The following is a 56,822-nucleotide window of genomic DNA, read 5'->3' as shown; positions in this document are numbered from 1 at the left end:
GGCGCCGGTTCGCTCGCCGACCTCCTGCCCACCCTCGCGGCGGGCATGGGAGTCCCCGGCACGGCCTCCTCGATACCGGAACTGACGGCGACCGACCGGGTCTGTGTCTTCCTGGTGGACGGCCTGGGCTGGGAGCAGCTGAAGGCGCACCCCGACGAGGCGCCCTACCTGACGGCCCTGCTGGCGTCCTCGCGCGGCGGCACCGGCCGCCCCATCACCGCGGGATACCCGGCCACCACCGCGACGTCCCTCGCCTCCGTGGGCACCGGCCTCCCCCCGGGCGCGCACGGCCTGCCCGGCTACACGGTCCGCGACCCGCAGACCGAGGAGCTGATGAATCAGCTCCGCTGGCAGCCGTGGACCTCGCCGAAGACGTGGCAGCCGTATCCCACGATCTTCCAGCTCGCCGACCGGGCGGGTGTGCACACCGCCCAGGTCACCTCCCCGGCCTTCCAGAACACGCCCCTCACGCAGATCGCGCTGAGCGGCGGCACCTTCCACGGCCGCCTCTCCGGCGAGGACCGCATGGACCTGGCCGCCGAGCAACTGGCCGCCGGGGACCGCGCCTTGATCTACACGTACTACTCCGAGCTGGACGGCGCGGGGCACCGCTTCGGTGTCGACTCCGACGCCTGGCGCGGCCAGCTCATGCACGTCGACCGACTGGTCCAGCGTCTGGCCGAGCAACTCCCGCCGCGCACCGCCCTGTACGTCACCGCCGACCACGGCATGATCGACATCCCGTTCGACGAGCAGCACCGCATCGACTTCGACGAGGACTGGGAGCTGCGCGCCGGGGTCGCCCTGCTGGGGGGCGAGGGCCGGGCCCGCCATGTCTACGCGGTGCCGGGCGCACAGTCGGACGTCCTGACCTGTTGGCGTGAGGTGCTCGGCGAGCAGTTCTGGATCGCCTCGCGCGACGAGGCCATCGCGGCGGGCTGGTTCGGCCCGCACATCGACGAACGCGTGTATGCCCGCATCGGGGACGTGGTCGCGGCGGCCCACGACGACGTCCTGATCGTCGCCTCCGAGCGGGAGCCCAAGGAGTCGGCGATGGTCGGCAACCACGGTTCGATGACCCCCGTCGAACAGCTGGTCCCGCTCCTCGAAGTACGCTCCTGAGGCCCTGCCACCACCCATCACACCCGCCCGCCGGACCTGCCTGACCCGCCGCCCCCTCGCCCTCCTCGCCGAAAGGTGCTCAACTCACCATGCCCGAGCTGGTGTTCTTCTCCGGAACCATGGACTGCGGGAAGTCGACGCTGGCCCTCCAGATAGAGCACAACCGCTCGGCGCGCGGCCTCCAGGGCATGATCTTCACGCGTGACGACCGCGCGGGCGAGGGCAAGCTGTCGTCACGGCTGGGCCTGGTCACGGACGCCGTGGAGGTCGAGGACGGCCAAGACCTCTACGCCTATCTCGTCGACCACCTCTCCCAGGGCCGCCGCGCGGACTACGTGATCGCCGACGAGGCCCAGTTCCTCGCCCCCGGGCAGATCGACCAACTCGCCCGCGTCGTGGACGACCTGGGCCTGGACGTGTACGCCTTCGGCATCACCACCGACTTCCGTTCCAAGCTCTTCCCCGGCTCCCAGCGTCTGGTCGAGCTGGCGGACCGCGTCGAGGTCCTCCAGGTCGAGGCCCTGTGCTGGTGCGGTGCCCGCGCCACCCACAACGCCCGCACCATAGGCGGTCAGATGGTCGTCGAGGGCGCCCAGGTCGTCGTCGGCGACGTCAACCAGCCCGACGACATCGGCTACGAGGTCCTCTGCCGCCGTCACCACCGCCGCCGGATGACGGCCGCCACGGCCCGCGCGGGCGCCCTCTCCCCGGACGTCCTCCCGGTCGAGACGGTCTGACCGACGGCGGTCCGGCGCGGGCCGCCCCAGGTTCACTCGACCGTGCGACCGTCCCCGTCGGCGGCCCGGTGTTCCGTGCGCACCACAGCGAACTTCGCGCCCTCCGGGTCGGCCAGGGTGGCGACCGGGCCGTGCGGGGTGTCATGGGCCGGTTCGAGGACATGGCCGCCGAGTTCGACGACGCGGTCGGCGGCCTCGTCGGGGTCGGCCACCTCGAAGTAGGTCAGCCAGTGGGGCCCCCGGTCCCGGGGGAGCGCGCTGCCGACACCGTGGATGCCGGCCACCGGGCGGCCCCCCACGCGCAGGGTGACGTAGTCGAGGTCGGCGGAGACCACCGGCTCCTCCACGTAGCCGAAGACCGTCTCGTAGAACTTGGCCACCAGCGAGCTGTGGGCGGTGAGGAGTTCGTCCCACGCGGGCGTGCCGGGGACGCCGGTGATGTCCGCGCCGAGGTGTCCCGCCGCCTGCCAGATGCCGAAGACGGCGCCCGCCGGGTCGGAGGCGATCACCAGCCGGCCCGCGTCACCGGCGTCCAGCGGGCCCACGCCGACGGTGCCGCCGCAGTGCCGCACGGTCTCCGCCGTCCGGTCCGCGTCGGCCGAGGCGAAGTAGGGCGTCCAGGCGATGGGGAGATGACGGTCCGGCGGCAGCTGGCCGATCCCCGCCACCTGCCGCCCGTCGAGCAGGGCTCGCACGTACGGGCCGAGCTGCTGGGGGCCGGGCTGGAACTCCCAGCCGAACAGCGCCCCGTAGAACTCCTGGGTCGTGGCCGTGCCGTGCACCATCAGACTCACCCAGCAGGGTGTGCCCGGTGGATACACGGTGCCGTTCAGGCCGGTCGACCCCCGTGCCTCGGTCATCGTCACTCTCTCCTCGGCCCCTGGCGGAGGCCGTGTCCGTCGCCCTCGGTACGCGTGTACCGCGTCCACGCGCGATCACGCCCCGTGCCGATACTCGCACCACCCGTAGCGCCACAGGTCCGCGCCGCACCGCCGCTCGACGCGCGGGTACGCGTCGCGCGGGTACGCGAGGATGACCGGCTCGCCGGTCCCGGCTCTCGTCCGCGCCGCCGCCGTGTGGTGTCCGTCAGCTGTACAGCTCGTGCCTGATCCCGTACGCCCGGTGATCGGCACCGCTCGGCGGGCAGAGTAGCGGGCGCCGGGCGAGGCGGCCACCCCGTGCGCGAGGATGGGGCCATGAACGCCATCATCTCGGCCCCCGAACTCGCCAACGAGCTTGCGGGAGCCCGTCCGCCGGTGATCCTGGACGTCCGCTGGCAGTTGGGCGGCCCCAACCTGCGCCCCGAGTACGAGAAGGCGCACATCCCGACAGCCGTCTTCGTCGACCTGGACGCCGAACTCGCCGGTCCGGCCGGTTCCGGCGGCCGCCATCCGCTGCCCGACCTGGACGGTTTCGGTACGGCGATGCGAGCGGCCGGCGTCTCGGCCGACCGTGCCGTGGTCGTGTACGACGGCGGGCTCAACTGGGCCGCCGCGCGCGCGTGGTGGCTGCTCCGCTGGGCCGGCCACCCCTCGGTGCGGGTTCTGGACGGCGGCCTGGCGGCTTGGACGGGCGCGCTGACGGCGGAGATCCCGGACCCCGCCCCGGGGACCTTCGAGCCCGTCCCCGGCGCGCTGCCGCTGCTCGACGCGGACGGCGCCGCGGCGCTGGCCCGCACCGGGCTGCTCCTGGACGCGCGGGCCGCCGAACGCTACCGGGGCGACGTGGAGCCCATCGACCCGGTCGGCGGGCACATCCCGGGCGCGGTGTCGGCCCCGACCACGGAGAACGTGGCCGAATCCGGCCTCTTCCGGACCGCCGCCGAACTCTCCGACCGCTTCAAGGGACTCGGCGCGACCGCCGACTCCGAGGTCGGCGTGTACTGCGGCTCCGGTGTCTCCGGCGCCCACCAGGTGCTGGCGCTGGCCGTGGCGGGCATTCCGGCGGCCCTCTACGTGGGCTCGTGGTCGGAGTGGTCCCGGGACGGCGACCGCCCGGTGGCGACCGGACCCGACCCCCAGTGACCCGGCGCTGACGGCACGCGTGGGGCCCACGTCTGAACGACGTGGGCCCCACACACGTATGAATGACCGATCCCGCACCCGAAATGGCATCGGAGACCGCACCCGAGAGAAACGGATCTGCTGGAAGGAGTGACCGCTCCGACCCCCGACCGCCGTAGTCCTGCTACTCCTGTTTCTTGCGTCTCGTACCGAAGACGATCTCGTCCCAGCTCGGCACCGCGGCGCGCCGACCCGGTCGGACGCCGTCCGCCTCGGCCTGGCGGTCGGTGGCACCGATCAGGCGGTCGCGGTGGCCGTTGACCGAGCGCGGCATGAGGACGTCCGCGTAGGCGGAACCTGCCGAGGCCGCGGGAGCCGCGGACTCCTCCTCCGCCACTTCCTCGACGGAGACGGAGTCCTCCTGTGGTTCGGCGGAGGGCAGTTCGGGCACCACCAGGTCGCCCCGGTAGCTGGGGACGGCCTCCAGGATGCTGGTGAGCGAGTCGCGCTCGCTCACGATCTCCTCGTCGGCCTCGGGCGGCGCGGGCAGGACGGGACGTTCCGCCTGGCGGTCCAGGGGTCTGTCACGGGGCAGCCGCGCGATCCTCGGCACGAACGGGAAACTCGGCTCGGGCGTCCCGAGGTCGTCGGACTCGCCGATCAGCGACCGCGCTTCGTCGTCGACGGCCTGGACGAGCCGCCGGGGCGGGTCGTAGGTCCAGCTCGCCGAGTGCGGTTCGCCCGCGACGCAGTACACCAGCAGCACTTCCCAGGTGCCGTCGTCGCGGCGCCACGAGTCCCACTGAACGGTGTCCTTCTCTGCGCCGCGCAGCAGCAGTCGCTCCTGGACGGCCTCGCCGAGCTGGGGTCCCGCGGCGTTCTCGCCGGGGCGGCGGACCGGGGTCTTGCGCGCCCGCTCGGCCATGAAGGCACGCTCGGCCAGGACGGGACCCTCGAAGCGACGGACCCGATCGACGGGGATGCCGGCGAGCTGCGCGACCTCTTCGGCCGTGGCCCCCGCGCGTATCCGCGCCTGGATGTCACGGGGGCGGAGATGGCTCTCCACCTCGATCTCGATCTGGCCGAGGCGGGGTCGGTCGCCGCGCACGGCGGCACGCAGCCGTTCGTCGATCGGAAGCGTGTACTCCGTGGAATCGGCAGCCTTCAGCACCAGCCGTGTGCCGTCATTGGAGACGGCCACGACACGCAGTTCGGGCATGGGGACCTCCCGGGTGGTGCCTGCCGACGTCACGTGCGTCGCTGCTTCCGCTAGTCGAGTGTGGCCTGCCCGGGTGCAGCCTGCCACAACCTTGCCGAGTTGCCCGGCGTGTCGGGCGTGAGCCCGAGGTCGCCGTTATGGCACGGTTATCAATTCGCAACGCTAAGTGACGAACCTCATCACCCTGTGCAACGATCCCCCTCCCGGCGGTCCTCGAAGGCCCCGGACACCCTGGCGGGAGTCCGGACCCAGGGCTCGCAACAGTACTCCATTCGGGCCACTTGCGTGGATCGGCACGCCGCTCAACTTCTCATGGGAGACGTCAATGCGCCGCCGGAACAGACCTTTTCGTGACCCCGGGAGGGACGTGCTTCACATGATCGCCAGAACCGTCCGTCCGGCTACGCCCCGAGCACGCGGCGCAAGTAGTCGTTCTGGAAACGCCGTTCGGGGTCGAGCCGGTCACGCAGCGCGGTGAACTCGCCGAAGCGGGGATAGACCTTGGCGAAGTAGTCCGTGTCCCGCGTGTGCACCTTGCCCCAGTGCGGCCGTCCCTCGTGCGCGGTGAAGATCCGCTCGGCGGCGGTGAAGTAGGCCTGATAGGGCGTGCCCCTGAACATGTGCACGGCGACATAGGCGCTCTCGCGGCCCGAGGCGGTGGAGAGCGTGATGTCGTCGGCCGGAGCGGTGCGCACCTCGACCGGGAAGCTGATGCGCAGGTTCGAACGGTCGACCATCGCCTTGAGTTCACGCAGCGTGTCCACGACGGCCTCGCGCGGAACGGCGAACTCCATCTCCACGAACCGCACTCGGCGCGGAGAAGTGAAGACCTTGTAGGGGATGTCGGTGTAGGTCCGCGCGGACAGGGCGCGGCTGGAGATCTGCGCGATCGTCGGGATGGTCGCGGGAACCGCCTGTCCGACCCAGTTGGCCACCTGGAAGACGCCGTTGGAGAGGAACTCGTCCTCGAACCAGCTGTTCAGCTGTGGTACCGGCTTCTCGGGGCCCGCGCTGCGGTTGTTGCGCTTGGTGTTGGTGTTGCCGGTGTGCGGGAACCAGTAGAACTCGAAGTGCTCGTTCTCGGCGTGCAGTTCGTCGAACTCGGCCAGCACCCGCTCGAACGGCATCGGTTCCTCGCGCGCCGTGAGCAGGAAGATCGGCTCCACGGCGAAGGTGATCTCGGTGACGATGCCGAGGGCGCCGATGCCGACGCGGGCCGCGGCGAACACGTCGGGGTTCTCCGTCGCGGAGCAGGTCAGCACCGACCCGTCGGCGGTGACCAGTTCGAGCCCCCGGATCTGGGCGGCGATCGAGGCCGAGTCGCGGCCGGTGCCGTGGGTGCCGGTGCTGGTCGCGCCGGACACCGTCTGCTCCATGATGTCGCCCATGTTCGTGAGCGAGAGCCCCTCGCGCGCGAGAGCCAGGTTGAGCCTCTTGAGCGGAGTGCCGGCGGCGACCGTGACGGTCATGGCGTCACGGTCGATCTTGCGTATGCCCGTCAGCAGTTGGGGACGGATCGCCACGCCGTCGGTCGCGGCCACGGCGGTGAACGAGTGGCCCGTACCCACGGCCTTCACCCGGAGGTCGTCCTCGGCCGCCTGCCTTACGGCCGCGGCGAGTTCCTCGACGGTGGCCGGGGTGACCTCCCGTACCGGGCGGGCGGTGACGTTCCCCGCCCAGTTACGCCACGTGCCGCTCTTGCCGATCACTGTGGTGCTCATGGGGCCCTCCCCGCCTTGGAGCCGGCCTGCGCAGCCGGCCGTACCCGAGAAAACCGACCGCGACCGCGACGGCCCCGGAGGCCGCCGGAACCACGTACCCCGCCTTCGCCCCGGCTGCGTCGATCACCCAGCCGGAGACCGAGGATCCGAGCGCCACCCCGACCGCGAGCCCGGTGCCCACCCAGGTCATGCCCTCGGTCAGTTGCGTGCGTGGTACGTGCTCTTCGATGAGGGACATCGTCGTGATCATCGTGGGTGCGATGGACAGACCCGCAACGAAGAGCGCCACGGCCAGAAACGGCAAGTTTCCGACCAGTAGGAGGGGGATCATACTCACGGCCATGCCGCACACGCCCAGCAGCCAACGACGTTCCGCCGCACCGGAGAAGCGCAGCAACCCGAAGACGATGCCCGCGGCGCAGGAACCGGCCGCGTAGAGGGCCAGAACCACGCTCGCGGCGGCCTTGTGGCCCCGCTCCTCGGCGAAGGCCACGGTGACCACGTCGACGGCTCCGAAGATCGCTCCGGTGGCCACGAACGTGGCCACCAGGACCTGCAGTCCGGGCGAACGCAGCGCCGAACGCCCCCTGTCGTGCCGCTCGCGCGGGTGCGGCGCCGGCTCCGTGGCGCGCTGGGCCGTCAGCCAGAAGACCCCGGCCGCGAGGAAGCAGGCGGCGAGCAGCGGTCCGGCCTCCGGGAACCACGCCGTGGACAGCCCGATGGAGATGATCGGCCCGAAGATGAAGCACACCTCGTCGACGACCGACTCGAAGGAGTACGCGGTGTGCAGTTGCGGGGTGTCCCGGTACAGGGCCGCCCAGCGCGCCCGGGTCATCGCCCCGAGGCTCGGCACACAGCCGATGCCGGCCGAGCAGAGGTACAGCACCCAGTCCGGCCAGCCGTAGTGCGCGGCGACCAGGAGGCCCGCGGCGGCGGCCAGTGCCACGAGGGTCGCCGGACGCAGTACCCGCCGCTGCCCGTACTGGTCCACCAGACGGGAGATCTGCGGGCCGAGCACGGCGGCGGACAGCGCGATGGTCGCCGAGAGCGCGCCGGCCAGGCCGTACCGGCCGGTGAGCTGGGAGATCATGGTGACCACGCCGATGCCCATCATGGACAGCGGCATCCGGCCGAGGAGTCCCGCGGCGGTGAAGCCCTTGGTGCCGGGTGCGGCGAACAGGGCGGTGTAGGGGCTGGGCACGGGGGCTCCGGTCGTTCCGGGAAGCGGAGGGGCGAGTTCCTCGTAAGGCGCGAACTCCGTCGATACAGCTTACGAGTGAGGTCACCCTAAGTCATCCTGGGGCTGGGCTCGGGATGGGCCGGGATCCCGCCCGTCGGTGCCGGGTGGCAGGATCGGAGACATGCCACACGCGCACGACGCCACCCCCTACGACGCCCTGCTCCTGCTCTCCTTCGGCGGCCCGGAAGGCCCGGACGACGTGGTCCCGTTCCTGGAGAACGTGACACGGGGTCGAGGCATCCCCAAGGAGCGCCTGAAGGAAGTCGGGCAGCACTACTTCCTGTTCGGCGGGGTCAGCCCCATCAACGACCAGAACCGCGCCCTGCTGGACGCCCTGCGCAAGGACTTCGCCGAGCACGGCCTGGACCTGCCGGTCTACTGGGGCAACCGCAACTGGGCGCCCTATCTGACCGACACCCTGCGCGAGATGGTCGCCGACGGCCGCCGCCGCATCCTGGTCCTCGCCACCAGCGCGTACGCCTCGTACTCGGGCTGCCGTCAGTACCGCGAGAACCTGGCCGACTCGCTCGCCACCCTGGAGGCCGAGGGCCTGGAGCTGCCGAGGATCGACAAGATCCGGCACTACTTCAACCACCCCGGCTTCCTGGAACCCATGATCGACGGCGTCCTGGAGTCGCTCGCCAGCCTCCCCGACGACGTCCGCGACGTCGCGCACCTCGCCTTCTGCACGCACTCCATCCCCAACGCCTCGGCGGACACCTCCGGCCCGGTCGAGGACCACGGGGACGGCGGCGCGTACGTCGCGGAGCACCTGGACGTCTCGCAGTTCATCGCCGACGCGGTGCGCGAGCGGACCGGTGTCGAACACCCCTGGCAGCTCGTCTACCAGTCCCGTTCCGGCGCCCCGCACATCCCGTGGCTGGAGCCGGACATCTGCGACCACCTGGAGGAGCGCCACGCGGCCGGCGTCCCGGCCGTCGTGATGGCACCCATCGGGTTCGTCTCGGACCACATGGAGGTCCTGTACGACCTCGACACCGAGGCCATGGCCAAGGGCGAGGAACTGGGCCTGCCCGTCCGCCGCTCGGCCACCGTGGGCGCCGACCCCCGGTTCGCCGCCGCCGTCCGCGACCTGGTCCTGGAGCGAGCGGCGAGCGAGCGCGGCGAGGACGCGGTCACCCCGTGCGCCCTCGGCACGCTCGGCGCGAGCCACAACCTGTGCCCGGTCGGCTGCTGCCCGGCCAGGACCCCGCAGCCCGCCGCCGCGGGCGTCGACAGCCCGTACGCGTGAGGAGCACCGTGACCGACCAGCCCGAGCGTCCGGACGGCCTGAAGGCCGAACTGCTGGAGATCGCCCTGGACGCCGCCCGCCGAGCGGGGGACTTCCTGCGCGACGGCCGGCCCGCCGATCTCGGCGTCGCCGCCACCAAGTCCAGCGCGGTCGACATCGTGACCGAGATGGACATCGCCTGCGAGAAGCTGATCACCGGTCTGCTGGCCGAGCGCAGGCCCGATGACGGCGTGCTCGGCGAGGAGGGCGCCAGCGTCGCGGGCACCAGCGGTGTCCAGTGGGTGATCGACCCCCTCGACGGGACCGTCAACTACCTCTACGGACTGCCCAGTTGGGCCGTCTCCATCGCTGTCCGGGTGGACGGCGAGACGGTCGTGGGCGTGGTCCACGCCCCGGTGCGCGGCGAGACCTTCCGGGCCGTCCTCGGCGAGGGCGCGTTCCTGAACGACCGTCCCGCGCGCGTGCGACCCGCCCCGGAGCCGGAGCTGGCCCTCGTCGGCACCGGCTTCGGCTACCTGGCCGAGCGCCGGGCCAAGCAGGCCGACGTACTGCGCGAGCTGATCCCGCACGTCCGGGACATCCGGCGCGGCGGCTCGGCCGCGATCGACCTCTGCGACGTGGCCGTGGGCCGCCTCGACGCGTACTACGAGCGCGGTCTGAACCCCTGGGACTACGCGGCGGGCGACGTCATCGCCCGGGAGGCGGGCGCCCTGACCGGTGGCCGCCCCGGAGAGCCCCTCTCGACCGACCTGGCCATCGCGGCCCCACCGGTCCTCTTCGAGGCCCTCCAGACCCGCCTGGACGCCTTGGGCGCCTGGCACGACTGAGGCCCACACCGGAGCCACACCAGAAAAGGGCGCCCTACGGCGAGTGAGCCGAAGGGGCGCGCCTGTGTCGAGACGGCGATCGCGCGCAGCGCCCGACGAAGGAGGGCCGAGCACGATCGCCGACTCGACACAGGCTGAGGCGCCCCGGAGGCGAACCGAGCCCCAAAAAAACCAGCAATCCCCCCGGTCTGGATCTTCCGGGGGGATTGCTGTCGTGCGCGTGGGCCGTGGATCAGACGCTCTGCGCGCCGACCTCCACACCGTGGTCGGCGGCGAGGCGGCGCAGGTCGTCGAGCTCGCCCTGCTCCACCTCGACGAGGAAGTCGTCGCCCTCGTCGCGAGCCCTGGTCAGGTCGGACTCGGTCGCCCTTATGCGCTGCAGAAGTCCTGCGGTGAATGCGTCCATGCTGCGCCCCCTCGTCCTGGGTCGTGGGTCGTTGGCACGGGGGTGTGCCGTTCGGAAGGGGCGATCACGTCTCCTGTGGATGCCCAGCGCCGCCCTGGCCGGGCGGCGACGGTGCCGGACACCCACGCCCACTCTGCGGAAAAGCGGATGCGTGCCGCATGGTGGTGCGGCACAAGCAGAGCGTGATCGCGGGGTGTAAAGCCGTCCTCCCCTCGGTCTCTCGGACGGAAACCTGAACCGGACGAAAAAATCCCGCATTCCCGGTCGAGCGCCCCCGCCCTTCCCGGCCGAGGTCGTCTTACAGCCGACTTACGGCCGAAAAAGGCAGGATGGAGGTCACACACCCACGAACACCCTGCCCGTGCGCGCCTGTGACGCGCTACGCGGGTGGACAGAGGAAGGACAAGCGACGTGCGCGTACTCGTCGTCGAGGACGAGCAGCTGCTCGCCGATGCGGTGGCCACCGGACTGCGCCGGGAGGCCATGGCCGTCGACGTCGTGTACGACGGTGCGGCCGCCCTGGAACGCATCGGCGTCAACGACTACGACGTGGTCGTCCTCGACCGCGACCTCCCCCTCGTCCACGGCGACGACGTCTGCCGCAAGCTCGTCGAGCTCGGGCTGCCCACGCGCGTGCTGATGCTCACCGCGTCCGGCGACGTGAGCGACCGTGTCGAGGGCCTGGAGATCGGCGCCGACGACTATCTGCCCAAGCCCTTCGCGTTCAGCGAGCTCATCGCACGCGTGCGTGCCCTCGGTCGGCGGACGAGCGTGCCGCTGCCGCCCGTCCTGGAACGCGCCGGCATCAAGCTGGACCCGAACCGCCGCGAGGTCTTCCGCGACGGCAAGGAGGTCCAGCTCGCGCCGAAGGAGTTCGCGGTCCTGGAGGTGCTGATGCGCAGCGAGGGCGCCGTCGTCTCGGCGGAACAGCTCCTGGAGAAGGCCTGGGACGAGAACACCGACCCGTTCACCAACGTCGTCCGCGTGACGGTCATGACGCTGCGCCGCAAGCTCGGCGAACCGCCGGTCATCGTCACCGTGCCCGGTTCCGGTTACCGGATCTGATCCGCCATGGCCACGACCCCCGCGCCCCCGCTGGCGCCCCCGAAACCCACCTGGGACCCCAGGCGGCCCCAGAACCCGCTCCCGTGGCTGCGCCCGACCATCCGGATACGGCTCACGCTGCTGTACGGCGGCATGTTCCTGATCGCCGGGATCCTGCTGCTGTCGATCATCTATCTGCTGGCCGCCCAGGCGGTGAACACGGGAAACGCGCCGCTGTTCAAGATCGTGGGCGGCACGGACATCAGCGTCACCAGCGAGAAGTGTCCCGCGGTGGACGCCGGCTCGACCAATGTGCGGCTCGCGGACTTCAACGCCGCGATCTCCGCCTGTATCGACGCCCAGCGCCAGGTGGCCCTGGACACCCTGCTGAGCCGGTCCCTGCTGGCGCTGCTCGGGCTCGCCGTGATCGCCTTCGCCTTCGGGTACGCGATGGCGGGCCGGGTCCTCGCGCCGCTCGGCCGGATCACCCGCACCGCGCGCGCGGTGGCCGGCTCCGACCTGTCCCGCCGTATCGAGCTGGACGGCCCGGACGACGAGCTGAAGGAGCTGGCGGACACCTTCGACGAGATGCTGGAGCGGCTCCAGCGGGCCTTCACGGCCCAGCAGCGGTTCGTCGGGAACGCCTCGCACGAGCTGCGGACACCCCTCGCGATCAACCGCACCCTCCTCGAAGTGCACCTCTCCGACCCGAACGCGCCGACCGAACTGCAACAGCTGGGCAAGACGCTGCTGGCCACCAACGAGCGCAGCGAGCAGCTCGTCGAGGGTCTGCTGCTGCTCGCCCGCAGCGACAACCAGATCGTCGAGCGCAAGCCGGTGGACCTCGCCGAGGTCGCCTCCCGGGCCATCGACCAGGTGCGCTCCGAGGCGGAGGCCAAGAAGGTGGAGATCCGCGGTGAACGGGCCCCCGCGGTCGTGCAGGGCAACGGCGTCCTGCTGGAGCGGATCGCCCTGAACCTCGTCCAGAACGCCGTCCGGTACAACGTGCAGGGCGCGGACGGCTGGGTGGAGGTCACCACCGAGCTCCAGCACGGACAGGCCCTGCTGGTGGTCACGAACACCGGGCCCGTGGTCCCGGCGTACGAGATCGACAACCTTTTCGAGCCGTTCCGGCGGCTGCGTACGGAGCGCACGGGGAGCGACAAGGGGGTGGGCCTCGGCCTGTCGATCGTCCGCTCCGTGGCCCGCGCGCACGGCGGCCACATCGCCGCCCGGCCACGTGAAGGAGGCGGGCTCGTGATGCGAGTGACCCTTCCGGTCTGAGAAAATGACCCCCGGTTCCGGGACGTGTTCGCTTTGCGCGGAATTTCCCGGGCGCCTGATCGAAACGGTCGTGCACGACCGATGTGTGATCGATCACAGGGGCGATTTTCCAGCCATCTACCGAGCGTGATCATGAGGCCGTCGTAAAGCCGGGAAAATCCGGGTTTTCGGGGGTTGAGATCACGGGAAGTACATGCTGAGGCGCCTTTGAAATGCAGCCTCAGGACCGTGTACGGTCCCGTTCGCCATCCAAGCCGATCACTCTTGAGGAGTCCGGTTGGGTGTCGATTGAGTAACAGACCTTGATGTGAGGCAAAATCTCCGCCTCAGGTCGGGCACAAGTCCGGCCTCTCACGCGTTACGTGCGCTGGAGACACCGCAGACACCCAGAGGGGGAGAGCGCGACATGGCAACGGATTACGACACCCCACGCAAGACCGACGACGACGTCGACTCGGACAGCCTGGAAGAGCTCAAGGCTCGCCGGAACGACAAGTCGACGTCCGCCGTGGACGTAGATGAGTTCGAGGCCGCCGAAGGCCTGGAACTGCCCGGGGCCGACCTCTCGAACGAGGAGCTGGCCGTCCGGGTGCTGCCCAAGCAGCAGGACGAGTTCACCTGCATGAGCTGCTTCCTGGTGCACCACCGCAGCCAGCTGGCCCGCGAGAAGAACGGTCAGCCGATCTGCCGCGACTGCGACTGAGGCAGGGTCGGCCGTGACTGGCTCGACCCCTCCTTGGAAGCGCCGCTCCCGCAAGGGGGCGGACCAGGGGCCGTACGACGGCTCCGACGGCGTGCGTGACGACGAGCGGGGCTCCTCCGAACAGGGAGCGGCCTCGCTCGAACGTGCGTCCGGTTCGGCGTCGGGGAAGGCCACGGACGAGCAGGGACGCCTGCCCGTTCCGGTGGACGATCCGGCGCCGGTCGCCAGGCGGCGCGCGGCCGTCGCCGCCGTCCGGGACGGAGTGAAACAGGGCCTCAAGGTCGGGGCCCGCAAGAGCGGTGACCGGGCCCGAGCGGGGCTCGCGTACATCACCGACCGAGTCATCGAGATCGCCCCACGGATCCCCGTGCGCGATCTCGCGACCCTGCGCGCCCAGTTCCCGGGGCTGGGACCCGAGCAGATCGCCGACAAGCTCGTCGCGGGGGCGGCCAACGCGTCCTCCACGGTGGGGGCGGGTGTCGGGGCCGCGGCGATGCTGCCGACGCCGCCCGCCATGCCTGCGGAGCTGGCCGCCGAGATCACCGGCGTCGCCGCGATCGAGCTGAAGCTCATCGCCGAGCTGCACGAGGTGTACGGGGTGCGGCCGCCGGGGAATCTGCGGCAGCGCAGCACCGCCTATCTGGACTCGTGGTCCGGTGAGCGCGGGATCGACGTGACCAGGCCGTCGACGATCAACTCGGCGCTCGGTGGACAGATGAAGCGGCAGCTGCGGCAGCAGATCATGAAACGGATGGTGCGCAATCTGCCGAACCTGATGCCGTTCCTGGTCGGTGCCGCGGTGGGGGCGGTCATGAACCGCCGGGACACCAAGCACCTGGCCGAGCGGATCCGCAAGGACCTGCGGCGCATGCAGGTGCCGTGGGAGGCGTTGCCGGAACTGCCTCCGCTGGAGAAGCCGGTGGATCCTCTGACGGTGGGGGAGCTGCCGAAGGAACTCGGCGGCGGCTGACGCGTGACGCCGCCGGTCGGCTGCGGGTGGCGCCGATCGAGGGGGCGCCCCGGTCCGGCACCGCCGGGGGCCGCCGTCGTGGCTCATGGGCGTTGCGGCGGGAGGAACGTGGCTGTGCCCGGACCGGATCGTAGGGCCTGGACCGGCCGACGGGCGGCTCGGTGGGAGGGGCCGGTGCGGCGGCTGGGGGGCTTCTCGGCAGTAAGGGTTGAGTAGGGAAAACCGGGCACTCTCGCACGCCTGTGCGGGTGGGTGGTGGGTCTACTCCGCCGCCGTGAGGCTGTTTCGCGCCGGGTGACCCGGCCGCGCGCCGCGCCGCCACATGTCGTCCGCCGCCAAGCGCCCCGCCGCGTTCCGCCGCCGAGCAGCCCGCCGCGTCGCCGTGCGTTGGCTCGCCGGCCGACGAGCCGGTTGTCTGCTGCCATGGGTCGCCGCCCGCGAGGCGTGTGCTGTGTCGCCGCGAATGGCTGGGTGACCGACCGTGGGCCGCGTCGGGCTGTGGGTGGCCGACAGCTCGCGCGCTGCGTCGCCACGCGGCGTCCGTCCGGGAGCCGTGCGGCGCCGTGTGTCGTCGGCCAGCAGGTCGCGTGCGGGGCTGCCGTGCCGGTCGAACCGCTGGACGCTCGCTACGCCGTCGTTTTCCTCGCCGCTGCCAGGGCCGCGACGACGGCTTCGGGGTTTCGGGTGGACAGGTAGACGTAGGGGGTCGGGTCGTTCGGGTCAGTGATCGGGATGCGAAGGGCCGTCGGGATGTAGGCGCGCAGGAGCATGAAGGCGTGGGGGTTGGCCTTGTGCGTGCGCCAGGCCTGCGCCTCCTCCCGGTCCAGGATCTCCGGTTCGCCGAGGGCGCTCACCGGGATTCTCGCCTCGCCCGCGATCAGGGAGTCGCCGACGACACGGATGCGGATCGAGCCGTAGGAACTGGTGACGACCGCGGCGATCGCGGTCCCGCCCACGAGGCCGCCCAGCAGGGGGAGCGTGCCGAACGGCAGCATGATCAGGGCCATCGAGACGCCGACCAGGAGGCAGACGAGCCACCAGGCGCGGGGAGCCGTGAGCCGTTCTTCGTACGGCGGGACGGAGAGCTGCATGGCGTCAAGCTTGGCACGCGGACCCTCCGGCCCCGGACGTAGGGGCGTCCGAGGGGAAACCCTGCCCGTAGGGGCGATGGCCGGACGCTGACGGGCGGGTAAGGTCTGCGGCTGTGAGAGGTACTTCCGCGGCCCTGCGGCCCCCGGCGGACGCCACGGCGCCCGTACGCCATCCCGAGGCACCCGCCCCCGGTGAGCTGCTCGGCGCGCACTACGGGCAGTGTTTCGGCTGTGGTGGCGAGCAGCCCCACGGGCTGCACCTGGAGGCCAGGGCCGGCGAAGGTGTCACTCTCACCGCCGAGTTCACCGTGCGGCCCGCGCACCAAGGCGCTCCGGGACTGGCCCACGGCGGGGTCCTGGCCAGCGCCCTGGACGAGACCCTCGGCTCCCTCACCTGGCTGCTGCGCACCATCGCGGTGACCGGACGCCTGGAGACCGACTTCCTGCAGCCCGTCCCCGTGGGGGCCGTGCTGCATCTGAGGGCCGAGGTCACGGCCGTGGCCGGACGGAAGATCTTCGCGCGGGCCGAGGGACGCGTCGGTGGCCCCGACGGACCGCTGGCCGTCCGTGCCGACGCGCTCTTCGTCGAGGTCAAGGTCGACCACTTCATCGACCACGGCCGCGAGGAGGAGATCCAGGCAGCCATGAAGGACCCGGACCAGGTACGGCGGGCCCGAGCCTTCGAGGTGAACCCGTGAGCGGCGGCCGTCCCCCTCTCGAGGTCCTCGTCCGGCGCGTCGACCCCGACGTGCCGCTGCCGGACTACGCGCGGCCCGGTGACGCGGGCGCCGATCTGCGCACCACGGAGAGCCGGGAGTTGAAGCCCGGCGAACGTGCCGTGCTGCCCACAGGGGTGTCCATCGCGCTCCCCGAGGGGTACGCGGCCTTCGTGCACCCACGCTCCGGTCTCGCCGCCCGCTGCGGCGTCGCCCTGGTGAATGCCCCGGGGACGGTTGATGCCGGGTACCGTGGGGAGATCAAGGTGATCGTGGTGAATCTCGACCCGTATGAAGCCGTACGGTTCGAGCGCTTCGACCGGATTGCCCAACTGGTCGTCCAGCAGGTCGAGAAGGTGCGCTTCCAGGAGGTGGCGGAGCTTCCCGACTCGGCGCGGGCCGAGGGGGGCTTCGGGTCCACCGGCGGTCATGCCGCCGTGGACGGAGCAAGCGGCACAAGCAGCACAAGCGGCACAACGGGTGGGAATCGATACGCTTCGGTCGTATCCGACCGGGAAGGACAGTGACGTGTTCGGACGTCGCAAGAAGAAGGGTTCCGCTGAGGACGCGGCGGACGCGGCGAGCGAGGCCGAGCAGGTCGACGGCGTTGCCGGGGAAGCCGACGCTGAGGCGGACGTCGAGCGGGAGCGCGTGCGGCTGGAGCCCGAGCCCCGGCCGGACGGGCCGTGGGACAGCTCCGAGGTGCGCGAGCCCGGCGAGGGCCGGGTCGACCTCGGTGGCATCTTCGTGCCCGGAGTCGACGGCATGGAGCTGCGGGTGGAGGTCGCCGGTGACGCGATCGTCGCCGCGACCGTCGTGCTGCGCGACAGCGCGGTCCAGCTGCAGGCCTTCGCCGCGCCCAAGCGCGAGGGCATCTGGGGCGAGGTCCGCGAGGAGATCGCCTCCGGCATCACCCAGCAGGGCGGGGTCATCGACGAGGTCGAGGGTCCGCTGGGCTGGGAGCTCCGCGCTCAGGTGCCGGTGCAGCTGCCGGACGGCACGGGTGGCTTCCAGGTGGTCCGCTTCGTCGGTGTGGACGGGCCCCGTTGGTTCCTGCGCGGAGTGATCTCCGGGCGGGGTGCGGTGGAGCCGCAGACCGCCGGGCTGCTGGAGCAGATCTTCCGGGACACGGTCGTCGTCCGCGGTGAGGGCCCCATGGCTCCGCGTGACCCGATCGTCCTGAAGCTGCCGAACGACGCGCAGATGGTCCCCGAGGGGGTCCAGCAGGAGGAGCAGGCCGGCTCCCGCTTCTCCGGCGGCATGGGACAGCTGCAGCGCGGGCCGGAGATCACCGAGGTGCGCTAGCCGTCCGACCGAGGCCGTCAGGGAACTGCGGGTCCGCGCGACCGGTCGTGCAGTTCCCCGCGCCCCTCGGGGCGCCGGCGTCAGAGTTGTGTCAAAGAGGCGGCCCCCGGCCGCCTCTGTCCTTTTTGCCGTGATTATTGGCCGTAAGGTCGACGCTGCGTGGGCAGTGGTCACGGGAAGACAATGGGGACATGGGGCGCGGAAAGCTTCGGATCTACCTCGGTGCGGCACCGGGCGTCGGCAAGACGTACGCCATGCTGTCCGAAGCGCACCGCCGGATCGAGCGCGGCACCGACTGCGTGGTGGCCGTCGTGGAGCACCACGGTCGGCCACGCACCGAGGTGATGCTGCACGGGTTGGAGCAGGTTCCCCGCCGGACGCTGGAGTACCGCGACTCGGTCTTCACCGAGATGGACGTGGCCGCCGTGCTCGCCCGGCGGCCCCGGGTCGCCCTCGTGGACGAGCTGGCCCACACCAATGTGCCCGGTTCCCGCAACGGCAAGCGCTGGCAGGACGTCGAGGATCTGCTCGCCGCCGGTGTCGACGTGGTCTCGACCGTCAACATCCAGCACCTGGAGTCGCTCGGTGACGTCGTCGAGTCCATAACCGGCGTACGGCAGCGCGAGACCGTCCCCGACGAGGTGGTGCGGCGGGCGGACCAGATCGAGCTGGTCGACATGTCGCCGCAGGCGCTCCGGCGACGGATGGCGCACGGCAACGTCTACCAGCCGGACAAGGTGGACGCCGCGCTGTCGAACTACTTCCGCCCCGGGAACCTGACCGCCCTGCGGGAGCTGGCGCTGCTGTGGGTGGCGGACCGGGTCGACGAGTACCTCAACGCCTACCGCAGCGAGCACCAGGTGTCGCGGATATGGGGCTCCCGCGAGCGGATCGTGGTCGGGCTGACCGGCGGCCCCGAAGGGCGGACCCTGCTGCGGAGAGCCGCCCGGCTCGCCGAGAAGGGTGCGGGCGGCGAGGTCATGGCCGTCTACATCGCCCGCAGCGACGGGCTGACCTCCGCCTCGCCCAAGGAACTCGCCGTCCAGCGCACCCTCGTCGAGGACCTCGGCGGCACCTTCCACCACGTCGTCGGCGACGACATCCCCGCCGCGCTGCTGGCCTTCGCGCGCGGGGTGAACGCCACCCAGATCGTGCTGGGCGTCTCGCGCCGCAAGAGCTGGCAGTACGTCTTCGGTCCGGGCGTCGGCGCCACCGTCGCCCGGGACTCCGGGCCCGACCTGGACGTCCACCTGATCACGCACGACGAGGCGGGCAAGGGGCGCGGCCTGCCCGTCGCCCGGGGCGCACGGCTCGGCCGGGCCCGGACGATCTGGGGCTGGCTGGTGGGGACGGCCGGGCCGGTGCTGCTCGCGCCGCTGCTGGCCAACTTCGAGACCGACCTCGGTCTCGCAAACGACATGCTGCTCTTCCTGACGCTCACGGTGGCCGCGGCCCTGCTCGGCGGTCTGCTGCCCGCCCTGGCCGCGGCCGTGCTGGGCTCGCTGCTGCTCAACTGGTTCTTCACCCAGCCCGTGCACACGCTGACGATCGACGACCCGACGAACATCGTCGCCATCGTGGTCTTCATAGGGGTCGCGGTGGCGGTGGCCTCCGTGGTGGACCTCGCGGCCCGGCGCACGCACCAGGCGGCCAGGCTGCGCGCCGAGTCGGAGATCCTGTCCTTCCTCGCGGGCAGTGTGCTGCGCGGGGAGACCAGCCTGGAGGCACTCCTCGAACGGGTGTGCGAAACCTTCGGCATGGAGTCGGTGGCCCTGCTGGAGCGCGAGAGCGAGGTCGACCCGTGGACCTGCGCGGGCAGCGTGGGTCCCCGGCAGATGGACCGGCCCGAGGCCGCGGACGTGGACATGCCGGTCGGCGACCACACGGCGCTCGCCCTCTCCGGCCGCGTCCTGCCCGCCGAGGACCGCCGGGTGCTGGCCGCGTTCGCCGCCCAGGCCGTGGTCGTCCTGGACCGCCGACGTCTCCAGCAGGAGGCCGACCAGGCCAAGGCGCTGGCCGAGGGCAACCGCATCCGCACCGCGCTGCTCGCCGCCGTCAGCCACGACCTGCGCACCCCGCTGGCCGGCATCAAGGCCGCCGTGTCCTCCCTGCGCTCCGACGACGTGGCCTGGTCGGAGGAGGACGAGGCCGAACTGCTCGCAGGGATCGAGGACGGCGCCGACCGGCTCGACCACCTCGTGGGCAACCTCCTCGACATGTCCCGCCTGCAGACCGGCACGGTCACCACCCTGATCCGCGAGATCGACCTCGACGAGGTGGTGCCCATGGCGCTCGGCGGCGTCCCCGAGGGCAGCGTCGGGCTGGAGATACCCGAGAGTCTGCCCATGGTCGCCGTCGACCCCGGCCTGCTGGAGCGCTCCGTGGCCAACATCGTCGAGAACGCCGTCAAGTACAGCCCGCCCGCAACGCCCGTCCAGGTCTCCGCGAGCGCTCTCGCCGGCCGCGTCGAGGTCCGGGTCGCCGACCGCGGCCCCGGCGTCCCCGACGAGGCCAAGGACCGCATCTTCGCCCCCTTCCAGCGCCATGGCGACGCCCCGCGCGGGGCCGGCGTCGGCCTGGGTCTCGCGGTCGCCCGGGGCTTCGCCGAGGCCATGGGCGGCACGCTCGACGCGGAGGACACCCCCGGCGGCGGCCTCACCATGGTGCTGACCGTGAGGGCCGCACAGAACGGCTCCGGGCCCGTCACGGACTCCTCGTCGGGCACCGACCCGGCCGCGGACACGTCTACATCGGCGGACGCCGTCCCGTCGGCGGACCGGACCGCCGACGCACCGGTCGGCACGGCCACATCGGCAGAGAGGCGAACCACATGAGGCGGCAGCTGAGGGGGCAAGTGAGGCGGCCCATGATGCGGCACCTGAGGCGGGCCGTATGACCAGAGTGCTCGTGGTCGACGACGAGCCGCAGATCGTGCGTGCGCTCGTGATCAACCTGAAGGCCCGCAAGTACGAGGCCGACACCGCCCACGACGGGGCGAGCGCGCTCGCCCTCGCCGCGGCCCGGCACCCCGACGTCGTCGTGCTCGACCTCGGACTGCCCGACATGGACGGCGTCGAGGTGATCAAGGGACTCCGCGGCTGGACCCGGGTGCCGATCATCGTGCTCTCCGCCCGGCACACCTCCGACGAGAAGGTCGAGGCCCTCGACGCTGGCGCCGACGACTACGTCACCAAGCCCTTCGGCATGGACGAGCTGCTCGCCCGGCTGCGGGCCGCCGTCCGCCGCGCGGAGCCCGTGGGCGGCGAGGACGGCGACGTGATCGTGGAGACGGACGACTTCACCGTCGACCTGGCCGCGAAGAAGGTGAACCGGGACGGCAGGGACGTCCGGCTCACCCCCACCGAGTGGCACCTGCTGGAGGTGCTGGTCCGCAACACCGGGCGCCTGGTCAGCCAGAAGCAGCTGCTCCAGGAGGTGTGGGGGCCCTCGTACGGCACCGAGACCAACTATCTGCGGGTCTACATGGCGCAACTGCGGCGCAAGCTGGAGGGCGACCCCTCCCGGCCCAGGCACTTCATCACCGAGGCGGGGATGGGCTACCGCTTCGAGAAGTGAGACCGGGAGAGCCGGCGAAGGTCCGCCCCGCACGGGGTGCTGGACTGTCGGCGGGCCCCGGTAGGCTTTTTGTCATGAGTGCTGTTCCTCGTTCCGAGAAGCCGGCGGGCCGGTTCCGGCGCATGCTCGACCGGCTCTCCTCGTCCCAGACGGACCTGGAGTCGGAGGAGCTGCGCGAGGACGCGGACACCGCCGGCTGCACGCGCATATGTGACTGTCACGACCGACAGATAGTGACCGTTACTGGTACCTTGCGCACGGTCACGCTGCGCCCCCGGGCCGGTGTCCCGGCACTGGAGGCCGAGCTCTTCGACGGTTCGGCCGCCCTGGACGTCGTGTGGCTCGGCAGACGCTCCATCGTCGGGATAGAGCCGGGGCGCAAGCTGATCGCATCCGGCCGGATCTCGATGAGCCGGGGCCGTAGAGTGCTGTTCAATCCGAAGTACGAACTCAGACCGCTCGGACGGGAGTAGCCGGTGACGTCGCTCGACAAGCCGACGGAAGACGCCCAGCGCGGCGTCCAGGACGCCGAGGGCGGACAGGACGGCTCGCACGACTCCAGGGCGGTGACGGAGGCCGCGCTGTTCGAGGCGTTCGGTGGCGTGCGCGGCATGGTCGAGACCGTGCTCCCGGGCCTGCTCTTCGTCTCCATCTACACGATCAACAAGGACCTGCACTCGGCGGCCCTCGCGGCCCTCGGCGTCTCCGTCCTGCTGGTCGTGGTGCGGCTGGTCATGAAGGACACCGTCAAGCACGCCTTCAGCGGTGTCTTCGGGGTCGCCTTCGGTGTGGTCTTCGCGATGATGACCGGCAACGCCAAGGACTTCTATCTCCCGGGCATGCTCTACACGCTGGGCCTCGGCTGCGCGTACATCATCACGACGCTGGCCGGTGTGCCGCTGATCGGCCTGATGCTCGGCCCGGTCTTCAAGGAGAACCTGTCCTGGCGGACCCGCAACCCCGGGCGCAAGAAGGCGTACGCGAAGGCGAGTTACGCCTGGGGCGCGATCCTGCTCGGCAAGTGCGCCATCCTCTTCCCGCTGTACTGGTGGGCCGACACCACACAGCTGGGCTGGGTCCTCATCGCTCTGAAGATCCCGCCGTTCCTGCTCGCGGTCTGGCTGACCTGGATCTTCCTGGCCAAGGCGCCGGCCCCGATCGACGTGTTCGCCGAGATGGAGGCGGAAGAGCGGGCGGCGGAGGAGCGGAAGGCTGCCGCTCGGGCGGGGGACTAGGCCCTGTCGTCAACTTCCCGTCGTCGCCCGAAGGGCGGGCTGGCGGCGTCGTGGGGGTACCTCCCGGTCGAGCGCAGCAGAGACCGGGGGAGTGTGTTCTCGGCGTGCCGGGCACTGACTCGCGTACTGGAGTACTCGGGTCGGTGCCCGGTGCGTCGAGAGCGCGAGCATGGCGTCGCGGGGCAGGCGGGAACTTGACGACAGGGCCTAGGCACCCGGTGCTGGTGCGGGCCTCGCAAGGGCTGCGCCCCCGGGCCCGGCTTGTCGGCCTGAACGGCCTCGGCCTCGAACGCCGGACGGGCTGAAGGTGCCTGGATCAGGTTGAAAGGGCGCAGGGGTTGAAGGCGACGAAGACTTGGGGAGCCCGGTCGCCCGGTATGTGAAGGGGCGCCCGGAAACCTCCGGACGCCCCGTCGTCGTCGCATACCCCGCGTCAGCTCGTCGCGTCCTCGCGCCGTACCGACAGCAGGTCCTCCAGCTGCTCCTCACGCGCTTGCGCGGCCACGAAGAGGAGCTCGTCGCCTGCCTCCAGGGAGTCGTCCGAGGTCGGGGTGAGGACCCGGGTGCCGCGGATGATGGTGACCAGGGAGGTGTCCTCCGGCCACTCGACCTCACCGACCTGGGTGCCGGCCAGGGCCGACTCGGGCGGCAGCGTCAGCTCGACCAGGTTGGCGTCGCCGTGGCTGAAGCGGAGCAGCCGGACCAGGTCGCCGACGCTCACGGCCTCCTCGACCAGCGCCGACATCAGCCGGGGGGTCGACACGGCCACGTCCACGCCCCAGGACTCGTTGAACAGCCACTCGTTCTTGGGGTTGTTGACGCGGGCGACGACCCGCGGAACGCCGTACTCCGTCTTCGCCAGCAGGGAGACGACCAGGTTGACCTTGTCGTCTCCGGTCGCGGCGATGACGACGTTGCAGCGCTGGAGCGCCGCCTCGTCCAGGGACGTGATCTCGCAGGCGTCGGCCAGCAGCCACTCCGCCAGGGGCACGCGCTCGACCGAGATGGCGGTCGGCGCCTTGTCGACGAGAAGGACCTCGTGGCCGTTCTCCAGCAGTTCGCCCGCGATCGAGCGGCCGACCGCTCCGGCTCCGGCAATGGCGACCCTCATCAGTGACCGCCCTCCTCGTCGGGGCCCTCGGCGAAGGACGCCTCGACCTTCTCCACGTCGTCCGTCCGCATCATCACATGCACGAGGTCGCCCTCCTGCAGCACCGTCTGCGAGGTCGGCAGGATCGCCTCGCCCAGGCGGGTCAGGAAGGCGACGCGGACCCCGGTCTCCTCCTGCATCTTGCTGATCTTGTGGCCCACCCACGCCGACGAGGCGTGCACCTCGGCGAGCTGGACTCCGCCGGTGGGATCGCGCCACAGCGGTTCGGCCCCGGACGGCAGCAGCCGACGGAGCATCTGGTCTGCGGTCCAGCGGACCGTGGCGACCGTCGGAATGCCCAGGCGCTGGTAGACCTCGGCCCGGCGCGGGTCGTAGATCCGTGCCGCCACGTTCTCGATGCCGAACATCTCGCGGGCGACACGGGCGGCGATGATGTTGGAGTTGTCGCCGCTGGAGACGGCGGCGAACGCGCCCGCCTCCTCGATGCCCGCCTCGCGCAGGGTGTCGCGGTCGAAGCCGACCCCGGTGACGCGCCGGCCGCCGAAACCCGAGCCCAGACGACGGAAGGCCGTGGGGTCCTGGTCGATCACGGCGACCGTGTGCCCCTGTTGCTCCAGGGTCTGGGCGAGGGTGGAACCCACTCGCCCGCAGCCCATGATGACGATGTGCACGACCGTCCTTCCGGTGTCAATAGCTACTGTTCAGCCGAAACGTCGAAAACAGGGTCTCAGACCGTCGCCCAAGCTACACACGCGCGGCCCGCCGGGGGCACCCCCGTGCACCCACGGGTCACATCGTGGGACGTCGCCGGCTGATCCGCCGGACGCTGGCCCTCGTCAGCAAGCCGAGTCCGACGAGGGAGGCGAGAGCGCCGATCAGCTCAGCGGTCGCGGCCTGCATGGGGCCTCCAGGGAGTAGAGGGGGCGAGAACGTCACGGGTTCCATCGGATGCCCGGTACACACACGGCACACGGCACACGGCACACGGGTACGTACCCGGGATCCACGGGATTGCTCAGGGCGACGGGGTCCCTCATCTCGACGGGATTCGTCATATGGACGTAAGGACGCAGCCCATCACACCGAAGGACGCAGCCCATCACACCGGAGGATGCGTGACGTGCCGCACTTCGCAGTCGTCGGCGGTCCGATTTCACCCCGGGGCCCGCCGGGATTTCACCCGGATGTGCCCAGAACCAGCCGGGGCGCTTACGATCCTCTGCGTGTCCAAACTGACCGACGTGCCCAAACGGATTCTGATCGGGCGCGCTCTGCGCAGCGACCGGCTGGGCGAGACGCTCCTGCCGAAGCGCATCGCACTCCCCGTCTTCGCATCCGACCCGCTCTCGTCCGTGGCGTACGCACCCGGCGAGGTGCTGCTGGTCCTCTCCATCGCGGGCGTGTCGGCCTACCACTTCAGCCCCTGGATCGCCGTCGCGGTCGTCGTGCTGATGTTCACCGTGGTGGCGTCCTACCGGCAGAACGTGCACGCCTACCCGAGCGGTGGCGGCGACTACGAGGTGGCGAACACCAACCTCGGCCCCAAGGCCGGTCTCACCGTCGCCAGCGCGCTCCTCGTCGACTACGTCCTCACCGTCGCCGTGTCCATCTCCTCCGGCGTCGAGAACCTCGGCTCGGCCGTCCCCTTCTTCGTCGAGCACAAGGTCCTCTGCGCGATCGGCATCATCGTGCTGCTCACGCTGATGAACCTGCGCGGGGTGAAGGAGTCCGGGAAGCTCTTCGCGATCCCGACGTACGTCTTCGTCGTCGGCGTCTTCACGATGATCGCCTGGGGTGCGTTCCGCGGACTGGTCCTCGACGACACGATGCGGGCGCCCACCGCCGACCTGGAGATCAAGGCCGAGCACCAGGGGCTCGCCGGCTTCGCGCTGGTCTTCCTGCTGCTGCGTGCCTTCTCCTCCGGCTGTGCCGCGCTCACCGGTGTCGAGGCGATCTCCAACGGCGTCCCCGCCTTCCGCAAGCCCAAGTCGAGGAACGCGGCCACCACTCTGGCCCTGATGGGCTTCTTCGCCGTCACCATGTTCTGCGGCATCATCGGCCTCGCCATGGCCACCAATGTGCGGATGGCCGAGAACCCGGCGGCCGACCTGCTGCGCGACGGCACCCCGGTCGGCGACTCCTACGTCCAGAACCCGGTGATCTCCCAGGTCGCGGCGGCCGTCTTCGGCGACGGCACCTTCTTCTTCGTCGTCCTGGCCGCCGCCACCGCGCTGGTCCTCTTCCTGGCCGCGAACACCGCGTACAACGGCTTCCCGCTGCTGGGCTCGATCCTCGCCCAGGACCGCTACCTCCCGCGCCAGTTGCACACCCGCGGCGACCGCCTCGCCTTCTCCAACGGCATCGTGCTCCTCGCGGGCGCCGCCGTCCTCCTGGTGTGGATCTACGGCGCCGACTCCACGCGTCTGATCCAGCTCTACATCGTGGGCGTCTTCGTCTCCTTCACGCTCAGCCAGACGGGCATGGTCCGGCACTGGAACCGCCATCTGCGCACCGAGAAGGACCCGGCCAAGCGGCGCCACATGGTCCGCTCCCGCGCGATCAACACCTTCGGCGCCTTCTTCACCGGGCTGGTCCTGATCGTCGTGCTCGGCACCAAGTTCACGCACGGCGCCTGGGTGGCCCTGCTCGGCATGGTGATCTTCTACGCGACGATGACGGCCATCCGTAAGCACTACGACCGGGTCGCCGCGGAGATCGCGGCGCCGGACGGCCCGAGCGACGACGTCGTCCGGCCGTCGCGGGTGCACTCCGTGGTGCTGATCTCCCGGATCCACCGCCCCACCCTGCGCGCCCTCGCCTACGCCAAGCTGATGCGCTCGCACACGCTGGAGGCGCTCAGCGTCAACGTCGACCCGGCGGAGACCAAGGCGCTCCAGGAGGAGTGGACGCGGCGTGGCATCGACGTGCCGCTGAAGGTCCTCGACTCGCCGTACCGCGAGGTCACTCGGCCTGTGATCGAGTACGTCAAGGGGCTGCGCAAGGAGTCCCCGCGCGACGCGGTGTCGGTGATCATCCCCGAGTACGTGGTCGGCCACTGGTACGAGCACCTCCTGCACAACCAGAGCGCGCTCCGGCTCAAGGGCCGGTTGCTCTTCACGCCGGGTGTCATGGTGACCTCCGTGCCCTATCAGCTGGAGTCCTCCGAGGTCGCCAAGCGCCGGGCGCGCAAGCGGCAGGACTGGAGTGCGCCGGGGTCGGTACGGCGCGGTCCGGCGAACGAGCGCCCCAAGGAGTCACCGGCCAAGACTTCGGCCAAGGCTTCGGACAAGGCCCCGGACTAGCCCCGGACAAGTCCTCGGCCGACAAGAGCTGACCCGGCGGGACCGGGGCGCGCCCGCGAGTCCCCGCTCGTGGTAAACGGTCGGACAGCACCCACGTAGACTGGTGGGCTGTTGTCCGGCCGTTTTCGCTTTCCTCTCTTCTGGAGTCACCCCACCATGCAGGCAGAACCGAAGAAATCGCTGGTGGGAGAGGAGTACGAGGTCGAGGTGGGCCCCGTCGCCCACGGCGGCCACTGCATCGCCCGTACCGCCGAGGGGCAGGTCCTCTTCGTCCGGCACGCGCTGCCCGGTGAGCGGGTCGTGGCGCGGGTGACCGACGGGGAGGAGGGCGCGCGCTTCCTGCGGGCGGACGCGGTCTCGATCCTGTCGGCCTCCAAGGACCGCGTCGAGGCGCCCTGTCCCTACGCCGGCCCCGGCCGCTGCGGCGGCTGCGACTGGCAGCACGCCAAGCCGGGCGCCCAGCGCCGCTTCAAGGGCGAGGTCATCGCCGAGCAGCTGCGGCGCCTCGCGGGTCTCACCCCCGAGGAGGCGGGCTGGGACGGCACGGTGATGCCGGCCGAGGGCGACAAGGTCCCGGCGGGCGAGGTCCCCGCGTGGCGTACGCGGGTGCAGTACGCGGTGGACGAGTCGGGGCACGCCGGTCTGCGCCGTCACCGCTCGCACGAGGTCGAGCCGATCGACCACTGCATGATCGCGGCACCGGGCGTGTCCGAGCTGGGCATCGAGAAGCGCGACTGGACGGGCATGGCGTCGATCGACGCGATCGCGGCGACGGGTTCGCAGGACCGTCAGGTCATCCTCGAACCGCGGCCGGGGGCGCGTCTGCCGATCGTGGAGCTGGACAGGCCGGTGTCCGTGATGCGGGTCGAGGAGAAGGACGGGGGCGTGCACCGCGTCCACGGGCGCCCCTTCGTCCGTGAGCGCGCCGACGACCGTACGTACCGGGTGGGCAGCGGCGGCTTCTGGCAGGTCCATCCCAAGGCCGCGGACACCCTCGTCAAGGCCGTCATGCAGGGCCTGCTGCCCCGCAAGGGCGACATGGCGCTGGACCTCTACTGCGGTGTCGGGCTGTTCGCGGGCGCCCTCGCCGACCGCGTCGGTGACAAGGGTGCGGTCCTCGGCATCGAGTCCGGCAAACGGGCGGTCGAGGACGCGCGGCACAACCTCGCCGAGTTCGAGCGGGTGCGGATCGAACAGGGCAAGGTCGAGGCGGTGTTGCCGCGTACGGGGATCACGGAGGTGGACCTCATCGTCCTGGATCCGCCGCGTGCGGGGGCGGGCCGCAAGACCGTCCAGCACCTCGCGTCCCTGGCGGCCCGCCGCATCGCGTACGTGGCCTGCGATCCGGCCGCGCTGGCACGCGACCTGGGGTACTTCCGGGAGAGCGGGTACCGGGTGCGGACGCTCAGGGCGTTCGATCTGTTTCCGATGACCTCGCACGTGGAGTGCGTGGCGATTCTTGAGCCTGCCCAAAAGGGGTTCTGACCTGCGGTTTTATCGGGTTCTTCAGGTGTGCTCGGCGGTGCTCGACCTGTTTCCCGAAGTTCACCGCGTGGAGCCTGTTGTAGGTAGTCGCCGCGTGGCTCACCTGCGGTTTCACAACGGGAGCGTGAGTCCAGAACGCTCTGCTCAACTCCGTCAGGGACGGGTTCAAGAAATGTCTTGACGCTCGTTCGACGCTGTTCCTGACGGAGTGTGAGGTGGTCGTGCTAGGACCGGATGGCGCGGGCCAATCGACTTTTCGGGCTCAGCCCGTCGAGTAGCGCGTTAGGTCTGCTCTATGGACTTGAGCTATACGGCGACAGGTCTCGGATAGACGTGTGCTGATTGCGCTGGCCTCGTTACCCTGTGTCGCAGGGAGTGCCGAGGTTCGTGGGGCGGAGATGAGCGGGATGCGGTGCGTCGAACGGAGGGCCCGACTTCATCGGGTGCGCCAGCCGGTCAGCCCGAAAGCCCACAAGCGCGCCTGCCGAGCCAATGGGCCCTGCTGGGGCACTTGGCCGTGGCAACCTGTTCCGTTCCGGAGAGGAGGGATGTGCTGTGCGTCATGACGCTCGTTTGACACTCTGGGCTCCTGCAGACGGGATAGCGAGCCGAGAAATGGCCTCTGACGCGTAAATAGGTCCAGGTCAGGGTGGGTGTGGGCAGGGCTGGGTGCCCGGTGGTCGTCGCGGCCGCCGGGTGCTTGGTCGTGGGTAGTCAGGCTGCGCCTTCGATCGGGTTGAGGGTGACGGTGTAGCCGAGTTGGTTGAGCTGGTTGATCGCTCGGCGGGTGGCGCGTTCTGGGTCGCGTTGGGTGAAGTAGGTGCCGCCGAGTTCCTGGTAGGGGACGTCGTCGGTGAGCATGTGCCAGATCACGGTGATGATCGAGTGCTCGATGGCGACCAGTGCCCTGAGCGGGCCGCGGCGGGCGGTCAGCCGCTTGTAGCGGGCCTGCAGGTAGGTGTCCTTGGTTCTCACCGCGCCGAACGCCGCGAGGCCGAGGGCGCCTTTGGGATACGGGTTGCCGGGCCTGACCCTTGGTGCGGCCGGCGGACTCGTGGTGGCCGGGGCAGACCCCGGCCCAGGAGGCGAGGTGACGGGCCGAGGCGAACCGGCTCATGTCCCCGCCGGTCTCAGCGATGATCACTTCGGCGACCGCCCGGTTGATCCCGGGGATGGTGTCGAGCAGGTCCAGGGCGCCTCGAAAGGGGGCCATCGCCTCTTCGATCCGCTCGTCCAGTTGCCCGATCATGGCGGTGAGCTGGTCGTACTGATCCAGATGCAGGCGGGCCAGGAACGCGTGATGTTCGCGGAAGCGCCCGGTCAGGGCCTCGGTCAGTTCGGGGATCTTGTTGCGGAGCCTGCGCTTGGCCACCTCCGCAAGCAGTTGCGGATCATGTTCCCCGGCGATGAGGGCTTCGAGCATGGCCCGGCCGGAGACCCCCATGATGTCGGAGGCGACCGCGGAGAGTTTGATGCCGGTGTCCTCCAGCAGCTTCTCCAGCCGCTGGAGCACCCGGCCGCGTTCACGGGTGGCGGTGGTCCGGGCCCGGGTCAGGTTCCGTAGTTCACGGACCGGCTCGGGCGGCACGAAGGAGGGCCTCACCAGGCCGTGGGCGCCGAGCTGGGCCAGCCAGGCTGCGTCCGAGACGTCCGTCTTGCGGCCGGGGAGGTTCTTGACCTGCCGCGCGTTGACCAGGATCACGTTCAAGTCCTCGGCCAGCAGGTGGTAGAAGGGCTTCCAGTAGTCCGAGGTCGCCTCGATGACCACCAGCGTCACCCGCGCGGCAAGCAGGTGATCCCGCAGGGCCAGGACCGCATTCGTCGTCGACCCCCATGTCGTGGTCTCGGTCGTGAAGGATCCCCGCCGCTTGGTACTCGGCGTGCGGACACAGGCCTTGGCGTCCTTCTTGCTGATGTCGAGGCCGGCGCAGCGTTCGTGCAGCACATCCACGGCCTTGCTCCCTCCCTCGCCGGACAGCCGGGTGCGCCGTTCCGGGAGGACCAGGGCGAATCAGGAATTCTGACGCACGTGCTTCGCAGCAGCACTCCACGGTTCCCGTGGGCGGTCCCCAGCACCATGCTGACCTGCGAGCTCGCCGGCATCACAGAGGCTTCGGTTTCGGCCGGAACGAACCAGCTCAGCGTCCCGTACCCCCATCAGCCCACGTCAGGGCAGACAGAAGCACCCCCGGCGCGCGCCACGGCATTTACCACGCCCCCGGCGCGCACCGAAGGTGCGCTGGATCGCTGACCTGCATGTTCTCTGGAGTGGCCCAGGCCGCACGTCATTCCGATGACGTCGCACGTGGAGTGCGTGGCGATTCTTGAGCCAGCTCAGAAGGGGATCTGAGCTGCGGTTCTCTTGGGTTCCTCAGGTGCGGCCAGTCGTGCGCGACCTGTTACCCTAAGTGCACGGTGCGGAGACTCACCGCAACCTCCTCGGCCGCCGCCGACCTGGTGTTCCACCCGTCATGCGAGGCGGCTGATCCGGCTCGGACGGCCCGGCCTCACGTCTGTGGCATCTGGTCTTGACGCTCGATGGACGCTCGTCCTGACGGCAGGTCGGTGAGGCTGCCGCCGGACGCGCCGGACGCACTGTGGGAGTCCGCGGGGCGGGGTGCACGTACGCCGATCACCCGACCAGGACCGGACTGCGCCCACGGCCGGAGCCATCTGGGGAAACCCGTCTCCGACACACGAGACGAGCACGCCGACCACGCGGGCGTCGTTCCGGTCTGGCCCGCACGGCCCACAGGTCGAGGCTGATGAAGCGGCCGTGGGCGTCGGCCCGCGGCGCCGCCGAGCCTGTCGGGCCCCGGCGCCCCCGTCGGCCTGCAAGTCAGGTCGTCGGATCTGGCCGCAGCCGGTAGGCGTCCCCGTGCGCGACGACACGGCCGGCTGTGGGCGGGGCGAAGTGGGTGCCGAGGAGGAGGGTGTCCGTGCCGGCGAGGGAAGCGAGCAGTTCACCGCGGGTGGTCTCGGACTGCTGTGGGTCGATGTCCACGCAGGCGCCGATGGCGGGGTGGGCGAGTTGTACCGGGTGGTGGATGCAGTCACCGGTGATCAGCGCCGTTTCGCCCTGACTGTTCAGTTCGACCGCGACATGGCCGGGGGTGTGGCCGGGGGTGGGGACCAGGCTGAGGCTCGGGGTGATGTGCACGCCCTCGGCCGGGACGTCGACCAGGTCGAGCAGACCGGCCTGCTCGACCGGGATCACCGAGTCGCGGAACATCTGGCGGCGTGCCTCCTCCATGTCGTACGCGGCCCAGAACTCCCTTTCGGCGCGTGCGGTGAGGTAGCGCGCCTCGGGGAACGTGGGAACCCACTCGTCGTCCACCTTCCGGGTGTTCCAGCCGACGTGGTCGGCGTGCAGGTGGGTGAGGACGACCAGGTCGATGGAGTCGGGCGGGAAGCCTGCGGCGGTCAGACGCTCGGGGAAGTCGGTGCGCAGGTCGTGCCAGGCCGGGTTGGCCCGTTCCTTGCCGTTGCCGATGCCGGTGTCGACGAGTACGCGCAGCCCGTCCACGGCGAACGCGAAACTGTGGCTGTCGATGCGGAGGATGCCGTCATCGCCGGCGAAATGGGGGCGCAGCCAGTCCTGACCGGCCACCACCTCAGGAGTGGCGCCGGGCAGCAGCCAGGGTCCCGTGGCGGGCGGCAGCGGTGTCTCGTCGATGCGGTGGACGGTGATGTCGCCCACGGCCCAGGAGGGGATGGGGGTGTCCGAAAGAGTCTGCATGATGTGTCTTTTCCAATGCTCTCAGCGGAGAGGACGGTTGCGCGGGCTGCTGCAGGGACCTGTTCGGGTTCGTGACACGGCGAGCGCTGTGAGGGCCGCTGCGGCGAGGAGTGCGGCGACGACGGCGTAGGCGTGCGAGGTGGTCCTGAGCCCGTAGCACTGGGTGGCGGCCCCCGCGGCGATGGCGGGCAGGCTCATGGAGAGGTAGCTCAGAACGTAGTAGGCGGCCAGCGTCGCGGCGCGGTACTGCTCGTCGAGCGAGGCGAGAAGCATGCGAAGTACCCCTTGGGAGACGGCCCCGAAGGCCGCTCCGGCCAGGGCCGCGCCGCCGTGGACGGCCGGCAGCCCAACGCCGTGCAGACCACTCAGGGTCATGATCGTGGCGGGCAGGACGACGATGCATCCGCCGATCGCGCTGGTGAGGGGATCGGTGCGGCGCAGAACCCACATGGTGAGTGCGGCTGCGGCGCTGAAGGTGAAGAAGACCATGCCGAGGGCTGCCTGCGGGGCGGCGGGGGTCACCAGGCGCACGAGGGTCGGCCCGAGGGAGGAGTAGAAGCCGCCGAGTGCCCAGATCGCGACGATCGCGGTGCCGGTGGTCAGCAGGGTGCGGCGCACCGCGGGCGGTACACCGAGCCGCGGGCGCAGCGATCGGAGCGCGCCTGCCCGGCGGTCGACTGTCTCCGTGGTGAAGGCGACGGCGATCGCCTGGGCGGTGAACAGCGCTGCCATCAGTGCGTAGACGGTGGCCGTGGGGGCGGGGGCGAAGCGGACGAGGAGGGTGGAGGTGAGGACGCCCGCGGCCATGCCGGCGACCGGGGCGATGGTGTTGGTCAGGGCGGACCGACCGGGACGCCGCGGGTTCTCCAGGTCGAGGAGGGCCGCGCCCGCGGTGCTGGTGGCCACGCCGGTGGCCACTCCTTGCAGGAGGCGGGCCGCTGTCAGGGTGTCCGCGCCGTCCGCCGAGGCGAGGAGAACCATGGCGACGGCCTGCGTTCCCAGGGCACCTGCCAGGACGGGGCGTCGTCCCAGATGGTCGGAGAGCGTGCCGGTGGTGAGAAGGGCCGACAGCAGCGCCAGGGAGTAGGCGCTGAAGACCACCGTGACGGCGAGCGCCGAAAGGCCCCACTGGTCCTGATAGAGGGGGTACAGCGGTGTCGGGGCACTGGATGCCGCCAGAAGGGCCACGAGTACGGACGCGTCCAGACCGAAGGAGACGGCACGGTTCTTCCCGTGCGCGCGGCTGTCCCCCACAGGGCAGTGCGCGACTGGGCCGGACATGACGTCAGGCATGGAACCCCTCCCTTAAGGCAATGCGTTTGCTTTAAGGGAGGGTAGGTTCTACAGTCGACCTAACGCAAATCATTAGCTTTTGGTGTGGTGCGCCTCGTCGCTCCAGGCCCGACCAGGGGAGATCCATGTCCTCCGCCGGACTCACACCGCCCGAGGCAGCCCGCTGGGCCGCCCGTGCCGGGCTTCCGTTGCCCGACGACCGCCACTCGGTTGTCGCGGTCACCGCCGACCACATCCACTCCGTCGTCGCGGTCCTGCGCGAGCTGGACTTCGGTGACACCCCGCCCGCCGGTGCCTTCCATGCGGAGGGGGAGAAGCACGATGCAGCCCTATGAGTTGTCCCTCGCCGCCGCCGCGCAGGAGATCCGGGAGCGACGGCTGTCCCCGGTCGAGCTGGTCGACTCGGTCCTCCATCGCATCGAGCAGGTGGAGCCGCACGTTGCGGCCTACGTCGCGGTTTCCGCTGATCAGGCCCGCCGAACCGCTCGTGAGGCCGAGCGCGAAGCCGCACAGGGCGCCTACCGGGGCCCTCTGCACGGGATCCCGGTAGGAATCAAGGACTTGATCGATGTCGTCGGCGTGTCCACCACGGCAAGCTCCAGGACCCGGGCCGGTCATCGCGCGGCATCCGACAGCGCGGTCGCCGCGAGTCTGCGGGCGGCCGGCGCGATCCTGATCGGCAAGACGCACACCCACGAGTTCGCCTACGGGCTGACCACCCCGCAGACCAACAACGCCTGGGACCGAGGGAGGGTCGCCGGTGGCTCCAGCGGCGGCTCCGCCGTCGCCGTGGCCTCCGGTGCGGCGACATTCGCCCTCGGCACCGACACCGGCGGATCGATCCGGGTGCCCGCCACCCTGAACGGGGTGGTCGGCCTCAAGCCGACGTACGGACTCGTGCCCCGTCACGGCGTCACGTCGCTGTCCTGGTCGCTCGACCACGTCGGCCCGATCACCCGTACCGTCGACGACACGGCCGTGGTCCTGACCGCCATCGCCGGGCACGACGCTCGCGACCCCGCCTCGGTGGCCGTCCCCGGCGCCGACTATCGGCCGAGCCCCGACCCGGACCTGACGGGAGTGCGCGTCGGTGTGCCTCGCACCTACTACTTCGAACACGTCGACGTGGAAGTCGTGGCCGCCGTCCGCCGCGCCATCGCGCAGCTGGAGGCGCTCGGCGCCCGGCTCATCGAGATCGACATCCCGATGACCCGCTACATCCAGGCCACCCAGTGGGGCCTGATGGTGCCGGAGGCCACCGCGTACCACGAAAGCACCCTGCGTACCGTCCCCGAGTTGTACCAAGCGGATGTCCGGATCCTCCTGGAGGCCGGCGAGCTGATGGGCGCGGGCGACTACCTCCGCGCGCAGCGCGCCCGGACGCTGATGCGCGACGCATGGGCCCGCGTCCTGAAGGAGGTCGACGTGATCGCCGCCCCCGCGGTCCCCATGGCCGCGGTTCCGTCGGGCCAGGAGAGCGTCACCTGGCCCGACGGCACGGTCGAGAGCGTCTCCGACGCCTATGTGCGCCTCTCCTCCCCGGCCAACATCACAGGAGTACCCGCACTCTCCGTCCCGGTCGGCAGAGACACGGCAGGCATGCCCATCGGCATGCAGTTGCTCGGGCGGCCCTTCGCCGAGCGGACGCTGCTGCTGGTGGGCCACGCATACGAGCGGACGCAGCCCGCCCGATCGCTCGCACCCGTCACGTGAGGGCGGCGTGCCGGCCCGGGCCGGAAAGTTCCGGCACGGCCCGCACACCGCTCGACTCCGGCGGGATCAGGGCCGGATGCCCGCCACCATGAGATCGGCGAGGACCCCGGCACAGCCGTCGGGCAGGCTTCGCCCTTTGCCGCGGAGGCGGTGCCGACGTCACCCACGGGTGCCGGAGCGCGTGAGGCTCGGCAGCGGCAGGGCCACGGTGCCACCGAAGGGCATGCGCTGCCCGGGGAATCGGGAACCGCTAAACGCAAGGACTGTGCTTTAGGCTGGTGGGATGAGCACCAGGCAAAGGGCTCGCCCCGGCGGGCGCAGCGCACGCGTCCAGGTGTCGGTGCACACCGCCGTACGGGAACTCCTGGAGGAAAGGGGCCGCGACGCACTGACCGTCCCCCTGGTCGCACAGCGCGCCGGAGTCACCCCGTCGACCATCTACCGGCGCTGGGGCAACCTGCAGGAACTGCTCTCGGACGTCGCGGTGGAGCGGCTGCGACCCGACACCGCCCCGGAGGACCACGGCGACCTGCGGTCCGATCTGACGGCGTGGGCCGAACAGTTCCTCGACGAAATGACGTCCCCCTCGGGCCGCGCCTACATTCGCGACGCCCTGCTCGGCGACCCGGACGGCAACAACGCCGGCCAGTGCTCGGCCTACGCGGCCGAACAGATCAACGTCATACTCGCCCGAGCCGCCGACCGCGAGGAGCACGGTTTCGACATCGAGACGGCCATGGACCGCATCGTCGCCCCCATGATGTATCGCATCCTCTTCCGTCCGGCCGGGCTCGACGCCGCGTACGCCCACCGGCTGGTGACCGAGCTCTTCGGTGGACGCGGGAAGGGCGAGCAGTGACCGGGCGGCCGTCTCCGTCGCCTGCGACAGCACCCGCGCGGCCCACGTCTTGACGGACGCTCCGGCGATTTCGATCGGCGCCCCGTGAGACGGACACGAGGGCGCGGGGTCTGGCAGGAGGCGAACGCACCGGCGGCGCCCACGGACCATAGGACCGTGGGCGCCGGCGCGGTCAGCTGGAGGCGGCCGGCTCGCTACGCGCTGGATGTGTCGGCGGGCCGCCGGGGCGCGGGCAGCGGTTGCTCCGGGGCGTGCGACCACGTGGGCGCCGCCCGTGGCGCCGCACCGCCCGTTCCCGGGCAGGGTGCGGTGCCTGCCATGCAGTCGTCTTGTTCGAGGGCTGCGGGTTGCCCTTCATTGTCCTCAGGCGCGGTCGAGTGACTCCCCGGTATCGGCACAGGCGCGTGCGTCGTGCCCATCGAGCGCAGCGTGCACGGTGAGGAAGACGGGGAGGAGCGTGTCGAGGCCGAGGAGGCGCCACACCTGCCGGTAGTGGTCGCTGAGGGAGGCGAGGCGCAGGGCGCCCGCATGGCTGTCGAGCGCGCTGGACAGCGCGACGATCACGCTGACACCCGAGGAGTCGAGGTACTGCACGTCGGAGGCGTCGAGTACGAGGGTGGTGCAGCCCTTTTCGATCAGCTCTTGGCACCGGGCGCTGATGTCGGAGGCGTTCTCGTGGTCGACCTCGCTCGGCAGCCGGACAACCGTCGTGTCCGCGTGCTGCACCCGCACCCTCAGCATGGAGAACCGACTCCCATCCCTATCGTTCCGGCCCGTGCCCCGGCGCCTGTCCGTTCGCCGCACTCGCGTCTACCCCGGGGCGACCTCGGCACGCGTGCCTTCGAGCGCCGCGTCGTCGAGCAGACCCATGGGCGCCGCCGGCGGGCTTACCCGGGGAGCTCGGTGTGCAGGCGGATCGTGTTCCCGTCGTGCGGCGTGGACCGGATCTCGACGAGATCGCAGAGCTGGTGGACGAGCCACAGCCCGCGACCACCCACCTGCCTCGCGGTCGGCATCGTACGTCCGGCCAGTGGGTCCTCCAGGTAGCCGGCGTCGCGGAACTCGCAGACGAGCCGTCGTTCCTCGCTCCACGTGCGCAGCACGCCGTGTCCGCCGCCGTGACGGATGCTGTTGGTGGCCACCTCCGTCGCGGCCAGATGCAGCTCGCGCAGGCGCCGACCGGTCAGGCCGTGCTGCTCGGCGCAGGCGGGGATCTTCTCCCGGAGGGCGGGCAGGTCGCCGCTGGTGTAGAGGAACTCGTCGTACGGGTCACAGGGGCCGGTGAGGGCCGCGAACTCGTACGGTGCCCGCGGGTCGTAGTCCTCGGACAGCACCGTCCGGCCGTCCCTGCGGATCTGCGGGTGGCAGCGTGCCATCCGGGTCAGGGCGGCGTCGTCACGTGCGACGTCGTAGGGGCACAGCAGCCACCAGGCCGGGCCCTGGGCGAAGGCCTTGTTGAGCAGCCACTCGTGGTAGTGCAGTTCCATGGCCTCGGCGGCACTGCCGACCTGGTTCCAGGGGGGATTCGCCGATCCCGCGGACGGGCCGCCCCTCCGAGACGCGCTCCTTGATCCATTCTTGCCAGGCGGCGATGAGCCGTCCCGGATGATGCGCCACCCGACTGGTGTCGACATAGCGCACGGTGTCCCCCTCACGGACCTGGGCACGCAGCAAAGACGCCTTTTCCTGAGGCACGGCCACGACGACGGCCCCGTCGCCTTCGAGCGCTTCCTGGATGAAATCCACGGCGCCCGCGACGAACTCGTCGCTGCCGGAGTACGGATACAGCTCGTGCCGGTATCCCGTACAAGCGGCCGCCACTGCAGCAGACCGCGCAGCCGGCGCAGGTGCCCGACCGCGTCGGTGGCCGGATCGTCCACCAGGGTCGCGATCTCGCGCAGTCCGAAGCCCAGGCGCCGGTAGCCGAGCACCTCCCGCAGCCCTTCCGGACACGGCCCCATCGCCGAGATCGCCTGGGTGGTGGGCACCCCGTGGCAGGGAAGAGGCATCGCCACCGAAGCAGCCCGAGAACTCGTCGACTGGCTCAGCCAGCAGCAGATGCAGACAGTTATCGCCCATATCCACCCCGAACGTCAGGCATCCGCTGCCGTCGCCACCGCCGCCGCCGGACTCACGCCCACCGGCAAATGGCACGAAGGCGAGATTCGATGGCGCCGGAGCATCAGGCGATAGCTTCACCGATCCACAGGTCTTGACTATTACTCCCAACCCCCTCCCGTAAACGCACCGGTGTTGCACGAAGCGGGACGCCATCCCGGACAGACCGCAGTGTCCCGCGGTGACGTTCCGCACCGAACCACGGACACCTGGTGGCTTGTGGCGTGGGCGTTTCGTGTGAGACGTGGATCACGGTGATGAGGAAAACCCGTTGCTCTGGGCGGGCGTCTGGAGGGTGTGGGTTCCGTGGGAGCAGTGCTGCACCAGGTGCGGTGAACCTCCTGTTGTGAAAGCCGAGAGAAGGCAGAGGAAGTTGAACATGGTTGACATGCGGAGGCGGGACGTGAGGCGGGCAGACAGCGCACAGGCCGTCAGCCGGGCTTCGGCTGGGGGGCTGCTCTCGCGTCGTTTGAGGGCTGGGGTGCTGGCGCTGGGTCTGTCCGCCGGTTTGGCTTTCATGAGTGCCGCTCCCGCATCTGCTGCGCGCTCCATCGGCACGGACTTCCTGCGCAACTGGGCAACCGGGCTGTGTCTGGACAGCAGTGACGGCGGGGAGAGCGGCCGGGGCTTCGTCTACACGAACCCCTGTACGCAGGGGAATGACTACCAGACCTGGAGCGTGGAGTTCCAGGGCCACGACACCTACGACCAGGTCAAGATCCGGAACAAGGCGACCGGGCTGTGCCTGTCCAGGACCTTCGGTCTGTCCACGCTGTCCTGCGGCGACCCGAACACCGAATGGGATGGTGTCGGATCGGACTGGAGCAGGGTCGAGCTCAGGGCGCCCGGAGCCGGCCAGTGCCTGGACAGCGACAGCAACGGGAGCGCGTATGTTCTGGGCTGCAATGGCGGCGGTAACCAGAAGTGGAAGCTGGGCTACTGACCCAGAGGGCTGCTGACGTTGTGGTAGGGCTGTCCGGCCGGGGCGGGCAGCCCTTCTCGCCGGCGCCGTCGCCGGCGCCGACAGCCCTCGCCCGGAGCCGGGGCCGCCGCCAGCTGACAAGCCCCAGGAGCCCGTGCCCGGCGGCGAAGTGCGCCCGGACCTGCGTGGCGACGGGCGGGGCACGCCGAGCGATGTCCGGTATCGCGCCCCACCTTGTCGCGCTGGTCCGGGCCAGTGCGCGCGTCAGTCAACTCGTTGAGCGTCCCGAGCGGTCGCTCTCGGCCTGCCACTGAATGGGGATGTCCTGGGTGGTCGTGACCCGCGAGGTGCGCAGCGTTCTCCTTCGGCCCCGAGGAGTTCGTCCAGCATCTGGCGGACCTCGTTGCGGCTGACCTTGTCGTAGTCGGCGGCCGGCACCCGTCGCAGCAGGCACTGGTGGACCGTCCATGCCCTTCTCCTGGCACGGGCAGTGCTCGATGACGTCGCGTGCCCTGAGCAGCACCTCCCGAAAGCCGTCCGCGGAGGCCAGCCGGTGCAGGTAGCCGGTGCCGCCGGGCAGCCGGTCGTAGACGACCAGGAAGCGCCGGGGCCAGTCGGTCTCCGGGTCGCCCGCGTCGTCGGGCATGGTGGCCTCGGCGATGTCGATGTGGTCGGGATCGCCGCCGTAGCGGGCGGCGATCCCCGCGAACAGGGCGGCGGTGAACGACGCGAGGCGTTCCTTGAAGCGGGCCACGGAGGCGGGCAGCAGGATGCGGACGGCCTCGGTGGTCAGTTCGTGGGCCAGCAGCAGGGGCACGTCCCGGCCCGCGCCCCGCGCTCCGGCCGTGCTCGCCGAGGCGCCGCGGATCCGGCGGCGCGGGCACCACAGCAGATGGTGTGCCGAGGTCGGGGCGCTCGTCGCGCCGGACTCGGTGAGCGCGTGCTGGGGCACGTCCACGACCGGGCTGCCGTCGCGCCGCCGCACGAGGTGCAGACGTAGAAGGGGTTGAGGCGGACGTCCTCCCCGGCGAGCGGCACCGTGCTGCTGCCGTCCTCGCGGTCGAGACCGAGGTTCAGGGTCCGGATCGTGGCGTGGCGGGTGAAGTCCACGCCGAAAACCGCCTTCTCGTGCCGCCAGGATCCGGGAACGAGGCGGTCGGGGTCGATGTCGACGGTGGTGAGGGTCGCGTAGCGCCTGCGGTCGCGTTCGTCGCGGTCGTCGCGCACCCTGGCGTCCTCGCGTCTGTCGCGGGACAGCACCCCGCCGGGGACGCAGCACGTACTGGACGCAGCCCGCGTCGGCGATCTCCCGGCCGCGGCAGCGCGGGCACGGCGTCGTGTCGCGCTCGGCGTTCTCGGTCCGCACGTAGCCGCAGGCGGGACAGAGCCGCCACACCGACCAGGAGCGCCGGTCGGGACCGCCGATGTCGAGGGCGCGGACCACGTGCCGGTAGCCGTTGACGTAGAAGCTGTTGCCGGGGGCGAGTTCGGTAAGGGCGAGGGTGCTGGACCGTTCGTAGCCCCGGGTCTCGCTGCGGTAGACCTTGGTCCCGGACGGCCGGGACCCCTCGTCCCGCGGGCCGTCCTCCTCGTCGGAGGTTTCCGACCAGTACAGCGTGGCTTCCAGCCGGGTGGTGTCCGTCAGGCTGTAGTTCGGCAGCAGTCCGAGGTCCACCAGGGTGGCGTGCGCGGCGGACTGGCTCAGTTCCCGCAGCAGGTCCCCGGCGGCACGGCGCTCGGCCAGCAGTTCGCGCCGCTCCCGGTCCTGCGCGTCGTCGGACGAGGCGAGCTGCCCGGCCGCCTCGTCGATCGCCGCGATCCTGCGGCGCACCTCCTCGCGCCGGCCGGTCCAGTCCTCCTCCGCCTCCTGAAGCACCCGGACGATCCCGCCGGTCGCGTACGCGCGCAGCTCGTCCGCCGCGTGCTCCGAGACGCCTTCCAGGTCGGTGTCCTGGCCGTCGCCGGCGGGGAACAGGGCGAGGAAGTCCTCCACGAGGCTCGCCACGTGGGTCTGTGCGGCGTCGGCGAGATCCTGGCACCATCCGCCGGTGCCGAACAGGGCGGACGACAGCCGGGGCACGGGCGGGAGGGTCCCGCCGTCGGAGGTCCGCAGTTCCCCGCGGGCCGCCAGGTCCAGGAGCCGGGCGGTGTACTGGCGGCGCAGGATCTCCACGGCCGACAGATAGCAGCCCGGCGGCAGGATGGTCCCGGCGATCATCTCCCGTGGCTCGTCCAGGTAGTACAGGTCGCGTGCCCGGCGCCCGCCGAACGCGACCACCAGCGCGTTGCCGGTGCGTCGTCCGGCCCGCCCCGCCCGCTGCACGTAGTTGGCCGGCCCGACGGGCAGGGACCCGAGCAGGACGGCCGACAGGTCACCGATGTCGATGCCGAGTTCCAGGGTTGGGGTGCACGACAGGACGTTGGGGTCGGTGTAGTGCGTGCCCGCCTTGAAGGCACGCTCGACGCGCTCCCGTTCGGGGCGGCTCAGCATGCCGGTGTGCTCGGCCGTCACCACGCGGAACGTGCCGCCCGTGAGGTACAGGCGCCGGTAGTAGTCCCGGCGGTAGTCCCGCTCCCGTACGGGCCGGTCGTGGCGTGCGGCTTGGAGCCCGGTGACGGACAGGTCGGGCTGCGGCGCGGTCAGCCGTCCCTTGCACCGGTAGCGGGGGCAGGGATGACCGTACCAGCGGGTGCGCCGCTCGGGGACGACGACCTGCTGCCAGCCGCAGTCCTCGCAGGCGACGAAGGCCTTGTTGACGACGGCGTCGTCGAGCAGCCGTACCTGGATGTGACCGGGCTGGAGCCCGTACGCCCAGGTCTGCCGGTCACGGGTGGTGCGCGCCGACAGGACACCGGCGTCGGCGAGGTGGGGCAGCAGCCTGCGCGCGCAGGCGGAAGCGGAGGCGCACGAAGCAGTGCGTCAGGAGTGTGACGTCCTCCTGGCCTCCGGCATCTCGGAGGGGTGAGGAGCTGACCGGGCTCGGGGAGCGGGCGTGGCGGGAGGTGCGAGGGCGGCGTATCGGCCTGATCCCGCAGGACCCAGGCGTCAGCCTCGACCCGGTCGAGCAGATCGGCGCGCAGGTCGCCGAGGTGCTCCGGGTACACCGCCTGGCCAGCGACGGGGACGCCCCCGCCCGAGCCGTCGCTCTCCTCGGAAGGGGCACGGCCGCCGAGCAGGTCTGACGGGCTCCATCGCAAGCGCGTCGGCATTCTCGGGCAGGGCCGTTCGGCCCTTGTCGCCGGTTGCACGTACTGACTTCACTGATCCTGCGGTTCCGCCCGTGCGCCGACGCTTTGGATCCCGCCTGTGGGCATGGTCTTGCGGCCCCGCTCATGGGCGAGGCGGGCGGGGCCGTGCAGTGCGAGGACGAACGGCAGAGCGAGAGCACCGCACGACAGGAGGTGAGCGGAGAGATGATCTTGGCGGTCGGGCACGCCGACCTCGCTTCGCAGACGCTGAAGCTGGTGGAGGCCGAGTTGCGGGCGGTGCTGGAGCGCCTGCCCGAGCGGGTGCCGGGGCTGGTGCGCGTGGGAGCGGGGGTGCCGGTGGCGTTCAGCCGGGCGGTGCGGGCGGCGGGTCGGGAACTCGTCGTGGTGATTCCCACGCAGGGGATGGTGCCGGCGTTGCTGCCGCAGCGTGACCGGGCGGCGACCGGTGAGGTGCTGGTCCTCGCCCAGCAGGTGCGTCTGATGGCGTACGACCCGGCGGACCGGGACGCGTGTATCGGCGAGGACGAGCGGATGATCGCGGGATGTCGTCAGCTGCTTGCCGTGTGGGACGGCTCGCCGTCCAACGGCCGTGATGCCACCGCGCATCTGGTGGCATACGCCCGGGCCCACGGCGTTCCGGTCGAGGTCGTGTGGCCAAAGGGGGCAGCCCGCGGGGCCGTCCCCGGCGTACCGGAGCCGGACAACGGCCGTGTTCCGCGCGGCGGCAGCGACGTGTCGACCACTGTGGGCCCCCGGCCCACCCCGAACAGGGCCAAGGCGGAACAAACCCGATGACCGGCACCACCACGACCGTGCACCATCTCACCACTGCGACTCAAGGGGGCGGAGAAGAGCGGGAGATCACGTCGGCGAGCACGAGCGGGGCCGGGCGGGCTTTCGCCTGGCTGCTGATCGTGTCCGGCGCCCTTGGCGTCCTCGCCTCCTTCGTCATCACCATCGACAAGTTCCAGCTCCTCGCGGACCCCGACTTCTCGCCCTCGTGCAACCTCAGCCCGATCCTGTCGTGTGCGAGCGTCATGAAGAGCGACCAGGCTTCCGTGTTCGGCTTCCCCAACCCGCTGCTCGGCCTGCTCTCGTACCCGGTGGTCGTCGCGATCGGCGCGGCACTGCTGGCCGGGGCCCGCTTCCGCCGCTGGTTCTGGCTCGGGCTGAACGTCGGCACGTTGTTCGGCGCAGGGTTCTGTATGTGGCTGATGACGCAGGCGCTGTACGAGATCGGCGCGCTGTGCCTGTGGTGCTGCCTGGCATGGGCGGCCACCGTCGCGATGTTCTGGTACGTCACCGCGCACAACCTGCGGCACGGGATCATCCGTGCGCCCCGCGTCCTGGTGGCCGGGGTGCTGGAGTTCCACTGGGCGGTACCGGTCACCTGGTACCTGAGCATCGTGATGCTGATCGCCACCCGTTTCTGGGACTACTGGCAGACCCTGCTCTGAGCCAGCGGGCCCCCGCACGGCCGCGCTCGGCGGGTGGGCGGGCGCGGAGGTTCGTAGGCCCGCGACCGGGAGCGCACCCCCGGGCCGGGTGATGACGCCGTCGCGGGAACCTGCGAGGGAGGCATGACCGCCGGCTCGGTTCACCGCCGCGTTCCGGCCCGTACCGCTGCACCGCCAGGCCGGTGACGGCAGGCGCCGCCCGGCCGCCGCTCAGCCCTTCGCGGCCGCGCGCCGCGCCAGGATGACGGTCCTGCGCTCGTCGAACCGGGTTGCCTGCGTGTCCGGTGAGCCGAGGAACTCGCCCAGTTCCTGCTGGGCCTTGGGTCCCTCGGGCCCGAGGCCGGTCAGGTGCAGGACCTTGAGGTGGCGCAGCACCGGCTGGAGGACGTCGTCGTGGTGGACGCGCACGCTGTAGCCGCCGCCGAGAGCGATCTCGACGGCGGCGCGCCCGAAGCCCGGCAGGCCGTGGCCGGGCATCCTGAAGCCGCTCACCACGTCGGCGACGGCGCGCAACGCCTGGTCGAGGGCGATTCCAGGGCGGACTTGAGCAGACTGCGGTAGAGGACCATGTGCAGGTTCTCGTCGGTGGCGATGCGCGCCAGAAGACGGTCGCAGACCGGATCGCCCGGGCCGCGCCCGGTGTTGCGGTGCGAGATGGGGTGGCCAACTCCTGGAAGGCGACGTACGCCACGGTGTGGAGTGGCGAGTGCCGGTTGTCGGAGACGAATCCGCCGCGGACATGTGGGGCATACGAGCCTGCTCCAGTGCTGCCGGGTCCACCGCACGCGACGCCACCAGGTAGTCCCGCATGGCCATGGAGTGCCGGGTTTCCTCCGCGGTCCAGCGGTGCACCCAGGTGCCCCGCACGCCGTCGCGCCCGAAGAGGGTGGCGATGCATCCGGTCCGGCACGTCGAGCCGAAGCCGTGACGGCGCTGCGGTCGGGGGTGGTGATCCGGGCACTCCGCGCGCTCGTGGACCGGTCGGTGCTCAGCAGCGTACGACCGGCGTGCGGGGCGATGCGCGCCGCGCCGCTCGGCGACGCGAAGTGGGGACGTTGGACCCCCGTGCAGGGTCCTGGGAGGGGCCCTTCGGCCCTATCCGGACCCGGTACCCCACCGCCGATCATGAGGCGGCGACAAGGAAGAGTCAGGTGAACATCCCGCACCACGGCACTTCTCGGCTCGTCGACGACATGAGCAGATGGGGAGGGCGCCGTCCGGTGGACGAGGCACAGATACAGAAGTTGGGGACCGAGCGGCCGCGAGCCGCGGTTGCCGTGGCCGACGAGGCATCCGGACGGGCGGAGCACACGGCGGGCGGATCGTCGTGGACGGACTGGCTGACGACCACCGACCACAAGAAGATCGGGACGATGTACCTGGTCACCGCGTTCGTGTTTTTCATCGTCGGCGGGGTGATGGCCCTGATGATGCGCGCCGAGCTGGCCCGTCCGGGCACGCAGATCATGTCGAACGAGCAGTTCAACCAGGCGTTCACCATGCACGGCTCGATCATGCTGTTGATGTTCGCGATGCCGCTGTTCACCGGCTTCGCCAACTGGATCATGCCGCTGCAGATCGGCGCTCCGGACGTGGCGTTCCCGCGGTTGAACATGCTCGCCTACTGGCTCTTCCTGTTCGGCTCGTCGATCGCCGCGTTCGGCTTCCTCACGCCGGGCGGCGCCGCCGACTTCGGCTGGTTCCTGTACGCGCCGCTGTCCGACGCCGTCCACTCGCCGGGCCTCGGCGCCGACATGTGGATCATGGGCGTGGCGCTGTCGGGCTTCGGCAGCATCCTCGGCGCGGTCAACTTCATCACCACGATCATCTGTATGCGTGCGCCCGGCATGACCATGTTCCGGATGCCGATCTTCACCTGGAACGTGCTGCTGACCGCGCTGCTGATCCTGATGGTGTTCCCGGTGCTGGCGGCGGCCCTGTTCGCCCTGGAGTGCGACCGCAAGTTCGGCAGCCATGTCTTCGACGCGGCCAACGGCGGCGCACTGCTGTGGCAGCACCTGTTCTGGTTCTTCGGTCATCCAGAGGTGTACATCCTGGCGCTGCCGTTCTTCGGGATCGTCTCCGAGGTGATCCCGGTCTTCTCCCGGAAGCCGATGTTCGGCTACATGGGCCTGATCGGCGCGACGATCGCGATCGCGGGCCTGTCGGTGACGGTGTGGGCGCACCACATGTACGTCACCGGCGGCGTCCTCCTGCCGTTCTTCTCCTTCATGACGTTCCTGATCGCGGTGCCGACGGGCGTGAAGTTCTTCAACTGGATCGGCACCATGTGGAAGGGCTCGCTCAGCTTCGAGGCGCCGATGCTGTGGACCACGGGCTTCCTGATCACCTTCGTCTTCGGCGGCCTCACGGGCGTGATCCTGGCCTCGCCGCCGATGGACTTCCACCTCTCCGACTCGTACTTCGTCGTCGCGCACTTCCACTACACGGTCTTCGGCACGGTCGTGTACGCGATGTTCGCCGGCTTCCACTTCTGGTGGCCCAAGTTCACCGGCAAGATGCTCGACGAGCGCCTCGGCAAGATCACCTTCTGGACGCTCACGGCGGGCTTCCACCTGACCTTCCTCGTCCAGCATTGGCTGGGTGCCGAGGGCATGCCCCGCCGGTACGCCGACTACCTGGCCGCCGACGGCTTCACCGCGCTCAACACCCTGTCCACGATCGGGTCGTTCCTGCTGGGCCTGTCGATCCTGCCGTTCTTCTACAACGTCTGGAAGACCGCCAAGTACGGTAAGAAGGTCGAGGTCGACGACCCGTGGGGCTACGGCCGTTCGCTGGAGTGGGCGACCTCCTGCCCGCCCCCGAGGCACAACTTCACCATGCTGCCGCGGATCCGCTCCGAGTCTCCGGCCTTCGACCTCCACCACCCCGAGATCGCCGCGGCCGAGGCGGTGAACTGAGGTGTCGCACACCGTCCCGGCGATGGGCGCCGCGCTGGTGACCGCCGCCGGCTGCGTCTGGTACCTCCCTGCCCTCGCCGACCTGCGCGCCGGGGCAGACCGGCCGGTCTCCCGCCGCACCGCGGCGGTGGCCTGCCTGACCGGCTGGAGCACGGCCGCGGTCGTCGCCGCGGTGCTCTTCGCCGGCGTGGTGTGGCAGGCGGCCTGCGTGGTGGCGGTGGCGGGTGCGACCGTCGCGGCCGCGCTGCGGATCCGTGCCGCCGCGCAGCACCGCCAGGAGGTGCGGGAGATCGCCCGTCACTGGGCGGCGCTGGCCCCCGGCCCGCCCGGACACGGCCGCTCCCGGCAGGCCTTCGCCGCCCTCCTCGCCTGCGGACTCGCCGCCGCCGTGGCCACGGCGGCCTTCCTGGTGGCCGCCGGCCCGGAAGACGGCGCGGACTGGCTGATGATCGTTACAGCGCCCGCGGCGGTCGTCGGCCTGACCCTCGCCATCGCGGCGACGCGCACACGTATGGTCGTCCGTCGCACCATGGCGGGCCGTACGTGGCCCCCGCGATAGGGGAGCGTGTCGGTGGTGACGCCCATCTGACGCTCCGGTGCGCCAGAGCCCTTCTGCCGACCTGGGAAAGGCTGTCAGGCGAAGCCAGGAACTGTAGGTCCGGCCAGTGCTGTTCGTCGCGACCACCCGTGTCCGTGACACCCTGCGGATCAGCTGGTACGGGAAGCCGAGCCCGTACTTGCCCAATTAGAGGTGTGCGTGAGCCCTGACACCCCCGGATGGGCGGCAGGGCTCACGTTTCGCGTACGACCGTCAGGCCTTCCCGATGAACTTGGCCCACGCCTCACGCGAGACACGGACGACGGGTCCGGCCACGGTCTTGGAGTCACGGATGTGTACGGCTCCCGGGTCGGCCGCGACCTCGACGCACTGACCGCCTTCGGTTCCGCTGTAGCTACTCTTGAACCAAGCGAGGTCGGACGCGACGGTTGAGGACTCAGCGTTGCTCATAGCGATCCCAACAACCCTTCGATCAACTTCAGCGACTCTCGCGGAGTGAGAGCCTGCGATCGGATGATCCCATAACGGGCGGCGGCGAGAACCGTCTGCTCCGAGTCGGTCTCAAGGGTGCTGGTCGCATGTGCCTCGGAGTACACGAACTTCTTGCCGTCTTTATGCGTGAGGACTGTGAACGGTCCATTCACACCCGCGTTGTCCTCGCAATCGACCGGCATGACTTGAATCTCCACGTTCCGCTTGTCGCCGATCAGTAGAAGATGCTCCAACTGCCCCCGTAGGACATCCTTGCCGCCGTAGCGGTGTCGCAACACCGCCTCGTCCATCACGAAGCTCAGCAGTGGTGCGGGCCGACGGTCGAAGATGTCCTGACGGGCTAGTCGGGCGGTCACCCGCTGCTCGATCGTTTCCTGGTCAAGGGGAGGACACCGCATGGCGAGCAGGGCCCTCATGTACTCCTCAGTCTGCAGCAGGCCGTTGACGACATGGGTGTCGTACATGAGCAGCTCCAAAGCCCCCTTCTCCAGCGTCGCCATCCCCTGGAAGAACACCGGATACTGAGCCCGCTCCACCTGCTCCTTCCACACCGTCAGCAACCCACCCGCGTCCAGAACCTCGTCCGCTCGCTCGATGGTCCTGGGCGCCGGAATCCGCCGCCCCTGCTCGTACGACGCGACCGTGGACGCCGAGTATCCGATCCGCCGTCCGAACTCCTCGCGCTCCAGGCCCGCCCGCACCCGCAGCGTCTTCATCGTCTGCCCGAACGCGATGACCACAGCCTGGCCGGACGTGTCCGCCGTCGCTTGCCCCGAGCCGTCCGCCACCACGGTCTCGGCCCTCTCGCCCGTACCCTCGGTCATCGCCACCGCCTCCCTCGCTCAACGCGGCCCCGGCGGCCTCGTCACGCCGCGCACCTCGTACCCGTACCGCCTCGCCGCGTACAACGGCCCGCGTCGGTGCGTCACCACTGGTCACGCTACGCGACCGGAGACACCGTTGTCGGCATGACGAGCCAACTCCCCAGCCCCATCAGCGCCTCGCAACTCATGTCCCCCGGCGATGACTTGAGCCGCACCTTCGAGATGCGTTTCACCTCCACACCACGGGGCGCCCGCCTCGCCCGCCGACTGGCCGCGCACCGGCTGGACACCTGGGGCATCCCGTACGGCACCGGTCGGCACGAAGAGATCGTGCTGGTGGTCGGTGAGCTGGCCGCCAACGCCGTACGGCACGGCCACGTCCCCGGCCGGGACTTCCATCTGCTCCTCCACGCGAGCGCACCCGCCCGCACGGTCAGGATCGAGGTCGCCGACACCCGTACCGAACGCACGCCGCCCGAGCCGGAAGCGCTACCGGCCCCCGGCCCGGAGGGCACCGGCGGCCGAGGGCTGCTCCTGGTCGCTGCGCTCGCCACCCGCTGGGGCTGGCACCTCCGGCCCGAAGGCCCGGGGAAGACCGTCTGGGCGGAGTGCGTGTTCACGACTCGGACGTGAGCCCGTGACCGTGGTGGAAGAATGTGGCGAGATGACCCCCAGCGACTACAGCCCCTTCGCCCACCTCACAGCCCCCAACGCCCTCCTCTACCGCCAGGTCATGCGGGCCTTCCTCGTCGCCAAGGAGCGGTTCGCGGTGCATCTGCGGCCGGAGGACGTGTACGCGGTGCTGGACGCGGGGAGCCGGCCCGCCGAGCTCGAAGCAGTGACGCAGGCGCTGGACAAGCTCGTGGAGTGGGGCAACCTGCGGGCCGACCCGGACCACGCGCGGGTGACGGCGGTCGAGGACTTCTACCGCAGGCGGTTCATCTACCAGCTCACCCGGGCCGGCGAGGCGGCCGAGGCGGCGCTGGGGACGTACGACGAGGTGCTGGGGCGGCGCGGGGAACTCCAGGCGGTCGCGCTGCACGACATCGTCACGCAGCTACGGGCACTGCTGGTGATCGCCGCGGAGGACGAGCCGGACCCGGCCAAGACGTACATCGCCCTGTCCGTGCTGACGGCGCGGTTCACCGATCTCGCCGACAACGCCCGTGCCTTCATGGGCTCACTGCAGCGCACCATCGACCTGCACGACATCGAGGTCGAGGCGTTCCTCGCCTACAAGGACCGGCTGATCCAGTACCTGGAGCGCTTCATCCAGGACCTCATCACCCTCGGCGGGCGGATCGCCCTGCTGATCGGGGAACTGGAGGAGCAGGAGGGCGTCGGCCCGCTGCTGCGGAGCGCCGCCGCCCGCGAGGCCGCCGACGCCGCTCCCGAGGAAGCCGAGCAGGCCGAGGCGGTCGCATACCAGCGGTGGGCCGCACGGTGGTCCGGGCTCGCCGAGTGGTTCGTGTCGGGGGAGGGACGGGAGTCGCAGGCCAGGCTGCTGCGCGGACGGGCGCTGGGCTCGATCCCGCAGCTTCTGGCCGTCGTACGGCAGCTCAACGAGCGGCGGGCCGGACGCTCGGACCGATCGGCCGACTTCCGTACCCTGGCCCGCTGGTTCGCCCAGGCCCCGGACGACGAGGCACGGCACCGGCTGTGGCGCGTGGCGTTCGGACTGCACTCCTCCCGGCACCTCACCGTCGACGCCGAGACCCTCGTCGAGCGGACGGCCTCCCCGGAGCCGGCCTCCACCCCGTGGACCGAGGCGCGACCGCTGCGGGTCAGCCCCCAGCTGCGCCGCACGGGTAGTTACGAGCGGCGTGGCAAGCCGCGCAAGGTGGCCGACCGGAGCGAGGCCAGGCGCCGGCTCGCCGAAGTCGCCGCCCGGCAGTCGGCGGAGACCAGACGGGCCAGGGACCGGCTCGTGACGGGCGGACCGGTGCGGCTGTCCCGGCTCGGCGAACTCGACCCGCTCGCCTTCCAGTTGTTCCTGCGGCTGCTCGGCGACGCGCTCGCCACCTGGCGGCCGGGCACGACGACCACCGCGGCCACCAGCGGGGACGGATCGATGGAGATCAGGTTGACTGCCCTCGACGACGGATCGACGGCCGAAGTGCACACGCCCGACGGTGTGTTCAGCGGCCCCGACCACCTGATCGACATCGTCGACCTCACGGTCGGGCACGGTCATGCTGCCGCGCCGGCATCGACGTCCGTTCCCTTCCCGGTCCCCCGACGGGACACCGTTCCCCAGCTCGCGGAGGACCGATGAGTGGCCCCCTCGCCGATGTCCTCGACGGCCAGCGGCAGGCCGACCTTCAGAAGGCCGCACGAGCTCTGCTGAAGGAGCCGCTGCTCACCGCCGACGGGCCGTACGCCGACGAGTTCCGGCTGGTGCGTCGGCACACCGCCGAGCTGCGGGAATGGTTCGAACGCAACGTCGGCTGGACACTGCGCACGGACGCCGACGCCGCACGGCTGCGCAAGACGCCGGGCACCCTCACCGACTCCACGCACCCGGCGCGCGAGGCCGCCCGCAGTGCCCTGCCCTTCACCCGCCGCCGCTACGTCCTGCTCTGCCTGGCCCTGGCCGCGCTGGAACGGGGCGAGTCACAGGTGGCGCTCGGACGCCTCGCCGAGCAGGTCGTCCTGGCCGCCGCCGATCCCGAACTCGTCGCCGCCGGGATCACGTTCACGCTGGAGCGGCGTGACGAGCGCCTCGACCTCGCGGCCGTCGTCCGCGTGCTGCTGCGGCTCGGGGTACTGCGGCGGGTGGCCGGCGACGAGGACGCCTACGTCAGCGGATCGGGCGACGTGCTGTACGACGTGCGGCGGCGCGTGCTGGCCGGAGTGCCGGCGTCCCTGCGGGGTCCGTCCATGGTCGAGGCGGAGGGCTTCGAGGAGCGCCTGGTGGAGATGACCGCCTGGACCGCCCTGGACAGCGACGAGCTCAGGTTCCGGGCGGTCCGCTGGAAGCTCACCCGCATCCTCCTCGACGACCCGGTGCTGTACTACGACGACCTGACCGACGACGAACTGGCCTACCTCACCCGGCAGCGCGGCTTCATCACCGCCCGCATCAACGAGCTGACGGGACTCGTCCCGGAGGTCCGGGCCGAGGGCATCGCCATGGTCGACCCACTGGACGATCTCACGGACGTGCGCATGCCGGAACAGGGCACCCACGGGCACATCACGCTGTTGCTGGCGGGGTACCTGGCACGGGCGGGCCGGGCGGTGGAACCGGCGGAGCTGGCGGCCCGGGTACGGGAACTGGCCGTGGAACACGGAGGGTTCTGGGCCAAGTCGGCGAGGGAACCGGGAGCCGAGCCCGAACTCGTCGAGCAGGCCCTCACCAAGCTGGTCGCGCTGGGACTGGCCGAGCGCACCGAAAAGGGCGTCGTACCGCGGCCGGCCCTCGCCCGGTACGCGGTCGGCGAGCCCGTCGTCAGGGAGCCCGGAGGGGCTCGACGGCCCCCCGCCACGACCGCGCAGCAAGTGCAGCCCGTGCAGGACGAAAGGTGAACACCCAGTGACCGCGCTCCCCGCTCCCGCTCCCGGCAGGTGGCGCCCCCTGCGCATCGGACTCGTCGATCTCTTCCACTACGACATCGAGGAGTTCTGGTTCCGCGACGGTCGGTTGCTGCTGCGCGGCAACAACGGCACCGGCAAGTCGAAGGTCCTCGCCCTCACCCTGCCGTTCCTCCTGGACGGAGACCTGTCCGCCCGCCGCGTCGAACCCGACGGCGACCCGGGCAAGCGCATGGAGTGGAACCTGCTCCTGGGCGGCGCCCACCCGCATCCCGAACGGCTCGGCTACACCTGGATCGAGTTCGGCCGGCTCGACGGCGCCACGGGCGAGGCGCACTTCCGCACGCTGCTGTGCGGAATGAAAGCGGTCGCCGGACGCGGCATCGCCCGCCACTGGTACGCGGTCACCGCCCAGCGGATCGGCGCAGGCCTCGACCTGCTGGACGCGACCGGGACGGCACTGTCCCGGGACCGGCTCGCCGAGGCCCTCGGCGGCCACGGCATGGTGTACGACACGGCGAAGGCCTACCGCAGGGCCGTCGACGAAGCCCTCTTCGGTCTCGGGGAGCGGCGCTACGGCGCCCTGGTCGACCTCCTGATCCAGCTGCGCCAGCCCCAGCTGTCCAAGCGCCCCAGCGAGGCCGCACTCTCCCGGGCACTGACCGAGGCGCTGCCGCCGATGGACCAGGCGGTCGTCGCCGACGCGGCGGAGGCGTTCCGGTCACTGGACGAGGAGAAGGAGGAACTGCGGGCGGCCCGCGAGGCCGAACAGGCGTCCTCGGCGTTCCTCGACCACTACCGTCGCTACGCCCGCCTCGCCTCCCGGCGTCGCGCCCGCCTGCCCCGCCGCGAACACGCCCGGTACGAGCACCTGCAGAGAGAACTCGGCAAGGCACAGACGGACCGCGACCGGGCCGAGGCGGACCGCGAGGAGGCCAGGCAGAGGGGCGCCACCCTGGATGAGCGCGCCGCGCGGCTGGCCGCCCAGGAAACCGCACTGCGGTCCCGGCCCGAGATGCGCGACGCCCGCGCGCTCGACCGGGCGGCGGACGACGCCTCCCGCACGGCCGGAGAGCTGAAGCGGGCCGAGGCGGACCGGCGTACGGCGGCCGAAGCGCACACCCGGGCCTTGGGGCGGCTCGCCACCGCGGCCAACCGGCTCAAGTCCGCCCGGGAGACGCTGGACGGCATCAGGGACGAGGTGGTCGAGAGCGCCACGGCCGCCCGGCTCGACGTCCCCAGGACGGAGGGAGCCCCCGAGACGGTCCTGCGCCGGGAGGCGGACGAAGCGACCGCGAGCAGGCGGCGCGCCGTCGAGCACGTGGCGGAGCTCGTCACGGGGGCCGAGCAGGCCGAAGAACGGCACCGTGTCGCCAGGGTGCGCGCCGACGAGGCCGACGAGGAGGTCGTGCACGAGGAGGAGCGGCTGGCCGAGGCGCGGGAGCACGTCGCCCTGGCCGGGCGGGCCCTGGTCACAGCCGTGCGTGAGCGGCTTTCCGGGTGCGTCGAGCTGCGCGTGCCGGGGCTGCCCGGGGTCTTGGACGCGGTCCAGGACTGGGCGAGTTCACTGGACGGGCCGCTGCCCGCCCGTACGGCGGCGAGCGAGGCGCATCGCGCCGCCGCCGCCGGCCTGGCCGACCACGCGGCCGGACTGGCCCACCGCGAGGCGGCGACGAACGAGCGGCAGCGGCTCGCGGTGGAGGAACTCACCACCCTCGAAACGGGTGGGGAGCGCGGCCCGGCGACCCCTTACACGCGCACCCCCGGCGTGCGGGACCGGGGCCCCGGTGCTCCTCTGTGGCGACTGGTCGACTTCCGTCCCCACCTCGCCGAGGCCGACCGCGCGGGACTGGAAGCTGCGCTGGAGGCTTCCGGACTCCTCGACGCCTGGGTGCGGCCGGACGGCTCCACGGTCGCGGCGGACGGTCATGATGTGCTGCTCGACCCGGTCGGGCTGCTCGGCGGAACCGGCCTCGACCGCGCGCTGTGCCCGGCGGTCGACCCCGCCGACGCGGGGGCCGCAGCCGTGGGGGAGGAGACGGTCGCGCGCCTGCTCGCCTCGATCGGGTTGGCCGCCGGCGACGGCGACGGGCCCGGCGAGCCCGCCCGGGAGGCCGACGGCCACGACACCTGGGTCTGCGCCGACGGGCGTTTCCGCGTCGGCGCGCTCACCGGAAGCTGGGCCAAGGACAGCGCCCAGTATGTGGGAGAAGGGGCGCGGGAACAGGCGCGTCGCGTCCGGATCGCAGAACTGCGCGCCGAGATCGACGGCTTGACCGCGGAGAGGGAACGACTGGCCGAGGAGTCCCGCGCCGTTGCCGGGCGGCGTGCCGTGTTGGACGCCGAACTCGCCGCACTACCGGACGACGACGACCTGCGGCACGCCCACGCCCGTGTCACCGCCGCGACCGAAGCGGTTCGCCGAGCCCGTGCCCGGAGGGACGAGCGGGCTGCCGAACTCGCCCCGGCGACATCGGGGGCCGAGCGCGCGGCGGCCGAACTGGCCGACACGGCGGCCGCCCTGAACCTCCCCACCGACCACACGGCACTGGGCGCCGTGCGCCAGGCGCTCGCCGACCACACCGCCCTCCTGGCGGCCCTGTGGCCCGCACTGCGCGAACGCGTCGACGCCGAACGCGCGGTGACCGGCGAACAGGAGGAGACCCACCGGGCCGAACTCCTCGTGTCCGAACTCGCGGCGCGCGCCACGGAGGCGGGCCGGGCGGCCGCGGCGGCGGACGAACACCTCACGACGCTCCGGTCCACCGTCGGAGCGGCTGTCGCCGAGCTGCAGAGGCAACTGGAGGAGACGGCCGAGGCGGCCCGGGTCTGCGAGCAGGAACAGGGGCAGGCCCGGGCGGAGTACGGTGACGCCGACCGGCGGGCCAGCCGTGCCGAGGGACGCATCGAGCGGCTCGCCGAGGACGTCGTCGAGGCGACCGCCGCGCGGGAGGAAGCCGTCGCGGCGCTCCAGCGGTTCGCCGCGACGGGACTGCTCGCCGTCGCGCTGCCCGATGTCCAGGTGCCGGACGACGGGGGAGGGGCGTGGGCGGCGACCCCCGCCATCGCCCTCGCGCGGGCCGTGGAGTCACGGCTCTCCTCGATCGACGACACCGACGCGGCCTGGGAGCGCGTGCAGAAGCGGCTGAGCGAGGAGTTCGGCCGGCTCCAGGACGCGCTGTCGCGGCACGGCCACAGCGCCACCGCCCGTCCGAGCGAGGACGGTATGCGGGTCGACATCGTCTACCAGGGCCGGGAGCGGGCCGTGCCCGAGCTGGCCGAGGCGCTGGCCGTGGAGGTGACGGAACTGACGCGCATCCTGTCCGCACGCGAGCGCGAGATCCTCCAGACCCATCTGATCACCGAGGTCGCCGGAACGCTCCAGGAACTGATCGGCGCGGCGGAACGACAGGTGGCGGCCATGAACAGGGAACTGGAGGAGCGCCCGACCTCCACGGGCATGAAGCTGCGGCTGGTGTGGAGGGCGTCCCGCCGGGCCCCGCAGGGACTGGCCCGGGCCCGCGAGCGGCTGCGTCAGTCCGCGGACGCGTGGTCGCCCGAGGACCGGGCCGCGGTCGGCGCGTTCCTCCAGGAGCAGATCGCCCACCGGCAGGCCGACGACAGCTCCGGCAGCTGGCTGGAGGACCTCACGGCCGCCCTCGACTACCGTTCCTGGCACGAGTTCGGCGTCGAACGCCACCAGCACGGCAAGTGGGTACCGGCCACCGGACCGGCCTCGGGCGGGGAGCGTGTGCTGGCCGCGTCCGTCCCCCTGTTCGCAGCGGCGTCGTCGCATTACGCGAGCGCGGGCGGCGCGCACGCCCCGCGCCTGGTCACCCTGGACGAGGCGTTCGCCGGCGTGGACGACGACTCGCGCGCCAAGTGCCTCGGTCTGCTGCGCGCCTTCGACCTCGACGTCGTCATGACCAGCGAACGCGAATGGGCCTGCTACCCCCAGGTGCCGGGCATCGCCATCGCCCAGCTCGCCCGTGTCGACGACATCGACGCCGTACTGGTGACGCGGTGGGAATGGGACGGCAGCGAGCGGCGGCGTGGGACGGAGCCCGGTGCCCGACCGGACGCGCTCGTGGCTGCCGGTGGCGGCGACTCCGACGAGAGGCCCGACGGGCCGGTGAGTCCATCGCGTGAGCCGGAGCGGGCCGCCGCGGTCGACAGCGCCGACGGACAAGGGGCCCTGTGGACGTGAACCATTCGGCGATCCCGCCCGACCGCGACGGAGGCCGGGCGGCGCCCGGACGCGCGACACCGCCGGACGCCGGCGCGGACGAAACGCCGATGGGGCCGCCGCCGGCAGAAACCGGGGCCGATATCGACACCGAGCGTCTCGGACGCCTGCTCGGCGATCCCGGCCTCGCCTGGTTCGTGGACCGCGTACGGCAGCGCATGGCCCGCGGCCGGCCGCTCACCGGCTCCGTCACCTTGTCCGATCCCGATGAGTTCCAACAGCGCGCCGCCGAAAGCCTGCTGGGACGGGCGCCACGAGCCCGCGGCTCCCTCACCATCCGTCTTGCCACGGTGGACGAGATCCTGCGTCGCTCCGGTGTCAGCCCCGGCGGACTGGCGGCGGCCGTCGTCGCCCTCACCGGCCCTGTCGTACTCCGCGCCGAGGCACGGAACAGGGAGGAACGGGCCTGGGAGGAGGCGTACGCCCCGCTCGGCGATCTCGACGCGGAGCTGGCCCGCTGGGCCGAGCGGATCCGCCGTGACGGTCTCGTACGACGTCTCGCCCGAACACCGGAAGCAGCGGCCCCCTTGGTGGAGGCCGCCGTGCGCGCACTGCGTGCGCTGCCCGTGTCGCCCCCGACATCGAG

General features: G+C 71.1%; 47 protein-coding genes and 5 pseudogenes (2 of these 52 cut by a window edge). 33 read left to right on the top strand and 19 right to left on the bottom strand.

Annotation, left to right across the window (positions count from 1 at the left end; genetic code table 11):
- Together P8T65_RS11745 and P8T65_RS11740 are read left to right on the top strand one after the other, a co-directional pair.
- Window positions 1–1,122: the 3' portion of an alkaline phosphatase family protein gene (locus P8T65_RS11745; RefSeq protein ID WP_316725357.1), read on the top strand. The gene continues 66 nt to the left of window position 1, outside the view; the window shows 1,122 of its 1,188 coding nt (coding positions 67–1,188); the start codon falls outside the window, past its left edge; the stop codon is at window positions 1,120–1,122.
- A gap of 89 nt (window positions 1,123–1,211) precedes the next feature.
- Window positions 1,212–1,859, top strand: a complete 648-nt coding sequence (locus P8T65_RS11740) for a thymidine kinase (RefSeq protein ID WP_230212852.1) — start codon at window positions 1,212–1,214, stop codon at window positions 1,857–1,859.
- Between the two features lie 32 nt (window positions 1,860–1,891).
- Here the strand turns inward: P8T65_RS11740 and P8T65_RS11735 are convergent, their stop codons facing one another.
- Window positions 1,892–2,719, bottom strand: a complete 828-nt coding sequence (locus P8T65_RS11735) for a VOC family protein (protein WP_316725356.1) — start codon at window positions 2,717–2,719, stop codon at window positions 1,892–1,894.
- Window positions 2,720–3,055: 336 nt separating this feature from the next.
- Here P8T65_RS11735 and P8T65_RS11730 point away from each other — a divergent pair, with 336 nt between their 5' ends.
- Window positions 3,056–3,883, top strand: a complete 828-nt coding sequence (locus P8T65_RS11730; protein WP_316725355.1) for a sulfurtransferase — start codon at window positions 3,056–3,058, stop codon at window positions 3,881–3,883.
- A gap of 163 nt (window positions 3,884–4,046) precedes the next feature.
- Here the strand turns inward: P8T65_RS11730 and sepH are convergent, their stop codons facing one another.
- The 3 genes from sepH to P8T65_RS11715 all read right to left on the bottom strand — a co-directional run bounded on the left by sepH (window position 4,047) and on the right by P8T65_RS11715 (window position 8,003).
- A complete protein-coding gene (gene sepH, locus P8T65_RS11725) occupies window positions 4,047–5,081 on the bottom strand; it encodes a septation protein SepH (protein WP_184900201.1) in 1,035 nt (344 codons plus the stop codon).
- Window positions 5,082–5,482: 401 nt separating this feature from the next.
- Entirely contained in the window at window positions 5,483–6,802 is a 1,320-nt protein-coding gene (locus P8T65_RS11720; protein WP_316725354.1) for a D-arabinono-1,4-lactone oxidase, read from the bottom strand.
- Window positions 6,762–8,003 (bottom strand): MFS transporter, encoded by a 1,242-nt coding sequence (locus tag P8T65_RS11715; protein WP_316725353.1) that lies wholly within the window; start codon window positions 8,001–8,003, stop codon window positions 6,762–6,764. The genes P8T65_RS11720 and P8T65_RS11715 overlap by 41 nt, the downstream gene beginning before the upstream one ends.
- 160 nt (window positions 8,004–8,163) lie before the next feature.
- Here P8T65_RS11715 and P8T65_RS11710 point away from each other — a divergent pair, with 160 nt between their 5' ends.
- Both P8T65_RS11710 and P8T65_RS11705 read left to right on the top strand, forming a co-directional pair.
- Complete coding sequence (locus tag P8T65_RS11710) at window positions 8,164–9,294, top strand: ferrochelatase (protein ID WP_316725352.1); 1,131 nt, start codon at window positions 8,164–8,166, stop codon at window positions 9,292–9,294.
- An 8-nt stretch (window positions 9,295–9,302) separates the two neighbouring features.
- Window positions 9,303–10,121, top strand: a complete 819-nt coding sequence (locus P8T65_RS11705; RefSeq protein WP_316725351.1) for an inositol monophosphatase family protein — start codon at window positions 9,303–9,305, stop codon at window positions 10,119–10,121.
- A gap of 232 nt (window positions 10,122–10,353) precedes the next feature.
- Here P8T65_RS11705 and P8T65_RS11700 read toward each other — a convergent pair whose 3' ends face one another.
- Entirely contained in the window at window positions 10,354–10,527 is a 174-nt protein-coding gene (locus tag P8T65_RS11700) for a hypothetical protein (RefSeq protein ID WP_184900211.1), read from the bottom strand.
- Between the two features lie 411 nt (window positions 10,528–10,938).
- Between P8T65_RS11700 and P8T65_RS11695 the strand changes: the two genes are divergently transcribed.
- The 4 genes from P8T65_RS11695 (at window position 10,939) to P8T65_RS11680 (ending at window position 14,528) form a co-directional block, all read left to right on the top strand.
- Window positions 10,939–11,592: a response regulator transcription factor gene (locus P8T65_RS11695; protein WP_009340866.1), complete on the top strand. Its 654-nt coding sequence runs from the start codon at window positions 10,939–10,941 to the stop codon at window positions 11,590–11,592.
- A gap of 6 nt (window positions 11,593–11,598) precedes the next feature.
- Entirely contained in the window at window positions 11,599–12,855 is a 1,257-nt protein-coding gene (locus P8T65_RS11690; RefSeq protein ID WP_316725350.1) for a HAMP domain-containing sensor histidine kinase, read from the top strand.
- Between the two features lie 406 nt (window positions 12,856–13,261).
- Entirely contained in the window at window positions 13,262–13,558 is a 297-nt protein-coding gene (locus tag P8T65_RS11685) for a DUF4193 domain-containing protein (protein WP_005481602.1), read from the top strand.
- A 13-nt stretch (window positions 13,559–13,571) separates the two neighbouring features.
- Complete coding sequence (locus P8T65_RS11680; protein ID WP_316725348.1) at window positions 13,572–14,528, top strand: hypothetical protein; 957 nt, start codon at window positions 13,572–13,574, stop codon at window positions 14,526–14,528.
- Window positions 14,529–15,154: 626 nt separating this feature from the next.
- On the opposite strand, the gene P8T65_RS11675 is transcribed toward P8T65_RS11680, so the two are convergent.
- Window positions 15,155–15,619: a DUF3093 domain-containing protein gene (locus P8T65_RS11675; RefSeq protein ID WP_316725347.1), complete on the bottom strand. Its 465-nt coding sequence runs from the start codon at window positions 15,617–15,619 to the stop codon at window positions 15,155–15,157.
- A gap of 113 nt (window positions 15,620–15,732) precedes the next feature.
- On the opposite strand from P8T65_RS11675, the gene P8T65_RS11670 reads away from it, so the two are divergent.
- The 7 genes from P8T65_RS11670 to P8T65_RS11640 all read left to right on the top strand — a co-directional run bounded on the left by P8T65_RS11670 (window position 15,733) and on the right by P8T65_RS11640 (window position 22,451).
- Window positions 15,733–16,317: a PaaI family thioesterase gene (locus tag P8T65_RS11670; protein WP_184900218.1), complete on the top strand. Its 585-nt coding sequence runs from the start codon at window positions 15,733–15,735 to the stop codon at window positions 16,315–16,317.
- Window positions 16,314–16,862, top strand: a complete 549-nt coding sequence (gene dut, locus P8T65_RS11665) for a dUTP diphosphatase (RefSeq protein ID WP_316725346.1) — start codon at window positions 16,314–16,316, stop codon at window positions 16,860–16,862. Before P8T65_RS11670 ends, dut begins: the two co-directional genes overlap by 4 nt.
- Before the next feature lies 1 nt (window position 16,863).
- A complete protein-coding gene (locus P8T65_RS11660) occupies window positions 16,864–17,640 on the top strand; it encodes a DUF3710 domain-containing protein (RefSeq protein ID WP_033525191.1) in 777 nt (258 codons plus the stop codon).
- Between the two features lie 191 nt (window positions 17,641–17,831).
- Window positions 17,832–20,474: an ATP-binding protein gene (locus P8T65_RS11655; protein WP_316725345.1), complete on the top strand. Its 2,643-nt coding sequence runs from the start codon at window positions 17,832–17,834 to the stop codon at window positions 20,472–20,474.
- 58 nt (window positions 20,475–20,532) lie between these two features.
- A complete protein-coding gene (locus tag P8T65_RS11650) occupies window positions 20,533–21,216 on the top strand; it encodes a response regulator (RefSeq protein WP_316725344.1) in 684 nt (227 codons plus the stop codon).
- Window positions 21,217–21,290: 74 nt separating this feature from the next.
- Window positions 21,291–21,689, top strand: a complete 399-nt coding sequence (locus tag P8T65_RS11645) for an OB-fold nucleic acid binding domain-containing protein (protein WP_149827837.1) — start codon at window positions 21,291–21,293, stop codon at window positions 21,687–21,689.
- A gap of 3 nt (window positions 21,690–21,692) precedes the next feature.
- Window positions 21,693–22,451: a DUF3159 domain-containing protein gene (locus P8T65_RS11640; RefSeq protein ID WP_184900226.1), complete on the top strand. Its 759-nt coding sequence runs from the start codon at window positions 21,693–21,695 to the stop codon at window positions 22,449–22,451.
- A 433-nt stretch (window positions 22,452–22,884) separates the two neighbouring features.
- Here the strand turns inward: P8T65_RS11640 and P8T65_RS11635 are convergent, their stop codons facing one another.
- Both P8T65_RS11635 and P8T65_RS11630 read right to left on the bottom strand, forming a co-directional pair.
- Window positions 22,885–23,562, bottom strand: coding sequence for a TrkA family potassium uptake protein (locus tag P8T65_RS11635; protein WP_184900230.1), 678 nt, complete (start codon window positions 23,560–23,562; stop codon window positions 22,885–22,887).
- Window positions 23,562–24,233 (bottom strand): TrkA family potassium uptake protein, encoded by a 672-nt coding sequence (locus P8T65_RS11630; protein WP_184900232.1) that lies wholly within the window; start codon window positions 24,231–24,233, stop codon window positions 23,562–23,564. Before P8T65_RS11630 ends, P8T65_RS11635 begins: the two co-directional genes overlap by 1 nt.
- Window positions 24,234–24,785: 552 nt before the next feature.
- Here P8T65_RS11630 and P8T65_RS11625 point away from each other — a divergent pair.
- Complete coding sequence (locus tag P8T65_RS11625; RefSeq protein WP_316725343.1) at window positions 24,786–26,864, top strand: APC family permease; 2,079 nt, start codon at window positions 24,786–24,788, stop codon at window positions 26,862–26,864.
- A gap of 156 nt (window positions 26,865–27,020) precedes the next feature.
- The gene (locus P8T65_RS11620) at window positions 27,021–28,349 is read left to right on the top strand and encodes a class I SAM-dependent RNA methyltransferase (protein ID WP_316725342.1); all 1,329 of its coding nucleotides are present in this window, start codon (window positions 27,021–27,023) and stop codon (window positions 28,347–28,349) included.
- 714 nt (window positions 28,350–29,063) lie between these two features.
- Here P8T65_RS11620 and P8T65_RS11615 read toward each other — a convergent pair.
- The 3 genes and pseudogenes from P8T65_RS11615 to P8T65_RS11605 form a co-directional block, all read right to left on the bottom strand.
- Window positions 29,064–30,300 (bottom strand): annotated as a pseudogene (locus P8T65_RS11615) (IS110 family transposase).
- An 888-nt stretch (window positions 30,301–31,188) separates the two neighbouring features.
- Complete coding sequence (locus P8T65_RS11610; RefSeq protein ID WP_316725341.1) at window positions 31,189–32,088, bottom strand: MBL fold metallo-hydrolase; 900 nt, start codon at window positions 32,086–32,088, stop codon at window positions 31,189–31,191.
- 21 nt (window positions 32,089–32,109) lie between these two features.
- Complete coding sequence (locus P8T65_RS11605) at window positions 32,110–33,381, bottom strand: MFS transporter (protein ID WP_316725340.1); 1,272 nt, start codon at window positions 33,379–33,381, stop codon at window positions 32,110–32,112.
- A gap of 125 nt (window positions 33,382–33,506) precedes the next feature.
- Between P8T65_RS11605 and P8T65_RS11600 the strand changes: the two genes are divergently transcribed.
- From P8T65_RS11600 to P8T65_RS11590, 3 genes are all read left to right on the top strand, one after another.
- A complete protein-coding gene (locus P8T65_RS11600; RefSeq protein WP_316725339.1) occupies window positions 33,507–33,716 on the top strand; it encodes a hypothetical protein in 210 nt (69 codons plus the stop codon).
- The gene (locus P8T65_RS11595; protein ID WP_316725338.1) at window positions 33,703–35,094 is read left to right on the top strand and encodes an amidase; all 1,392 of its coding nucleotides are present in this window, start codon (window positions 33,703–33,705) and stop codon (window positions 35,092–35,094) included. Before P8T65_RS11600 ends, P8T65_RS11595 begins: the two co-directional genes overlap by 14 nt.
- A 283-nt stretch (window positions 35,095–35,377) precedes the next feature.
- On the top strand, window positions 35,378–35,953 hold the full coding sequence (locus tag P8T65_RS11590; RefSeq protein WP_316725337.1) for a TetR/AcrR family transcriptional regulator: 576 nt from the start codon (window positions 35,378–35,380) through the stop codon (window positions 35,951–35,953).
- Between the two features lie 363 nt (window positions 35,954–36,316).
- On the opposite strand, the gene P8T65_RS11585 is transcribed toward P8T65_RS11590, so the two are convergent.
- From P8T65_RS11585 to P8T65_RS11570, 4 genes and pseudogenes are all read right to left on the bottom strand, one after another.
- Entirely contained in the window at window positions 36,317–36,694 is a 378-nt protein-coding gene (locus P8T65_RS11585; RefSeq protein ID WP_316725336.1) for an STAS domain-containing protein, read from the bottom strand.
- 146 nt (window positions 36,695–36,840) lie between these two features.
- Entirely contained in the window at window positions 36,841–37,587 is a 747-nt protein-coding gene (locus P8T65_RS11580; RefSeq protein ID WP_316731552.1) for an anti-sigma factor RsbA family regulatory protein, read from the bottom strand.
- A pseudogene (locus P8T65_RS11575) lies at window positions 37,541–37,699 on the bottom strand (sensor histidine kinase); the annotation flags it as partial. The gene P8T65_RS11580 and the pseudogene P8T65_RS11575, both read right to left, overlap by 47 nt.
- 77 nt (window positions 37,700–37,776) lie before the next feature.
- A pseudogene (locus P8T65_RS11570) lies at window positions 37,777–37,899 on the bottom strand (MerR family transcriptional regulator); the annotation flags it as partial.
- Here P8T65_RS11570 and P8T65_RS11565 point away from each other — a divergent pair.
- Both P8T65_RS11565 and P8T65_RS11560 read left to right on the top strand, forming a co-directional pair.
- Window positions 37,898–38,146, top strand: a pseudogene (locus P8T65_RS11565) (GNAT family N-acetyltransferase); the annotation flags it as partial. The pseudogenes P8T65_RS11570 and P8T65_RS11565 overlap by 2 nt on opposite strands.
- Before the next feature lie 442 nt (window positions 38,147–38,588).
- Window positions 38,589–39,014, top strand: coding sequence for an RICIN domain-containing protein (locus P8T65_RS11560; RefSeq protein ID WP_316725335.1), 426 nt, complete (start codon window positions 38,589–38,591; stop codon window positions 39,012–39,014).
- A gap of 247 nt (window positions 39,015–39,261) precedes the next feature.
- Here P8T65_RS11560 and P8T65_RS11555 read toward each other — a convergent pair whose 3' ends face one another.
- A complete protein-coding gene (locus tag P8T65_RS11555) occupies window positions 39,262–41,505 on the bottom strand; it encodes a helicase-related protein (protein WP_316725334.1) in 2,244 nt (747 codons plus the stop codon).
- A 416-nt stretch (window positions 41,506–41,921) separates the two neighbouring features.
- Between P8T65_RS11555 and P8T65_RS11550 the strand changes: the two genes are divergently transcribed.
- The 3 genes from P8T65_RS11550 (at window position 41,922) to P8T65_RS11540 (ending at window position 43,660) form a co-directional block, all read left to right on the top strand.
- A complete protein-coding gene (locus tag P8T65_RS11550; RefSeq protein ID WP_316725333.1) occupies window positions 41,922–42,176 on the top strand; it encodes a hypothetical protein in 255 nt (84 codons plus the stop codon).
- 231 nt (window positions 42,177–42,407) lie between these two features.
- Complete coding sequence (locus tag P8T65_RS11545; protein WP_316725332.1) at window positions 42,408–42,998, top strand: hypothetical protein; 591 nt, start codon at window positions 42,408–42,410, stop codon at window positions 42,996–42,998.
- Window positions 42,995–43,660, top strand: a complete 666-nt coding sequence (locus P8T65_RS11540; protein WP_316725331.1) for a vitamin K epoxide reductase family protein — start codon at window positions 42,995–42,997, stop codon at window positions 43,658–43,660. Before P8T65_RS11545 ends, P8T65_RS11540 begins: the two co-directional genes overlap by 4 nt.
- Before the next feature lie 210 nt (window positions 43,661–43,870).
- On the opposite strand, the pseudogene P8T65_RS11535 reads toward P8T65_RS11540, so the two are convergent.
- Window positions 43,871–44,554, bottom strand: a pseudogene (locus tag P8T65_RS11535) (acyl-ACP desaturase); the annotation flags it as partial.
- 299 nt (window positions 44,555–44,853) lie between these two features.
- Here P8T65_RS11535 and ctaD point away from each other — a divergent pair.
- Together ctaD and P8T65_RS11525 are read left to right on the top strand one after the other, a co-directional pair.
- Window positions 44,854–46,581, top strand: a complete 1,728-nt coding sequence (gene ctaD, locus P8T65_RS11530; protein WP_316731551.1) for a cytochrome c oxidase subunit I — start codon at window positions 44,854–44,856, stop codon at window positions 46,579–46,581.
- A gap of 1 nt (window position 46,582) precedes the next feature.
- The gene (locus P8T65_RS11525; protein WP_316725330.1) at window positions 46,583–47,140 is read left to right on the top strand and encodes a hypothetical protein; all 558 of its coding nucleotides are present in this window, start codon (window positions 46,583–46,585) and stop codon (window positions 47,138–47,140) included.
- A 252-nt stretch (window positions 47,141–47,392) separates the two neighbouring features.
- Here the strand turns inward: P8T65_RS11525 and P8T65_RS11520 are convergent, their stop codons facing one another.
- Together P8T65_RS11520 and P8T65_RS11515 are read right to left on the bottom strand one after the other, a co-directional pair.
- Window positions 47,393–47,590: a DUF397 domain-containing protein gene (locus tag P8T65_RS11520; protein WP_316725329.1), complete on the bottom strand. Its 198-nt coding sequence runs from the start codon at window positions 47,588–47,590 to the stop codon at window positions 47,393–47,395.
- The gene (locus P8T65_RS11515; protein WP_316725328.1) at window positions 47,587–48,456 is read right to left on the bottom strand and encodes a helix-turn-helix transcriptional regulator; all 870 of its coding nucleotides are present in this window, start codon (window positions 48,454–48,456) and stop codon (window positions 47,587–47,589) included. The genes P8T65_RS11520 and P8T65_RS11515 overlap by 4 nt, the downstream gene beginning before the upstream one ends.
- 144 nt (window positions 48,457–48,600) lie before the next feature.
- On the opposite strand from P8T65_RS11515, the gene P8T65_RS11510 reads away from it, so the two are divergent.
- The 5 genes in view from P8T65_RS11510 to P8T65_RS11490 are tightly spaced (at most 31 nt apart) and all read left to right on the top strand, a layout consistent with a single transcriptional unit that may run on beyond the window.
- Window positions 48,601–49,089: an ATP-binding protein gene (locus P8T65_RS11510; protein ID WP_316725327.1), complete on the top strand. Its 489-nt coding sequence runs from the start codon at window positions 48,601–48,603 to the stop codon at window positions 49,087–49,089.
- Window positions 49,090–49,120: 31 nt separating this feature from the next.
- A complete protein-coding gene (locus P8T65_RS11505) occupies window positions 49,121–50,731 on the top strand; it encodes a TIGR02677 family protein (RefSeq protein ID WP_316725326.1) in 1,611 nt (536 codons plus the stop codon).
- Window positions 50,728–51,984, top strand: coding sequence for a TIGR02678 family protein (locus P8T65_RS11500; protein WP_316725325.1), 1,257 nt, complete (start codon window positions 50,728–50,730; stop codon window positions 51,982–51,984). Before P8T65_RS11505 ends, P8T65_RS11500 begins: the two co-directional genes overlap by 4 nt.
- A gap of 7 nt (window positions 51,985–51,991) precedes the next feature.
- Window positions 51,992–56,197: a TIGR02680 family protein gene (locus P8T65_RS11495; RefSeq protein WP_316725324.1), complete on the top strand. Its 4,206-nt coding sequence runs from the start codon at window positions 51,992–51,994 to the stop codon at window positions 56,195–56,197.
- A protein-coding gene (locus P8T65_RS11490) for a TIGR02679 family protein (RefSeq protein WP_316725323.1) crosses the window boundary here: on the top strand, window positions 56,194–56,822 show its start. It continues 724 nt past the right edge of the window; the window shows 629 of its 1,353 coding nt (coding positions 1–629); its start codon is at window positions 56,194–56,196; its stop codon lies off the right edge, out of view. Before P8T65_RS11495 ends, P8T65_RS11490 begins: the two co-directional genes overlap by 4 nt.

Origin of the sequence: Streptomyces sp. 11x1, assembly GCF_032598905.1 — a bacterium.
Classification (GTDB): domain Bacteria; phylum Actinomycetota; class Actinomycetes; order Streptomycetales; family Streptomycetaceae; genus Streptomyces.
The sequence above is the reverse complement of the archived record's forward strand: the minus strand, read 5'-3'. Positions and strand labels throughout refer to the sequence as shown.

Excerpts from the sequence above, each read along its gene's own strand:
- P8T65_RS11590 (WP_316725337.1), top strand. The coding sequence starts at position 35,378 with ATGAGCACCAGGCAAAGGGCTCGCCCCGGCGGGCGCAGCGCACGCGTC.
- P8T65_RS11600 (WP_316725339.1), top strand. The coding sequence starts at position 33,507 with ATGTCCTCCGCCGGACTCACACCGCCCGAGGCAGCCCGCTGGGCCGCC.
- P8T65_RS11595 (WP_316725338.1), top strand. The coding sequence starts at position 33,703 with ATGCAGCCCTATGAGTTGTCCCTCGCCGCCGCCGCGCAGGAGATCCGG.
- P8T65_RS11520 (WP_316725329.1), bottom strand. The coding sequence starts at position 47,590 with ATGAGCAACGCTGAGTCCTCAACCGTCGCGTCCGACCTCGCTTGGTTC.
- P8T65_RS11605 (WP_316725340.1), bottom strand. The coding sequence starts at position 33,381 with ATGCCTGACGTCATGTCCGGCCCAGTCGCGCACTGCCCTGTGGGGGAC.
- P8T65_RS11720 (WP_316725354.1), bottom strand. The coding sequence starts at position 6,802 with ATGAGCACCACAGTGATCGGCAAGAGCGGCACGTGGCGTAACTGGGCG.
- P8T65_RS11510 (WP_316725327.1), top strand. The coding sequence starts at position 48,601 with ATGACGAGCCAACTCCCCAGCCCCATCAGCGCCTCGCAACTCATGTCC.
- P8T65_RS11645 (WP_149827837.1), top strand. The coding sequence starts at position 21,291 with ATGAGTGCTGTTCCTCGTTCCGAGAAGCCGGCGGGCCGGTTCCGGCGC.
- P8T65_RS11620 (WP_316725342.1), top strand. The coding sequence starts at position 27,021 with ATGCAGGCAGAACCGAAGAAATCGCTGGTGGGAGAGGAGTACGAGGTC.
- P8T65_RS11560 (WP_316725335.1), top strand. The coding sequence starts at position 38,589 with ATGAGTGCCGCTCCCGCATCTGCTGCGCGCTCCATCGGCACGGACTTC.
- P8T65_RS11710 (WP_316725352.1), top strand. The coding sequence starts at position 8,164 with ATGCCACACGCGCACGACGCCACCCCCTACGACGCCCTGCTCCTGCTC.
- P8T65_RS11610 (WP_316725341.1), bottom strand. The coding sequence starts at position 32,088 with ATGCAGACTCTTTCGGACACCCCCATCCCCTCCTGGGCCGTGGGCGAC.
- sepH (WP_184900201.1), bottom strand. The coding sequence starts at position 5,081 with ATGCCCGAACTGCGTGTCGTGGCCGTCTCCAATGACGGCACACGGCTG.
- P8T65_RS11700 (WP_184900211.1), bottom strand. The coding sequence starts at position 10,527 with ATGGACGCATTCACCGCAGGACTTCTGCAGCGCATAAGGGCGACCGAG.
- P8T65_RS11585 (WP_316725336.1), bottom strand. The coding sequence starts at position 36,694 with ATGCTGAGGGTGCGGGTGCAGCACGCGGACACGACGGTTGTCCGGCTG.
- P8T65_RS11735 (WP_316725356.1), bottom strand. The coding sequence starts at position 2,719 with ATGACCGAGGCACGGGGGTCGACCGGCCTGAACGGCACCGTGTATCCA.
- P8T65_RS11650 (WP_316725344.1), top strand. The coding sequence starts at position 20,533 with ATGACCAGAGTGCTCGTGGTCGACGACGAGCCGCAGATCGTGCGTGCG.
- P8T65_RS11500 (WP_316725325.1), top strand. The coding sequence starts at position 50,728 with ATGAGTGGCCCCCTCGCCGATGTCCTCGACGGCCAGCGGCAGGCCGAC.
- P8T65_RS11515 (WP_316725328.1), bottom strand. The coding sequence starts at position 48,456 with ATGACCGAGGGTACGGGCGAGAGGGCCGAGACCGTGGTGGCGGACGGC.
- P8T65_RS11635 (WP_184900230.1), bottom strand. The coding sequence starts at position 23,562 with ATGAGGGTCGCCATTGCCGGAGCCGGAGCGGTCGGCCGCTCGATCGCG.
- P8T65_RS11505 (WP_316725326.1), top strand. The coding sequence starts at position 49,121 with ATGACCCCCAGCGACTACAGCCCCTTCGCCCACCTCACAGCCCCCAAC.
- P8T65_RS11675 (WP_316725347.1), bottom strand. The coding sequence starts at position 15,619 with ATGCAGCTCTCCGTCCCGCCGTACGAAGAACGGCTCACGGCTCCCCGC.
- P8T65_RS11740 (WP_230212852.1), top strand. The coding sequence starts at position 1,212 with ATGCCCGAGCTGGTGTTCTTCTCCGGAACCATGGACTGCGGGAAGTCG.
- P8T65_RS11545 (WP_316725332.1), top strand. The coding sequence starts at position 42,408 with ATGATCTTGGCGGTCGGGCACGCCGACCTCGCTTCGCAGACGCTGAAG.
- P8T65_RS11580 (WP_316731552.1), bottom strand. The coding sequence starts at position 37,587 with ATGTCGACACCAGTCGGGTGGCGCATCATCCGGGACGGCTCATCGCCG.
- P8T65_RS11655 (WP_316725345.1), top strand. The coding sequence starts at position 17,832 with ATGGGGCGCGGAAAGCTTCGGATCTACCTCGGTGCGGCACCGGGCGTC.
- ctaD (WP_316731551.1), top strand. The coding sequence starts at position 44,854 with ATGAGCAGATGGGGAGGGCGCCGTCCGGTGGACGAGGCACAGATACAG.
- P8T65_RS11690 (WP_316725350.1), top strand. The coding sequence starts at position 11,599 with ATGGCCACGACCCCCGCGCCCCCGCTGGCGCCCCCGAAACCCACCTGG.
- P8T65_RS11730 (WP_316725355.1), top strand. The coding sequence starts at position 3,056 with ATGAACGCCATCATCTCGGCCCCCGAACTCGCCAACGAGCTTGCGGGA.
- P8T65_RS11540 (WP_316725331.1), top strand. The coding sequence starts at position 42,995 with ATGACCGGCACCACCACGACCGTGCACCATCTCACCACTGCGACTCAA.
- P8T65_RS11685 (WP_005481602.1), top strand. The coding sequence starts at position 13,262 with ATGGCAACGGATTACGACACCCCACGCAAGACCGACGACGACGTCGAC.